General features: G+C 55.4%; 46 protein-coding genes (1 of these 46 running past the window's edge). 27 read left to right on the top strand and 19 right to left on the bottom strand.

Going from position 1 to position 57,671, the window contains the following annotated elements:
• The 3 genes from JT718_RS11230 to JT718_RS11220 form a co-directional block, all read left to right on the top strand.
• Nucleotides 1-587 carry the 3' portion of a TetR/AcrR family transcriptional regulator gene (locus JT718_RS11230; RefSeq protein WP_205502725.1) on the top strand. 28 nt of this gene lie to the left of the window's left edge, so only the last 587 of its 615 coding nucleotides appear in the window; its start codon lies off the left edge, out of view; it ends in the stop codon at nt 585-587.
• 111 nt (nt 588-698) lie between these two features.
• Nucleotides 699-2,192 carry a sensor histidine kinase gene (locus tag JT718_RS11225; RefSeq protein WP_205502723.1) on the top strand — a complete coding sequence of 498 codons (1,494 nt, stop codon included), beginning with the start codon at nt 699-701 and terminating at the stop codon, nt 2,190-2,192.
• A 43-nt stretch (nt 2,193-2,235) separates the two neighbouring features.
• Nucleotides 2,236-2,676 carry a response regulator gene (locus tag JT718_RS11220; RefSeq protein ID WP_205502721.1) on the top strand — a complete coding sequence of 147 codons (441 nt, stop codon included), beginning with the start codon at nt 2,236-2,238 and terminating at the stop codon, nt 2,674-2,676.
• A 106-nt stretch (nt 2,677-2,782) separates the two neighbouring features.
• Here JT718_RS11220 and rnhB read toward each other — a convergent pair whose 3' ends face one another.
• Nucleotides 2,783-3,394, bottom strand: a complete 612-nt coding sequence (gene rnhB, locus JT718_RS11215; RefSeq protein ID WP_205502719.1) for a ribonuclease HII — start codon at nt 3,392-3,394, stop codon at nt 2,783-2,785.
• Between the two features lie 195 nt (nt 3,395-3,589).
• Between rnhB and JT718_RS11210 the strand changes: the two genes are divergently transcribed.
• Both JT718_RS11210 and JT718_RS11205 read left to right on the top strand, forming a co-directional pair.
• Nucleotides 3,590-3,898: a DUF485 domain-containing protein gene (locus JT718_RS11210; RefSeq protein WP_205502717.1), complete on the top strand. Its 309-nt coding sequence runs from the start codon at nt 3,590-3,592 to the stop codon at nt 3,896-3,898.
• Nucleotides 3,899-3,931: 33 nt separating this feature from the next.
• Nucleotides 3,932-5,503, top strand: a complete 1,572-nt coding sequence (locus JT718_RS11205) for a sodium:solute symporter family transporter (protein WP_205502715.1) — start codon at nt 3,932-3,934, stop codon at nt 5,501-5,503.
• Nucleotides 5,504-5,622: 119 nt separating this feature from the next.
• On the opposite strand, the gene JT718_RS11200 is transcribed toward JT718_RS11205, so the two are convergent.
• Complete coding sequence (locus JT718_RS11200) at nt 5,623-6,897, bottom strand: erythromycin esterase family protein (RefSeq protein ID WP_205502713.1); 1,275 nt, start codon at nt 6,895-6,897, stop codon at nt 5,623-5,625.
• Nucleotides 6,898-7,085: 188 nt separating this feature from the next.
• Here JT718_RS11200 and acs point away from each other — a divergent pair, with 188 nt between their 5' ends.
• Together acs and JT718_RS11190 are read left to right on the top strand one after the other, a co-directional pair.
• The gene (acs, locus tag JT718_RS11195; protein WP_205502711.1) at nt 7,086-8,984 is read left to right on the top strand and encodes an acetate--CoA ligase; all 1,899 of its coding nucleotides are present in this window, start codon (nt 7,086-7,088) and stop codon (nt 8,982-8,984) included.
• Nucleotides 8,985-9,092: 108 nt separating this feature from the next.
• Nucleotides 9,093-9,356 (top strand): GNAT family N-acetyltransferase, encoded by a 264-nt coding sequence (locus tag JT718_RS11190; RefSeq protein WP_205502709.1) that lies wholly within the window; start codon nt 9,093-9,095, stop codon nt 9,354-9,356.
• 168 nt (nt 9,357-9,524) lie between these two features.
• On the opposite strand, the gene JT718_RS11185 is transcribed toward JT718_RS11190, so the two are convergent.
• Complete coding sequence (locus JT718_RS11185; protein ID WP_205502706.1) at nt 9,525-9,818, bottom strand: LysM peptidoglycan-binding domain-containing protein; 294 nt, start codon at nt 9,816-9,818, stop codon at nt 9,525-9,527.
• A gap of 185 nt (nt 9,819-10,003) precedes the next feature.
• Here JT718_RS11185 and JT718_RS11180 point away from each other — a divergent pair, with 185 nt between their 5' ends.
• From JT718_RS11180 to JT718_RS11165, 4 genes are all read left to right on the top strand, one after another.
• Nucleotides 10,004-10,426 carry a lipocalin-like domain-containing protein gene (locus JT718_RS11180; RefSeq protein ID WP_205502704.1) on the top strand — a complete coding sequence of 141 codons (423 nt, stop codon included), beginning with the start codon at nt 10,004-10,006 and terminating at the stop codon, nt 10,424-10,426.
• Nucleotides 10,427-10,532: 106 nt separating this feature from the next.
• Nucleotides 10,533-11,369, top strand: coding sequence for a class I SAM-dependent methyltransferase (locus JT718_RS11175; RefSeq protein WP_205502702.1), 837 nt, complete (start codon nt 10,533-10,535; stop codon nt 11,367-11,369).
• Between the two features lie 9 nt (nt 11,370-11,378).
• Nucleotides 11,379-12,272: a UbiA family prenyltransferase gene (locus JT718_RS11170; RefSeq protein ID WP_205502700.1), complete on the top strand. Its 894-nt coding sequence runs from the start codon at nt 11,379-11,381 to the stop codon at nt 12,270-12,272.
• A 46-nt stretch (nt 12,273-12,318) separates the two neighbouring features.
• The gene (locus JT718_RS11165) at nt 12,319-12,921 is read left to right on the top strand and encodes a hypothetical protein (protein WP_205502698.1); all 603 of its coding nucleotides are present in this window, start codon (nt 12,319-12,321) and stop codon (nt 12,919-12,921) included.
• 518 nt (nt 12,922-13,439) lie between these two features.
• On the opposite strand, the gene rho is transcribed toward JT718_RS11165, so the two are convergent.
• Nucleotides 13,440-15,356 (bottom strand): transcription termination factor Rho, encoded by a 1,917-nt coding sequence (rho, locus tag JT718_RS11160; RefSeq protein WP_205502696.1) that lies wholly within the window; start codon nt 15,354-15,356, stop codon nt 13,440-13,442.
• Between the two features lie 274 nt (nt 15,357-15,630).
• Here rho and serS point away from each other — a divergent pair, with 274 nt between their 5' ends.
• A complete protein-coding gene (gene serS / locus JT718_RS11155) occupies nt 15,631-16,908 on the top strand; it encodes a serine--tRNA ligase (RefSeq protein ID WP_205502694.1) in 1,278 nt (425 codons plus the stop codon).
• Nucleotides 16,909-17,698: 790 nt separating this feature from the next.
• Here serS and JT718_RS11150 read toward each other — a convergent pair.
• The 5 genes from JT718_RS11150 to JT718_RS11130 form a co-directional block, all read right to left on the bottom strand.
• The gene (locus tag JT718_RS11150) at nt 17,699-17,947 is read right to left on the bottom strand and encodes a glutaredoxin family protein (protein ID WP_205502693.1); all 249 of its coding nucleotides are present in this window, start codon (nt 17,945-17,947) and stop codon (nt 17,699-17,701) included.
• Between the two features lie 73 nt (nt 17,948-18,020).
• Nucleotides 18,021-19,043: a glycosyltransferase family 9 protein gene (locus JT718_RS11145; RefSeq protein WP_205502691.1), complete on the bottom strand. Its 1,023-nt coding sequence runs from the start codon at nt 19,041-19,043 to the stop codon at nt 18,021-18,023.
• Nucleotides 19,044-19,127: 84 nt separating this feature from the next.
• Nucleotides 19,128-19,748 (bottom strand): hypothetical protein, encoded by a 621-nt coding sequence (locus JT718_RS11140; protein WP_205502690.1) that lies wholly within the window; start codon nt 19,746-19,748, stop codon nt 19,128-19,130.
• Nucleotides 19,749-20,223: 475 nt separating this feature from the next.
• Nucleotides 20,224-21,609: a M28 family peptidase gene (locus JT718_RS11135; RefSeq protein WP_205502688.1), complete on the bottom strand. Its 1,386-nt coding sequence runs from the start codon at nt 21,607-21,609 to the stop codon at nt 20,224-20,226.
• 399 nt (nt 21,610-22,008) lie between these two features.
• Nucleotides 22,009-23,004 carry a DUF1028 domain-containing protein gene (locus JT718_RS11130; RefSeq protein ID WP_205502686.1) on the bottom strand — a complete coding sequence of 332 codons (996 nt, stop codon included), beginning with the start codon at nt 23,002-23,004 and terminating at the stop codon, nt 22,009-22,011.
• Between the two features lie 372 nt (nt 23,005-23,376).
• Between JT718_RS11130 and JT718_RS11125 the strand changes: the two genes are divergently transcribed.
• Nucleotides 23,377-26,658, top strand: a complete 3,282-nt coding sequence (locus JT718_RS11125; RefSeq protein ID WP_205502684.1) for a VPS10 domain-containing protein — start codon at nt 23,377-23,379, stop codon at nt 26,656-26,658.
• Nucleotides 26,659-26,952: 294 nt separating this feature from the next.
• Here JT718_RS11125 and JT718_RS11120 read toward each other — a convergent pair whose 3' ends face one another.
• Both JT718_RS11120 and JT718_RS11115 read right to left on the bottom strand, forming a co-directional pair.
• On the bottom strand, nt 26,953-27,507 hold the full coding sequence (locus tag JT718_RS11120; protein ID WP_205502682.1) for a transposase: 555 nt from the start codon (nt 27,505-27,507) through the stop codon (nt 26,953-26,955).
• 306 nt (nt 27,508-27,813) lie between these two features.
• Nucleotides 27,814-29,460: an ABC-F family ATP-binding cassette domain-containing protein gene (locus tag JT718_RS11115; RefSeq protein ID WP_205502680.1), complete on the bottom strand. Its 1,647-nt coding sequence runs from the start codon at nt 29,458-29,460 to the stop codon at nt 27,814-27,816.
• 377 nt (nt 29,461-29,837) lie between these two features.
• Here JT718_RS11115 and JT718_RS11110 point away from each other — a divergent pair, with 377 nt between their 5' ends.
• The 3 genes from JT718_RS11110 (at nt 29,838) to JT718_RS11100 (ending at nt 35,620) form a co-directional block, all read left to right on the top strand.
• Nucleotides 29,838-31,505, top strand: coding sequence for a S8 family peptidase (locus tag JT718_RS11110; protein ID WP_205502679.1), 1,668 nt, complete (start codon nt 29,838-29,840; stop codon nt 31,503-31,505).
• Nucleotides 31,506-31,992: 487 nt separating this feature from the next.
• Nucleotides 31,993-32,289, top strand: a complete 297-nt coding sequence (locus JT718_RS11105) for a hypothetical protein (protein WP_205502677.1) — start codon at nt 31,993-31,995, stop codon at nt 32,287-32,289.
• A 595-nt stretch (nt 32,290-32,884) separates the two neighbouring features.
• Entirely contained in the window at nt 32,885-35,620 is a 2,736-nt protein-coding gene (locus JT718_RS11100) for a pectinesterase family protein (protein WP_205502675.1), read from the top strand.
• A gap of 176 nt (nt 35,621-35,796) precedes the next feature.
• Here the strand turns inward: JT718_RS11100 and surE are convergent, their stop codons facing one another.
• On the bottom strand, nt 35,797-36,627 hold the full coding sequence (gene surE, locus JT718_RS11095; RefSeq protein ID WP_205502674.1) for a 5'/3'-nucleotidase SurE: 831 nt from the start codon (nt 36,625-36,627) through the stop codon (nt 35,797-35,799).
• Between the two features lie 135 nt (nt 36,628-36,762).
• Between surE and JT718_RS11090 the strand changes: the two genes are divergently transcribed.
• From JT718_RS11090 to JT718_RS11075, 4 genes are all read left to right on the top strand, one after another.
• Nucleotides 36,763-37,485, top strand: a complete 723-nt coding sequence (locus JT718_RS11090; RefSeq protein ID WP_205502671.1) for a hypothetical protein — start codon at nt 36,763-36,765, stop codon at nt 37,483-37,485.
• 225 nt (nt 37,486-37,710) lie between these two features.
• Nucleotides 37,711-39,468: a M14 family metallopeptidase gene (locus tag JT718_RS11085; protein ID WP_205502669.1), complete on the top strand. Its 1,758-nt coding sequence runs from the start codon at nt 37,711-37,713 to the stop codon at nt 39,466-39,468.
• A 365-nt stretch (nt 39,469-39,833) separates the two neighbouring features.
• A complete protein-coding gene (locus tag JT718_RS11080; protein ID WP_205502667.1) occupies nt 39,834-40,199 on the top strand; it encodes a BlaI/MecI/CopY family transcriptional regulator in 366 nt (121 codons plus the stop codon).
• A gap of 1 nt (nt 40,200) precedes the next feature.
• Nucleotides 40,201-41,589: a M56 family metallopeptidase gene (locus JT718_RS11075; RefSeq protein WP_205502665.1), complete on the top strand. Its 1,389-nt coding sequence runs from the start codon at nt 40,201-40,203 to the stop codon at nt 41,587-41,589.
• 167 nt (nt 41,590-41,756) lie between these two features.
• Here the strand turns inward: JT718_RS11075 and JT718_RS11070 are convergent, their stop codons facing one another.
• From JT718_RS11070 to dnaG, 4 genes are all read right to left on the bottom strand, one after another.
• Nucleotides 41,757-42,458 (bottom strand): hypothetical protein, encoded by a 702-nt coding sequence (locus JT718_RS11070; protein ID WP_205502663.1) that lies wholly within the window; start codon nt 42,456-42,458, stop codon nt 41,757-41,759.
• Nucleotides 42,459-42,726: 268 nt separating this feature from the next.
• On the bottom strand, nt 42,727-43,929 hold the full coding sequence (locus tag JT718_RS11065; protein WP_205502661.1) for a bifunctional 3,4-dihydroxy-2-butanone-4-phosphate synthase/GTP cyclohydrolase II: 1,203 nt from the start codon (nt 43,927-43,929) through the stop codon (nt 42,727-42,729).
• A 445-nt stretch (nt 43,930-44,374) separates the two neighbouring features.
• Nucleotides 44,375-45,403: a potassium channel family protein gene (locus JT718_RS11060; RefSeq protein WP_205502659.1), complete on the bottom strand. Its 1,029-nt coding sequence runs from the start codon at nt 45,401-45,403 to the stop codon at nt 44,375-44,377.
• Entirely contained in the window at nt 45,400-47,376 is a 1,977-nt protein-coding gene (gene dnaG, locus JT718_RS11055; protein WP_205502658.1) for a DNA primase, read from the bottom strand. Before dnaG ends, JT718_RS11060 begins: the two co-directional genes overlap by 4 nt.
• A gap of 196 nt (nt 47,377-47,572) precedes the next feature.
• Here dnaG and JT718_RS11050 point away from each other — a divergent pair, with 196 nt between their 5' ends.
• From JT718_RS11050 to JT718_RS11030, 5 genes are all read left to right on the top strand, one after another.
• On the top strand, nt 47,573-48,676 hold the full coding sequence (locus JT718_RS11050) for an Mrp/NBP35 family ATP-binding protein (protein WP_205502656.1): 1,104 nt from the start codon (nt 47,573-47,575) through the stop codon (nt 48,674-48,676).
• A 4-nt stretch (nt 48,677-48,680) separates the two neighbouring features.
• A complete protein-coding gene (locus tag JT718_RS11045) occupies nt 48,681-48,950 on the top strand; it encodes a NifU family protein (protein WP_205502654.1) in 270 nt (89 codons plus the stop codon).
• A 579-nt stretch (nt 48,951-49,529) separates the two neighbouring features.
• Entirely contained in the window at nt 49,530-50,807 is a 1,278-nt protein-coding gene (gene fahA / locus JT718_RS11040) for a fumarylacetoacetase (RefSeq protein WP_205502653.1), read from the top strand.
• A 262-nt stretch (nt 50,808-51,069) separates the two neighbouring features.
• Nucleotides 51,070-51,240, top strand: coding sequence for a hypothetical protein (locus JT718_RS11035; protein ID WP_205502651.1), 171 nt, complete (start codon nt 51,070-51,072; stop codon nt 51,238-51,240).
• 99 nt (nt 51,241-51,339) lie between these two features.
• On the top strand, nt 51,340-52,242 hold the full coding sequence (locus JT718_RS11030; RefSeq protein WP_317195503.1) for a flavin reductase family protein: 903 nt from the start codon (nt 51,340-51,342) through the stop codon (nt 52,240-52,242).
• Between the two features lie 210 nt (nt 52,243-52,452).
• Here JT718_RS11030 and JT718_RS11025 read toward each other — a convergent pair whose 3' ends face one another.
• Genes JT718_RS11025 through porX form a run of 3 tightly spaced genes read right to left on the bottom strand, consistent with a single transcriptional unit; the run spans nt 52,453 to nt 55,691 of the window.
• The gene (locus JT718_RS11025; RefSeq protein WP_374729167.1) at nt 52,453-53,625 is read right to left on the bottom strand and encodes an alanine dehydrogenase; all 1,173 of its coding nucleotides are present in this window, start codon (nt 53,623-53,625) and stop codon (nt 52,453-52,455) included.
• A 31-nt stretch (nt 53,626-53,656) separates the two neighbouring features.
• Nucleotides 53,657-54,136, bottom strand: a complete 480-nt coding sequence (gene tsaE / locus JT718_RS11020) for a tRNA (adenosine(37)-N6)-threonylcarbamoyltransferase complex ATPase subunit type 1 TsaE (protein WP_205502649.1) — start codon at nt 54,134-54,136, stop codon at nt 53,657-53,659.
• Nucleotides 54,129-55,691, bottom strand: a complete 1,563-nt coding sequence (gene porX, locus JT718_RS11015) for a T9SS response regulator signal transducer PorX (protein WP_205502647.1) — start codon at nt 55,689-55,691, stop codon at nt 54,129-54,131. Before porX ends, tsaE begins: the two co-directional genes overlap by 8 nt.
• Before the next feature lie 133 nt (nt 55,692-55,824).
• On the opposite strand from porX, the gene JT718_RS11010 reads away from it, so the two are divergent.
• On the top strand, nt 55,825-57,063 hold the full coding sequence (locus JT718_RS11010) for an HD domain-containing protein (RefSeq protein WP_205502646.1): 1,239 nt from the start codon (nt 55,825-55,827) through the stop codon (nt 57,061-57,063).
• 102 nt (nt 57,064-57,165) lie between these two features.
• Nucleotides 57,166-57,579, top strand: a complete 414-nt coding sequence (locus tag JT718_RS11005; protein WP_205502644.1) for a hypothetical protein — start codon at nt 57,166-57,168, stop codon at nt 57,577-57,579.
• Nucleotides 57,580-57,671 lie beyond the last annotated feature (92 nt).

Here is a 57,671-nt window from a genome sequence, read left to right as displayed (position 1 = left end):
AGGCCCTGCTCATTTTTGAGCGGAAGGGCATAGCAGCCATCACCACCCAGGCTTTGCTGGAGGCGCTGGATATTTCCCGGGGCACCCTGCACGAGATTGCCGGTTCCCGCAAAGACCTGGTGCAGCGCTGCATTGCCCATTCCCTGCGGGCGCGCCGGGCCGCGGCCGACCAGATAGTGGCGGAGGCCGAGGGACCGCTGGAGGGCGTGCTGCAGCTCCTGCACCTGTGCGGGGAGGAAATGTACTCCCTGAGCCCCGCGTTTGTACGGGACCTGCAGGCCGAGCACCCGTTTTCCTGGGCCAGGCTGCAGGCTTTCCTGCGGCTGCTTGAACGGGAGTACCTGGTGCCTTTGCTGGCCCAGTGCGCGGAAGAAGGTTACCTGCGGCCGGGCTTTCCGCCCCGGGTCACCGGCCGGTTGCTCCTGCACCAGCTGCAAGCCCTGCTCCCGCCCAAACTGTTTCACCCTTTAAAGTACACGTACCCAGAACTGTTTACCCTTATGATTGTCTGTTACCTGCGGGGCGCTGCCACACCCCGGGGCCTGGCCCACCTGGAAGCATTCTCTTGTAAACCTTTGCCGGTCTAATCAACAAAGGCCTTATTTTTACGCCGTCCGCCTCTCTGCCCGGGGAAGAGCGGCCGAGTCTGTATTACCACCACCCGAGCGGCGGCCTACCCCGCTCCTAGCGCGCATTACATGAATCTATCAACCAAGCTGTTCGCAGGCTTCGTTCTTATTTCCTTCCTCTTCACCTTTGTGGCCATTGTCAATTACCGCCTTTCTGAAGACGTGATTGCCAACTCCAACTTCGTGACCGACTCGCAGAACATCACCCGCACCTCTGCCACGCTGCAGCGCAGCCTCATTGACATGGAAACCGGCATGCGGGGCTATCTTTTAACCGGCAACCGGACTTTCCTGGACCCCTACTACTCGGCCGCCGAGCTGCTCCCCAGCCAGTTTGCCCTGCTCAAGGCCTACATGCAGCAAAAACCAGAGCAGCTCAGGCGCATCAAGGAAATTGAGGAACTGCACCAGAAATGGCGGTATGAGTTTGCTGAGCTGGTAATTGGGGAGAAAACCCAGGAACTGGCCCGCGGCGACACCACCCAGGGCGTCACTTCCCTGGCCCACGGCGCCCTGGTGCTGAACGAGGCAGGCAAACGCATCACCGACCAGATGCGCATTTACTTCAAAGACTTCAACAGCATTGAGTACAAGGTGCGCGAGGAGCGCAAGAGCCGCCTGGAGCAGAGTATCGCCAAGACCCGGCGCATCTCCACCACCTTAACGGTGCTCTCGGTGCTGCTGGGCCTGGGCTGGGCCTACTACATCACGCGCCTTATCTCCCGCCGCATCCTCAAGATGGTGAACCTGGCCGACCGGATCTCGCACGGCGAGTACAAGACCCAGATTGAAGACTCCGCCCATGATGAACTGAGCCGCCTCACCGCCTCGCTCAACCGCATGGCCTCCACCATTGACAAGACCATCACCGCGCTGGAGAGCAAGAACAAGGAGCTGGACCAGTTTGCCTACGTGGTGTCGCATGACCTCAAGGCGCCCCTGCGGGGCATTGAGAACGCCTCGCGCTGGGTGGAGGAAGACATGGGCAAAGAGCTGCCGGGCCACATCCAGGAATACCTCATGATGATGCGCATCAGGGTGCACCGCATGGAAAACCTCATTAACGGTATTCTGGCCCTGGCCCGGGTGGGCCGCGCCAACCTGCCCGAGGAAATGATAGACGTGCAAAGCCTCCTGTTTGAGGTGCTGGACATGCTCAACGTGCCGGCCGGTTTCCAGGTACATCTTCCGGAGCGGCTGCCGGTGGTGCAGGCCGCCCGGGTAGAGTTGCAGCAGGTGTTCTCCAACCTTATCGGCAACGCCCTCAAGTACCACCATGACACTACCGGCAACGTGACCATCAGCTACCGCGAGCTGCCCGACTTCCACGAGTTCACCGTGCTGGACGACGGTCCCGGCATTGAGGAAGAGTACCATGACCGTATTTTTGTGCTGTTCCAAACCCTGCAGGAGCGCGATGCCGTAGAAAGCACCGGCGTGGGCCTGGCCATCGTTAAAAAGATCATTGACAGCCGCGGCGGCAGCGTGAAAGTAGCCTCGGCCCCAGGCCAGGGCGCCGCCTTTACCTTCACCTGGCCAAAAGTTAAGTTGGCCGAAGCCTGATTTTCCCCTATTTTTAAATTTCCAGCCTTAAAACAGATACCTTATGAGTGATGCACAACCCAGCATTTTGCTGGTAGAAGACGATTACCTTGACGCCATGAGTGTGGAGCGCGAGTTGAGAAAGCTCAAGGTAATGGTACCGCTGCACAAAGCCAAAAACGGCCGCGAGGCCCTGGCCATGCTGCGCGGCGAGCCCGGCACCCCTAGGTTAAACCCCTTGCCCAGCCTTATCCTGCTAGACATAAACATGCCCAAGATGAACGGAATTGAGTTCCTGACCGAGCTCCGGAACGATCCGCTCCTTTCACACCTGAACGTGTTTATCATGACCACCTCCAACGAGGACTCTGACCGCCTGGCCGCCCAGAGCCTGCGGGTGAACGGCTACATTGTAAAACCGCTCACCTTTGACACCTTCAATGACGGCGCTTCCAGCCTGGACAGTTTCAGCCTTTTCCTGGACCTGCTCAAGCTGAAGCCCTAAGCCCACGCAGCATCTTTCCCAAAAAAATCCGGGAGGCGTTTTAGGCCTGTTTCTCAGAAAGAAACCCTAAAACGCCTCCCGGATTTTTTTGCTTTCAGGCAGGGCCTTAGCCCAGCTCCGGCACTACCTCCAAGGGCGCCTCGGCCAGGAGCTTGAACGTGACCCGGTGGTGCGGCGAAACCCCGTGGGTAGAGATAGCGCTGCGGTGCGCCTTAGTGGGGTAGCCCGCGTTCTTGGCCCACCCGTACTCCGGAAACTCCCGGCCCAGGGCGCTCATGAGGTCATCGCGGTGGGTCTTGGCCAGGATGGAAGCCGCCGCAATGCTGTAGAACCGGCCATCGCCCTTGACCATGCAGGCATGGGGCACCGCTTTGTAGGGGGTGAACCGGTTGCCGTCTACCAACAGGTACTCCGGCTCTAGGGTGAGTTGGTCCAAGGCCCGGTGCATGGCCAGAAAAGAGGCGTTGAGGATGTTGATCTGGTCAATCTCTTGGGGACTTACCTCGGCCACGGCCCAGTGCAGGGCCTCTTTGCACACTTCCTCTCGCAGCTGCTCGCGCTGTCTGGCGCTGAGTTGCTTGGAGTCGGTGAGCAGGGGGTGGAAATAGTCTTGGGGCAGCACCACGGCCGCGGCCACCACGGGTCCGGCCAGGCAGCCTCTGCCGGCCTCGTCAAGGCCCGCTTCCAACAGGTGGCCGCTATAGTTTGCGATGAGCATGGTAAAAGGGTAGGTCTGGTTTTCTGTCTAAACAGGCAAAGAAGGCAAATAATTCTCGCAAACGTATAGGGCATTTCAGATATATCTCCTTAAATTAAGCGGTCTTATGCCCACAATTTCAAGGCCCGGGCATTGGGCAAGGCTTCTTTCTTCTTTCCCTTTTCAGCTTATTTCTTAAAATGTAACCTTAAAACGATGAACCAACCGCACCGTACCCCGCATGATGTATTAGAGAGCTCCGATTTCAAAAAACTGGTTAAGCAACGATGGTCGGTCTCGCTGGTCCTCACCTTTACCATGCTGGCGGTGTACTTTGGGTTTCTGCTGCTGGTGGCGTTCAACAAAGAGGTGCTGGCCACCAGAATTGGGGAGTACACCACCCTGGCCATCCCGGTGGGACTGGGCATTATCCTGTTTGCCTGGCTGCTCACGGGCATCTATGTCTTCTGGGCCAACAACAAGTATGATTCCTCGGTGGAAAACCTGAAAAATAAGATCCAATAAACTCCTCTCAGTAATAGACTAGCCTCTACGTTCATGTTTTTAGCTCTCCTTCTGCAAGCATCGCCCGGCGCGTCTACGCTGGGCACGGCCAATCCTGTCTCTATTGGCATGTTCTTTCTCTTTGTGGCCGTTACGCTCTACATCACCTACTGGGCCGCCAAGAAAACCAAAACCGGCTCAGAGTTCTACGCGGCAGGCCGCAGCATCTCGGGGTTCCAGAACGGCCTGGCCCTGGCCGGCGACTACATGAGTGCCGCCTCCTTTCTGGGCATTGCCGGCATGGTGGCCACCAAAGGCTATGACGGCCTGATTTACTCCATCGGGTTCCTGGTGGGCTGGCCCCTCATCATGTTCCTGATTGCCGAACCGCTCCGCAACCTGGGCAAGTACACCTTTGCCGATGTGGTGGCGTTCCGGCTTCGGCAGCGCCCCATCCGGATTGTCTCCTCGGTGGGTTCGCTCATGACCATTGCCTTCTACCTGATTGCCCAGATGGTGGGCGCGGGCGGCCTGATCAAGACACTGTTTGGCCTGGAGTATGAGCTGGCTGTGCTGGTGGTGGGCTGCGTGATGACCCTGTACGTGCTCTTTGGCGGCATGATTGCCACCACCTGGGTGCAGATCATTAAGGCCGTGCTGCTGCTGAGCGGGGCCACCGTGCTGGTGTTGCTGTCACTGGCCAAGTTTGGGTTTAGCCCCGGCAACCTGCTGGAGTCTGTGAGCACCAATTACGGGCAGGAGATGCTGGCCCCCGGCGGCTACATCAGCAATCCGTTTGATGCGCTTTCCTTAGGTTTGGCCCTGATGCTGGGCACCGCCGGCCTGCCCCACATTCTCATGCGCTTCTACACCGTGCCCGATGCCAAGGCCGCCCGCAAGTCTGTGTTTGTGGCCACGGGCTTTATCGGGTACTTCTACCTGCTTACGTTTCTGATCGGGTTCTCGGCCATGGCCCTGGTGGGCAAACCCGCCATTGAAAGCCTGGACAAAGGCGGCAACATGGCAGCCCTGCTCCTGGCCGAGCAAACCGGCGGAACGGCGTTCCTAGGCTTCATTGCCGCCGTGGCGTTTGCCACCATCCTGGCGGTGGTAGCCGGACTTACCCTTTCCGGGGCCTCCAGCATTTCGCATGATTTGTACGTGCACGTGTTCAAGAACGGCGTGTCTGATGAGAAAGGCGAGATCAAGGTAGCCAAGCGCGCCACCATCGCCCTGGGCATTCTCTCCATCTTGCTGGGGCTGGTGTTCAAGGGGCAGAACGTGGCGTTTATGGTGGGCCTGGCCTTCTCCATCGCGGCCAGCGCCAACTTCCCGGCGCTGCTCATGTCCATCATCTGGAAGCGGTTCACCACCAAAGGCGCGGTCTGGAGCATTGCCACCGGTGCCCTTCTGTCATTGGTGTTGATTGTGCTGAGCCCCACCATCATGGTGGACATCATGGGCTACGAAGAAGCCATTTTCCCGCTCAAGAACCCGGCGCTGGTGTCTATGTCCGGCGCGTTTTTGATGGGCATTCTGGTTTCCCTGCTGCAACCAGAGCACGAGGCAGCCGCCAAATTTGAAAGCGAAAAGCTGCGGACGTACCTGGGCGTGGGCGCGGAGTAGGCAAAGTACTCTTGTAAACGGAAGAAGCGTTTGGGGGCTGGTTTTGAAAAAACAGCCCCCAAACGCTTCTTCTTATTTTCAGCTGGCAACCGAAAGCGGCTCCGGCCATGCCACCGGGTTTAGTTGTAGCGGACGGTGCCGCAGGGCTCCATGTCCCGGATGTAGAAGACCCCGTCAAACACGTTGGTCCAGTTCGCCAGTTTGTTGTTGGGGCCGTGCCCTTTCATGGAGAACACCTCCCTAAAACCAGGGTTTTCGCCCCGGAAACGCCGGAAATCCACGAAGCCGTAGGCCAGGCTTGGGTCTATCCAGGTCTCAAACGCCCCTTTCCTGGGCCGCTGCACGGAATATCCCTTGGCGGACGTGGCAAATTTCCAGGCTCCCTGCAGGGAGGTGAAACCCAGAACGTACGTCTGCCGCTCCAGGGCGCTGTTCCTGGCAAACCAAGTGCCCATGCAGGTAATGGCGGCGTCTGATTTGTCTTTCATGGCCGTGTCGGTGTTTTTTATGATGTGCCCGCTGGCCGCCCACACAATGATCTTTCTGTTCGGGTATTTATGCGTTGCCAGCCACTTCAGGTTTTTGGCCATTTGGGCATCCCGAAGGTTGGAGCTCACGACCTTGTTCCCGTGCGCCAGGGATTGCTGGGCAAAGGACCTTGCGCTCTCTAGCGTGAGATAGCCAAAGTCATGGAACGCTCCTGGTCCCAGCTGCGCCAGCACCGTGTCTGCCGCCGCTACAAACCTTTGGAGCCCCGCCACGTTCTCGTCGCCCTCCCAGAACCTGCCTTTGAATTTGGAGAGGGTGGGCAGGAATTTCCGGGTGTATCCTTCGGAGTTGGTGTAAGCAATTTGCCGCCGGCGGAGGTATTGGTCAATGGAATCTTTCAGAAGCGCATTGCTGTACGCGTAGCCCACCTGGTTGTCAAAGCCACAGACCTCCAGCGGATTCTGGGTTAGGTAAGTGCCGGGAAGGTAAACGTTGAGCAGATCGGCAAACTGCGCGCAGGCGGGCCACACATTGTGCAGGTTCCGCCACAAAAATGACTTCACCCCGGCCGGACTCTTCTGCACCTGCCCCCACCCTGCGGTCAGGCCAAAGAAGTCACCCTCAAAAGCCAGCACGTCAAACCCTTTCCGCTCGTGCAGGTACTTCACCAACCGGGTTTTGGCTTGCATGGTGGAGCCGTCCCCGTGGGTCTGTTCCCCCAGCATCACAATCCGGGCGTCGCCCACCGCGGCCCCGATGGCTTCCAGATCGGAAAAATCCACCTCGTCCGGGGAGATGGACCGAAGGAGTGCCAGGTTCTTCTGCACGTAGTCTTTCACCTTCTGCTGAGCGTATCCGGAGGGGGAAACTACCAAGAGCAGCAGGAAACAGAGGTACTTGTTCATGTTTGCGTTGTGTGTGAAACTGCCTGAAACCTCCCCCGCTGCCTGTTTAACAATCAAACCACCAACTAAGCCAATTATTGCTTAATTTTCAAAAAACGCCCTAAAAACCCACCACATTGCATTCTGTTTCTTGCCTCCTGCGGGAGAAATTCTATATTTAGGCCCTTAAACCGACCTAACCAACAAAAATGGATTACCGCATAAAATCTTTTGAGGAGTACCAGGACACGTACCAGAGAAGCGTGGAGCAGCCCGAGGAGTTCTGGGCTGGCATTGCTGAGAACTTCACCTGGCGCAAGAAATGGGACAAAGTGCTGGACTGGAATTTTGAGGAGCCCAACGTAAAATGGTTTGTCAACGGGAAACTGAACATCACTGAGAACTGCCTGGACCGCCACCTGGCCACCCGCGGCAACAAACTGGCCCTCATCTGGGAGCCCAATGACCCCAAAGAGCGCTTCATCCGGTTCACGTACCGCGAGCTGCACGAGAAAGTGTGCCAGATGGCCAATATTCTCAAGCGCAACGGCGTGCAGAAAGGCGACCGCGTGTGCATTTACATGCCCATGATTCCGGAACTGGCGTTCTCTGTACTGGCCTGCGCCCGCATCGGGGCCGTGCACTCGGTGATCTTCGCCGGGTTCTCCCACACCGCCATGGCCGACCGCATCAACGATGCCCAGGCCAAAGTGGTGCTCACCTCAGACGGCCTCAACCGCGGGCCTAAGCAGATTCCGGTGAAACGCGTGGTAGACGAAGCCATTGCCGACTGCCCCAGTGTGGAAAAAGTGATTGTGGTAGACCGCGTGGGCTGGGCCGTGAACATGGTGGAAGGCCGTGACGTGTGGTACCACGAGGAACTGCAGCACGTAGATAAAAACTGCCCCGCCGAAGAAATGGACTCCGAAGACCTGCTCTTCATCCTGTACACCTCGGGCTCTACCGGCAAGCCCAAGGGCGTGGTGCACACCTGCGGCGGCTACATGGTCTACACCGACTATACCTTCCGGAACGTGTTTCAGTACAACGAGAGTGACATTTACTGGTGCACCGCCGATATTGGCTGGATTACCGGTCACTCCTATTTGCTGTATGGCCCGCTTCTTTCGGGGGCCACTACGCTCATGTTTGAGGGCGTGCCCACGTTCCCAGACCCGGGCCGTTTCTGGCAGGTGATAGACAAATTTGGCGTCAACATTTTCTATACCGCCCCCACCGCCATTCGGTCGCTCATGGCCGCCGGTCTGGACCACGTACTCTCCTACAGCCTTGATTCGCTGAAAGTGCTGGGCTCCGTGGGCGAGCCCATCAACGAGGAAGCCTGGCATTGGTACCACATCCACGTGGGGAAAGAGCGTTGTCCGGTGGTAGACACCTGGTGGCAGACCGAGACCGGAGGCATCATGCTCACTTCCCTGGCCGGCGTTACGCCCATGAAGCCTAGCCACGCCGGATTCCCTGTTCCGGGCGTGCAGCCCATTCTGGTGGACCAGAACGGCGACGAGATCACCGAGAACGAGGTGGAAGGCTATCTGTGCATGAAGTTCCCGTGGCCGGGCATTATTCGGACCACTTACGGCGACCACGAGCGCTGCCGCCAAAGCTATTTCAGCACGTACCAAAACATGTATTTCACCGGCGACGGAGCTAAACGGGATGCAGATGGCCTGTGGCGCATCATTGGGCGGGTAGACGACGTGATCAACGTGTCGGGGCACCGCTTCGGCACCGCCGAGATTGAGAACGCCATCAACCAGAACCGCCACATTGTGGAAAGCGCCGTGGTGGGGTATCCGCACGACGTGAAGGGCCAGGGCATTTATGCGTTTGTGGTGTGCGGCGAGGAAGCACCCGAAAACCCGGAGAACCTGCGCGCCGAGGTGATTGAAACGGTGGTAGACCAGATCGGGAAAATCGCCAAGCCAGACAAGATCCAGATTGTGAGCGGTCTGCCCAAGACGCGGTCGGGCAAGATCATGCGCCGCATCCTGCGCAAGGTGGCCGAGGGCGACACGTCTAACCTGGGCGACACCAGCACGCTCTTAGACCCGCCAGTGGTAGATGAGATTATCCAAGGGGCCCTTTAAGGCCCCTTTTTTTTGTGTCCGGCGCTGTTTAGGCTCAACCTTTTAGGCCAGGAGCGGGTACTATACTGGTTGATTGCCAAAGAACTACACCATTTAGCCCCTTCAAACATGAGCTTAGACATTCGCCACGACAAGGAAGCCCAGCAGTTCACGGCCTTGCTGGAGCAGGAAGATATTGGGGAGCTGGCCTACGGGCTTCCGGAGCCGGAGACCATAGACTTTCAGCATACCTTCATTGAGGAGCAGCACCGGGGCAAAGGTTACGCCGAGCAGCTGATCAAGCGCGGGCTGGAATACGCCTCCTCCCACGGGCTGCAGGTGCGGGCCTCCTGCCCGGCGGTGGCCCGGTACCTGGAGCAGAACCCGCAGTAAGAGCTGCGATGCTGCCCGGCATCCTAAGCCCCTGAAACAGGAGCGGTACTCTAAAAGAGTACCGCTCCTGTTTCAGGGGCTTTTTCCTGAAAACCGGTCCAAAAGAAAAAGAGCCTGGGTATAGCCCCAGACTCTTTTCTCTCTACAAACAAACCTAATAAGTGTCTTTTACGCCTTAGGAATCTTGAGCTGCCAACCCACATCTATGAGGTTGGGGTCCTTGATCTTGTCCAGGTTGGCCTGGTGAATCTTGTGCCACTGCTGGGCATCGCCGTAAAAGTTCTTGGCGATCTTAGACAGGGAATCGCCGCTTTTCACGGTGTAGGTATCATAGGCAGGCTGCTGGGGAGCGGCGGCGGGCTGGGCCGCCACGGGCTGCGCGGCCGGCTTGGCAGCGGGTTGGGCGGCTGGTTTCTGCACCGGCTTTTCCTCGCCTTTCTTTAAGAAATCAAATAGTCCCATAGTTGTATTTTTTGCATCTGAGTCAAACTCACTAGTGAGTATGCACCTGGCATACAGGATATTTCTTACGAGGCCCCACCAGATAAGTTTGTTGTTTTCCGTAGAACTGTGCCAGAAAAGCAACGTATGAAAAACGAGTTTGCGTACGGCAACTACTGATAGACCTGAACCAAAAAAACAAAACTATGAAAACGAAGATTGCACTTCCGGCTTACCGCCTGCTCCCCATTTTCTGCCTGGTCTGGCTTACTCTTTTTTCGTTCGCCTGCAACAAGAAATCTGAAGGCGGCAACAGCCAGATGATCTCAGGGGCCAACAGCAAAATCTGGAAAGCCAGCAAAGAGACCACCGCCTCGGGCGACAAAGACAAGCTCACCTCAGACGAAAAGCAGGAGCAGATTCAGTTCTTCGCCAACGGCAACTTCACCCAGACCTCGCAGAGCGAATCGGCCAACGGCACCTGGATGTACGATGCCGCCAACAAGAACCTGAGCCTTACCTACCAAGGCAACAACGTGAGCGAGAACTTTCAGGTGGCTGAACTGAGCGACGACAAAATGAAGCTGCAGGCGCCAGACGGCTCTACCCTCACGCTGGAGGCCCAGTAATTCCGGCCAGCAGTTTCCTCTTTAAAGCCCGCGCAATGCCTGTTGTGCGGGCTCTTTTCTGCCTGCCACCCAATAATTGACCAGCGGGCAAGCCCACCATTTGCGCATGCCGCCCCAAACCCGTAACATTACCCCACGCACCACTACCCTTACTGCTTTGAAATTCCGTTGGCACTTATTTGAACTGGAAGACCAGCCCTGGTTTCCGCATGTGGTGCGGCAAGGCATGATGGATGTGCTGCGCGTCATGATCACGGCCCTGGGCATGTACAAACCCATTGTGCCGCTCCTGCGGCAAGCCCTGGCCCACACCGGCCAGACCCAGGTGGTGGACCTCTGTTCCGGCGCGGGCGGCGGCATAAGGCAGGTGTGGCAGGAGCTGGAGAAACAGGCCGGCCACCCATTCACCGTCACCCTCACCGACAAATACCCCAATCTGGAGGCGTACCAACTGCTGGCGAAGCAAAGCCGGGGTGCCCTGCGGTTTGAACCCAGCCCGGTAGACGCCACGGCGGTCCCGTACCACCTTACCGGGTTCCGGACCGTTTTTTCGGCGTTTCACCATTTCAGGCCCCAAACCGCACAAGCCATCCTGGCCGATGCCGTGCAACAGCGCCAGGGCATTGCGGTGTTTGAGGGGGCCGGCAAGCGCTGGCATGAGCTGCTGCTGGTTTGGCTGGTATTTCCGTGGGTGATCCTGCTCATTACGCCCTTTATCAGGCCTTTCAAATGGAGCCGGCTTTTTTTCACGTACCTGGTGCCGCTTATTCCGCTGGGTACGGTGTGGGACGGTACCGTGTCGTTGCTGCGCCTGTACACGCCTGATCATCTGCGTACCATGGTGACCAACCTGCAGGCGCCGCATTACACGTGGCACATCGGGCGGGCCCGGCACTGGAGCGGCACCGGCGTCTTGTATCTTATTGGTTACCCCACCTCGTAAACCTGAACCATGAACGCCTCCTGGTCCGATGCCTGGCGCCTGCTGCGCATTCCGTTTTCGTTGTTTTTGATGCCCATTTACTGGTTTGCGCTCAGCGCCGCGCCGGAGGTAACGGGGTGGAAGGCCGCCGCCGTGTTCCTGATTCTGCACCTGTTGGTATACCCCGCCAGCAACGGCTACAACTCGTACTATGACCGGGACGAGGGCAGCATTGGCGGTCTGAAGCACCCGCCCAAGGTCACCCAACAGCTCTACTGGCTGGTGCTGCTGTTTGACACGCTGGCGGTGCTGCTTTCCTTGCTGCTCTCCTGGCCGTTCGCCGCCATGGTGCTGCTGTATCTGCTGGTGTCTAAGGCGTATAGTTACAAAGGCATCAGGCTGAAGAAATACCCCATCCTGAGCACTGTGGTGGTGGTCATTTTTCAGGGCGCGTTCACCTTTGTCATGGTGCAGGTGGGCATGGGCGTTGCCCCTCCTATAATCCTGAGCCAGAACAACCTGTTGCTGGCCCTGGTGAGCTCGTTGTTCCTGTGCGGCTCCTATCCGCTCACGCAGGTGTACCAGCACGAGGAAGACGCCCGCCGCGGCGACCAGACCTTGAGTCTCTTGCTGGGCCTGTGGGGTACGTTTGTATTTGCCGCCGTAAGCTTGCTGCTGGCCACGGCCCTGCTGTGCTACACCTATTGGCGCCGGGGCGAGCCCTGGAACGGCCTCCTCTTTCTGCTGGGCACCGGCCCGGTGGTGCTGATCTTTACCAGATGGCTCCTGGAGGTGAAGCGCGACCCCAGGGCGGCAAACTTTGAGAACACCATGCGCATGAACAAGGTCTCCTCGCTGTGCATGAGTTTTGCGTTCGGGCTTATTATTTTCTGGCACTTCTGGCAGGCCGCGCCCGGGAACTAAGGCCCACGCTGCACGTACACCTTTTTTGGGCTATTTTCCTGAAACCATGGCAAAAACAATTTGGTGGGTAGCGTTGGCGTTTCTGTGCAGCTGCCACTCTTCTACGCAAGAGAACACCCCTTCTTCCTCAGAAAACGGCACCTCCACCTCCCAAAGCGGCCAAAAAGACGTTGATACCTCCAGGGAAATCCAGCACATTGTCCAGCGCACGCACCTGTTCTCGTCAGACACCCAGCCCGATTATTTCCGGTTAGCCCTGCACGGGGACTCCATCACCGGCGGACAGGTCTTGTTTACCATTACCACCTTTGATGGCCGCCTAATCTACGAGGAGCGTTTCAGCGCCGCCGACCTGGAGGCCAGCATGGTCTACGAGATGCTGAGTTCGCCCGCCACCCTATCTGACCGCGAGGCCTACATTGTCAAGCGCATGGATGAGTTTGTGCAACCTTCTGACTTTGTGTCGCCCGCCATTGCGCCCAACGCCCCCGCCCAGACTTCCTTCGTGAACGAAACCACTTGGCGCCGCATCCAGTCCAACCCCAAGGCCATTGGGTTCAAGTACCTGCTTGGCAAAGAAGACGGCCGCCTGCTGGTCTATGACCCAGAACAGAAGAAAGCCGTACGCTACGGCAGGTTTGGCGGGTAACCTGCGGGTTGGTTGATGGTTAATGGTTTCAATAAAAAAATTTCCACCTTCCTTCGCGGACCTTCGCTGGCGCGAGTCTCTGACTCGTGCCTACAGATGCCGGGTAGCCTCCCGACTACCCTCGCTGCACCGCAGCGAACCCACCCATTGCTGAGGAACCATAGTTAAACTATAGCGCGGGAATTATTCCCATCATTTGCTATGGAACTATCTGAGAAAGGCACGGAAGTAACTTCCGCGCCATAGGGCAACAGAAAAGATAATTCCCGGCGAGTCTAGAGCGTTCACATCATCCTAAGTCACGAGACTGGAGTCTCGCGCCAGATACAGGGAAGAGGTTGCTCTAGTCCGTTTTGAGCCTAATTTTGATGAAACAATCCAAAAAACAGATCGCCAATGAAATAAAAAAAGGCTCCGCAGTTTCCTGCGGAGCCCTCTAGTTCCCAAGACCTCAGAGAATCCTGTGTCTTGCGTCTTATATCTTGTGTCTCTACAAATATCTTGTGTCTATCCAAAAACTAGCCGTTCATGGAGATCAGGAACTCTTCGTTGTCTTTGGTGCCCTTCATGCGGTCTTTCAGGAACTCCATGGCTTCTACCGAGTTCATGTCTGACATAAACTTGCGCAGAATCCACACGCGGCTGAGCTCGTCGCGGTCCATGAGCAGGTCCTCGCGGCGGGTACCGGAAGCCGGCACGTCGATAGCGGGGTACACGCGCTTGTTGGCCAGTTTTCTGTCCAGCTGAAGCTCCATGTTACCGGTACCTTTGAATTCTTCAAAGATTACCTCGTCCATTTTAGAGCCGGTGTCAATCAGGGCCGTGGCGATGATGGTCAGGGAGCCGCCGTTCTCCACGTTACGGGCTGCCCCAAAGAAGCGCTTCGGCTTGTGCAAGGCGTTGGCATCTACCCCACCCGATAGGATTTTACCGGAAGACGGCACCACGGTGTTGTACGCGCGGGCCAGACGAGTGATAGAATCCAGCAGAATAACCACATCGTGCCCGCACTCTACCATGCGCTTGGCTTTGTCCAACACAATGCTGGAGATCTTCACGTGGCGCTCGGCCTGCTCGTCAAACGTGGAGGCAATTACCTCGGCTTTCACGCTGCGGGCCATGTCAGTAACCTCTTCCGGGCGCTCGTCAATCAACAGGATCATCAGGTAAACTTCCGGATGGTTCTCAGTGATGGCGTTCGCGATTTCCTTCAGCAATACCGTTTTACCGGTTTTAGGCTGGGCCACAATCAAACCACGCTGGCCTTTGCCTATGGGGGCAAACAGGTCCATGATGCGGGTAGAATACTGGCTTGACTTGGTGGTCAGTTTCAGGCGTTCTTCCGGGAAAAGAGGCGTTAAATGCTGGAACGGAATGCGGTCGCGGATCTCCTCGGTGGTGCGGCCGTTCACAGAATCCACCTTCAATAGGGCAAAATATTTCTCGCCTTCTTTTGGTGCACGAACGGTACCTTTTACGGTATCACCGGTTTTCAGACCAAACAACTTGATCTGCGACGGCGATACATAGATATCATCTGGGCTGGCCAGGTAGTGGTAGTGGGCCGAGCGCAGGAATCCATAGCCATCTTGCATCAACTCCAGCACGCCTTCGTTGGCAATGACACCGTCAAACTCCCTAAAGTTGGGGTTGTTGACGTTGAGCTGTTGCTGCGGGCGGTTCTGGCCTTGATTGGGGCTCTGCTCACGGCGATTCTGCCAGTTTGGATTATTCTCACGTGGCTCGCGGTTTGCGTTCTCCCTTGGCTCACGCTGTTCGCGGGGCTGGAACTCGCGGGCTTGCGGCTCACGGGTTGCGGTTTCACGGGGCTCCCGAACCTGGAATTCTCTTGGCTCACGCTGCTCCCTTGGCTCGCGGTTTTCGCGCGGAGCGGCGTTTTCACGGGGCTCGCGGGGTTGGAACTCGCGGGGAGCCTGCACTCTTTCGCGGGGTTCACGAGTCTCGCGGGGCTCCCGCGCTTCTGGGCGCGCCTGGGGCTCTTTGGTCTCACGGGCGTCTTCACGGGGAGCACGGGGCAGGCGGGGTCTTTCTTCCCGCACGGCAGGGGCAGTTCGCTCGGCCCGGGCCGGGCGCTCAGGGGCCGTTCTGGCGGGGCGGGCAGGGGCGGCGGGAGCTTCCTGTACAGGCTCCGGGGCTACGGGGGCCGCCTCAACGGCTGGGGCCGGGGCAGGAACGTCTGCCACTTCCACTTCGGGTGCTTCAGCTACCAACGTAGCGGTATCCTCGTCTGACTTCCGAGACGCTTTTTTATATTTCTTGGGGAGTTTCTCAAGGGGGGTTACGGCTTGCTGATCCAAGATTTTATAGATCAGATCTTGCTTGCTGAGCTTCTTAAAATTGGTAACGCCCAGGTTTTCAGCAATTTCTTTGAGCTCTGAAAGAAGAGAATCTTTCAACTCGTCAATGTTGTACATAAGAATTAATTAGCAATTCAGTTTCAATGCTTAGCGGTTGCAGAGCGCAACGGGCAGACGGATAAAACAGGAAAAATTTGGTGTGTAAGAAAAATGAAGAACCAGGATGGCGGTCGTTCAGAAAATGTATTGCAATGTTAGACAGCCACGTCCTATTTTACAAGCAATACGAGAAATTTTATATATAAAGTTACACAAATTCCCACAAAAAAGTGCCCGTTGCCTTAGCCTATTCAAAATATTCTATTTTTGCGTACAGATAACCAGACGCACCATGTTACAGATACCCGTTTTACGCGAGCAGACTGATCTTGTTCTTGCCGGCTTACAGAAAAGAAACTTCCCCAACGCCGCCCAGGAAGTGCAATCTCTCCTGGACCTGGACCAGCAACGGCGCTCGCTGCAAACCGAGCGTGACGAACTCCTGGGCCGGGCCAACGCGCTGGCCAAGGAGATTGGCGGCCTCATGAAGAGCGGCCAGAAAGAACAGGCCGAGGCCCTGAAAGCCGAAACCGCTGAGCTGAAACAGCGAACCAAAGCCCTGGACGAGGAGGTGCAGCACCTGGAACTGGCCGTGCAGCAGGCCCTCTACAAACTGCCTAACATTCCGCACAGCAGCGTGCCCGCCGGTCGCTCCGCCGAGGACAACGAAGTGGTGCTGGAGCACGGTACCATCCCGCAACTGCCCGAGGGTGCCCAGCCGCACTGGGACCTTATCAAGCAATATGACATCATTGACTTTGATCTGGGCAACAAGATCACCGGCGCCGGTTTCCCGGTGTACAAAGGCCAGGGTGCCCGCCTGCAGCGTGCCCTTATCAACTTCTTTCTGGAGGAAGCCCTCAAAGCCGGTTACACCGAGGTACAGCCCCCCATTGTGGTGAACGAAGCCTCTGGCTACGGCACCGGCCAATTGCCCGACAAGGAAGGCCAGATGTACCACGCCACCGCCGACAACCTGTACCTGATCCCTACCGCCGAGGTACCCATCACCAACCTCTACCGCGACGAGATCATCGCCGAAGGCAAACTGCCCATTAAAAACGTAGGCTACACGCCCTGCTTCCGCCGCGAAGCCGGTTCCTGGGGTGCCGACGTGCGCGGCCTCAACCGCCTGCACCAGTTTGACAAAGTAGAGATTGTGCAAATTCAGTCGCCCGAGAAGTCTTATGCCGCTCTGGAGGAAATGAGCCAGTACATCCAGCACCTGCTCCAGAAGCTGGAACTGCCCTACCGCGTGCTGCGCCTCTGCGGCGGTGACATGGGCTTCACCTCGGCCCTCACCTATGACATGGAAGTGTATTCTGCCGCCCAGGGCCGCTGGCTGGAGGTTAGCTCTGTCTCTAACTTTGAAACCTACCAGGCCAACCGCCTGAAACTGCGCCAACGCACCGAGGGTGGAAAACCGCAGTTGCTGCATACGCTCAACGGCAGCGCCCTGGCTTTGCCCCGCATAGTAGCCGCTATCCTGGAGAACAATCAGACGTCAGAAGGTATTCGGTTGCCCAAAGCGCTGCATGCCTATACCGGGTTTGAGATGATCACTAAATAGCCTTTTCAGCATAGAACTCCGCTAGATTGTATTGAAAGCGTTTTGGGCCCGAATTTTTTAAATCAGGCCCAAAACGCTTTCTACTTTTTAGGGGTGGTTTACTGTGGTGGCAAAGTGTCGTTAGTCAATGAGTGTTGCTGAGTTGGCTGTGGTTGACGTGGTGCTAGCAGATCAATCGCTTGGCATTTTGTGATTTGGTTGTAGCTGGCGTGGCGGCGGCTTGTCTATGGACTTATAGGCTGGGTTGTTGCATAGTTTGCTTGGTGCGCTCACGGCCGCGAGGCCCCGTCTTTGCCCCTCGCACTGCCCTTGCGGCCCAACTCTGCAGTCTTCTCTTAGTAGAAGCTATCCGAGGGCCACAAGCGAGGCGCTCGAGCCAAAGACTGGAATTGGTCTGCTTAGCAAACGCCACTGCATCCTCTTCCGCCCTTAGTTAGAAAGAGTATACATGTTTATAAGGAATACACATGGTTTAAGTCTGTGACTTTGACCTACCATGCAGGCAGTTTGCAATTGCCGTGAACCATATACCATGAACAAGTTCCAACCACTTCTTCCACATTCCCTCGCTCGCCTCTCGGTCGCGTGTGAGAAATGGGCCGGCGTCTCGCCGCTGAGTGCATTTTAATCAAAGCATCCCTCAACGCGGTCAGAGGCCGCAGGATCCCTCGCTCGCCTCTGGCGAGTCTGAAAGATAAAGCTTGAGAATAAATCCCTTTCTGGATGAAACGCGAGGATAAAAGACTGCTGAACATTTAAAGGCCAAATGAAGCGTCACAAGTGGGTAGCGTTACTGGTCCAGCCCCAAGGCCGCGTCTAACTGTTCCGGGGAGGGGTTCTTTAGGGGAGTTTGGTCGCCTACTACCACCATGGGGAACCGCACTCTGCCCCGGTTCATGTCTTTGATGGCTTGCATGGCCTCGTCGCTCTGTTCAACGTTGATGTAGTCGTACGCCACGTCGTTGGTTTTGAAGTAATCCTGGATCGCGATGGTTTTCTTGCACCAATCTGCGCCGTAAAGAATAGGTTTGGCCGCCATAGCTCCTAAAGGTTGTTCTTCCAATTCTTACGTCTTTTCCGGAAAGGCGGCCGAAAAGAAGGGATGTCTGCTGCTACGCCTGGGGTTCTACCACCGGCAACTGGAAATCGAACCGGATTTCGCGCATGCAGCGGAAATGGCGCTCGGGGCACTTGGAATAGCCTATCTTGGAGCAGGGCCGGCAGTAAAGGTTCTTCACCTCCATTACCTCAAAATCCTGGGTGTAGGGGTACATTCCGAAGGCGGGCACCGTGTTCCCCCAGATGCTGTAGATCTTCTTCTGGAAGGCGGCGGCAATGTGCATGAGGCCGGTATCGTGGCTGAACACGGCTTGGGCTTGCCGCACCAGGGAGGCGGAACCGTTGAGGTTGTACTTCCCGCAGGCGTTGTAGATGATGGTTCTTGCGGTGGCTGGGTTGGAGGAAATCTGCCCTTTGTAGGGTTCTGAGGTGAAATACATCTCTATCATCTTTCCTACCTCGGCATCCTCTTTTCCGCCCAACAGAATGATGGGTCCGTTGATCTTCTCGCAAAGCTCAATAAGACGGTCTACCGGCAGCCGTTTGGTATAGTGCTGCGCCCCAATGGCTATGGCATAATAACCGCTCTGGTGCGTTTCAGGCAGCGTTTTCAGGTCAACTTCGTCTTTCTCTGGGATGAAATAATCCAGTCCTTTGCCGTCGTTTTTCACGCCCAGCGGAGAAGCGGTTTCCAGGTAGCGGTCCACGATGTGCACATCGGGCATGCGGTTGATCTTGAACTTCACCAACAGCCACTTGCGGTAATTGAGCTTATTGAAGCTTCGGCTGGGTTTGCCTAAACGCGTTTTCAGGATGCGGGTGCGCAGGTTATTGTGCAGGTCCAGCACCAGATCATAGTTCTCGGCTTTGAGTTGCTGCAACAAGTCTTTCAGCGACTTTTCCAGGCAAAACACCTTGTCCACGTACGGGTTGCTGGCCACGATATTCCGGAAAGCGGCTTTGGTACAGAAATGCACCTCGGCCCCGGGCACCTGCTCTTTCACGCACCGGATGACCGGCGTAGTCAACACAATATCGCCAATGGACGAGAACCTGATGATGAGGATTTTTTTCAAGCGAACTCCGTTTTGCACTCGCAAAGGTACGGGTCTTACGGGAGATTTCCCGCGGGTGAATGCGGTAGTACCTTCTATTCTGTTTTACCGCTGTTTCTTAAAAAAGGCCATCAAAATGGCAACCAAGGAAAGTGCTACAGCTAGATAGCTAAGGTAGTCTGAATTAGTGGTTTGAGGTTCTTCCTCTTTTTGGTGGTTGTTGCGGTAAGCGTTAAGGAGAGCGTATTCGTTCATCCAGTTCTTGAGAAGGAGCGGCTGACGTGCTGCCTTCACCTCATCCAGATCAACCGGTTTTCCAATAGTACTTTCTACTACTATGCGCGGATCATTTTTGGACAAGAAGTTTAAGTTTCTTGAAATACTGCACTCGCTTATATCTAACGTTCCGTCTTTGTTTAACTGGGCATAGAATATACCTAGCCCAACGCTTGGCTTCATGGAACAACCGCCAGAGGTGCTAATAGACATGATTGCATCAACCTTGGCTTCGCCTTTAAACGAATCTACAACCCTTACAGAATACTTACCTTCATAGCTACCGGAAAATAATACCTCCCCAATAAAAACTATAGGATAGAAACTTAATTCCCTTTGAACAACTGGCAACCAGTTCTCTTCATTAGTAGACAAACAGCTACATGCATGGGTAGGTACTTCTGCAAATACAAGTACGGCGACTAAAAATAGTTTTAGCAAATACTTCATAGGTGACTAATTAATGATTCTACAGCCTTTCAACTCTTGATGATGATCCTGTTGCTTTTCCATAAAACAGCCCTTCATCGCTTGTGCCAGATTTAGCATTGTAGGGTATATTTCTGGAAAACACATCAAAAAGCGCCTGCAGCTTTCGCCTTAGGCTTCCAATCAAGTATCAAAGCAAGCAAACCATTCCTTCTGTCCTCCTGAAAGGATCTTGTGGGCGAACTAAAAGAGCGTTTATCAAGCGCTAATGCCGTCCGCAACCAAGATCTTTCCAAGATGACAGAAGCGGAGACCCACTATGGAGTGGATTTATTTCCGTGACTTACTAAACCGGGAAGTCACAGAAGTAAATCCGCGTCATAATTAAATGATGTAGACTGGTTTATTTCCTTTCTGTTTTAGTCTGCTTTCTGAAAAACTCATCAAAAAAGCCTGCAACTCTCGCTGCAGGCTTTCCTTCTGAAGGCAGAATATCTTACAACCCGTACTTATCAATCAGGTACACCAGAGCGGCCATGGAGGCACCGCCCAGTTCCAGTTCACGGCGGTTCACTTTGTCAAAGGTGTCGTTGGCGGTGTGGTGGATGTCAAAGTACCGCTGTGAGTCTGGCCGGAAGCCGATGAGTGCCACCCGGTCATCTTTTAGCGGCCCGATGTCGGCACCGCCGCCATTGCGGTCAATGTCGTGGAGGCCGTATGGGGCCAGCAATTGTCTCCAGGCGAAGGCTTTCTGGAAGGCTGCTTCGGTGGTAGTGCTTATGCCGAAACCGCGGGGCGTGAATCCGCCGGCATCTGACTCAATGGCGGCGATGTGTTTCTCGCCTTGTTTTTTGGCCACCTCAGCGTACTTGGTGCCACCGCGCAGACCATTCTCCTCGTTCATGTACATGACCGCCCTAATGGTACGCTTGGGCTTGTAGCCCATCGCCTTCATCAGGCGCAGCACTTCCATAGACTGCACGCAACCAGTACCGTCGTCATGGGCGCCCTCGCCGATGTCCCAGCTGTCCAGGTGACCGCCTACCACAATGATCTCGTCGGGTTTCTCACTGCCTTTGATTTCGCCAATCACGTTGTAACTGAGCACGTCTGGTAGCCATTGCGGGTTCATGCGCAGGTGGAATTGCAGCTTTTCGTCTTCTTTCAGCAATTTACTTAATACATCAGCGCCTTTGGTACTGATGGCCACAGCCGGAATCTTAGGGGCATCCTCGGCGTAGCGCAAGCCGCCGGTATGTGGGAAATCATCGTTGTTGGAGGCCATGGAACGTACCACCACGCCCACAGCCCCCAAGCGTCCCGCCTCTGAGGGTCCGCTGGAGCGTTGGTCAACGGCCCCGCGGTAGGCGTGCCCGGTGATGATGTGCGTCTGGTCAAAGCCCCTGTTGAAAAACACAATCTTGCCCTGTACTCTTCTCTTGCCCAGTTTTTTGAGTTCCTCAATGCCATTTACCTCCACCACCTCGGCGGTAAGGCCGTTGCCCGGCGTGGCTACTGAGCCGCCCAGCGCCAACACCTGCACCTCGCGGGTGGGGGTGATTTTAGAGTTCACAATGGCGGCATATTCTTTGTCGCCGCGTACCCAGTGCGGCACCATCACCTCTTGCAGGTACACGCGGTCCAGGCCCATCTTTTCCATTTCCTGCCGGGCCCATTCAACGGCGGCAGCGGCCTGCGGCGACCCGCTTAACCGCGCCCCGATGCGGCTGGTGAGGTACCGGAGTTTCTCATAGCTCTGGCCTTTGGTAAGCGCCAGGTCATAGATTTTTCTGATGTGGAGGGAATCCTGATTCTGCGCGCTGGTTGCCAAAGGAAGGCAAAGGGCGGCAGCCAGGGTAATTTTCTTAAGGGTACGAAGCATGTTGGTTAGGTTGGAATATTTTTCTGAGCCGCGATTTACGACCTAGAAATCAGAAATTGAAATGAGAAGAGCGGGAGTAACAGATGATAAGACCTCTGGTGTCATTCTACTCAGGAACTAGTTGCATTGGTTTGATGCCTGATACTCCCTTCCTGTCATCCTGAAAGGATCTTGTGGGCGAACCAGAAAAGCAGAGAACAAACGTTTTTACCGTTCGCTACCAAGATCCTTTCAAGATCCTTTAAGGATGACAAAAGAGAAAAACTCTTTGATGGTGAAAAAAGAACAGAAAAGCCCGCAAGCTGAAGGCAAAAACCTATAATCAATCAGCAGAAATCATGAAGTAAGAAGTAGTGCACGGCTGATGGAAATGATTTGCTCCCTTAGCTTTAGGCGATCCTACTCCACCGCCAGAATCCGTTTCAGGTCTGCCGCTGATACCGTCAGCAGGCCTACCGGCGGCAGGCGCTCGGTTAGAACGCGCCAGTTCTTGTCGGCTTTGAAAACGGGCTGCAGGATTTTCAGGGCCTCGTCTACTTTGCCGGTGTTGGCCAGCGTGATGCCGTGCCAGTACTGCATCTCCAGGTTATTGGGCTGCAGCTTTTCGGCGGCGCTGTACTCCTGCATGGCCAGGGCCATATTGTTTTTCTCCACGGCCATGTCGCCGTTGTTCATGTGTTCATAGGCGCGGTGCACGGTAAGCAGCCGGCGAAGTTCCTGCAAGGGCTCCTCATGGTCGTCTACCCGCAGGTCCACCGTACGCTCGTTCCAGGGTTCTTTGTTGCTTTTGCCGGGCACCACCAGCAAGGCAGCCGACTGCCTTCCCCGGATGTCGCCGCCCTGGGCTTCGGCCGCATCCAGGGCCGCCAGCACGCGCTCGGCCAGGGGCAGGTTGGCGTTTTGGGCGAAGGCCTTCGCCATGGCGGGCCATACCCGGTCGTTCAGCATCATGTTGGCCTGCACCGAGAAGTCTTTGCCCGTGATGTGCCCGGCATAGGCAATACACTTTGCGCCCGTGTGCGTGGCAACGCCGCCTTTGGCGTCCAGAATGGCCACCTGGCGTACCTCGCGGCCGGGGTCATTTGCCAGCAAGAGCTTCAGGGTTTCCGCCGCCGATTTGCCCTGCTTCATTAAGGCAAGCCCCCGCGGCCCGAACGATTTGTTGGTGAACGACTGGGTGGCCACCACGCCTACCCCGGCTTCGCCCCAGCTCACCGCCGTGCCCACCGAGAACCAGTGGCTCTGCACCGCCACCGCCATTTCGCCGGTCTTGGGGTCACGGGCCACAATGGAATAGGTATGGGCCAGCGGCTCCTGTGGTTTGTACACCTGCGCCGCTACCGGGCTTGCTCCTGCCGCGCCCAAAATTCCCAACAGTATAAGAAGCTTTTTCATAAAGGTTGATTGCCTAGTTTAGTTGGGTAAGTTACGCAAAAAAGCGCACAGGCCGGCAGGGGAGTTTGCGGCGGCGCTGCCTAGGCAACCTCATTCAAAGAACAAGCAATGGGTCTTTTGTTTTGGGGCAATTTTCAGGAAATCAGCCTTTAAACCCAAGGCGTGGGCGGGCGCATCGGCTAGACGACTGTCCGGGCCTTCACCGCCAGAAACGTGCCTCCGGGTTAGCTGACCGCGCTGGAATGTTACCCGCCGTTTTGGGGCTGATTTTCAGGAAACGGCTAAAAAACACTTCTTCGGCTCCTGTTTCTTAACGTGCGGTTTGTTGCTTACATTTAGTCAACCAACCTACACAAACAACCCACACCCTTTATGAAGAAAACTTTACCCAAACTTTTATTTCTGTCGTTGCTGGCCTTTGGGCAGGCGCAGGCGCAAACGGTGCCCATGGCGCAGTTCGGGCAGATGAAGGCCCGCAGCATTGGCCCCGGCGTCATGAGCGGGCGCATCACCGCCATTGATGCCATGGTCAGCAACCCCGAGATTATTTACGTAGGCTCGGCCTCGGGCGGCGTCTGGAAAAGCGAGAACGGCGGCACTACCTTCACCCCCATCTTTGACGAGCAGCCCAACATCAACATTGGGGCGGTGGCTATTCAGCAGAGCAACCCCAATGTGGTGTGGGTGGGCACCGGCGAGGGCAATCCGCGCAACTCGGTGAACATGGGCAACGGCATCTACAAAAGCCTGGACGGCGGCCGCACCTGGAAGCACATGGGCCTGGACAAGACCTTCAACATCCACCGCATCGCTATTGACCCCAGCAACCCAGACGTGGTCTACGCCGGGGTAATCGGTTTGCCTTTCGGAGATCATCCGGAACGCGGACTGTACAAAACAGTCAACGGTGGTCAGACCTGGGAGCGGGTACTGTTCACCAATGAGCGGTCTGGCGTGGCCGAGATGTTCATGGATGCCAGCAATCCCAACAAACTGGTGGTAGCCATGTGGGAACATCGCCGTACCGGTTGGGATTTCAAATCGGGTGGGCCGGGTTCTGGCTTGTACATCACCTATGACGGTGGCAAAACCTGGCGCAAGAAAGGTGCTGCCGATGGACTCCCTGCCGGTGACTTCGGGCGATTAGGCCTGGCGCAGAGCCGCAGCATGCCCAGCCGCATGTACGCCCTGGTAGAAGCTAACAAAAACGGACTGTACCGCTCAGACGATGGCGGCGAGAAATGGACCAAGGTCACCGAAGACCCTTCCATTGTGACCAACCGCGCTTTCTACTTCAATGAGATTTACGTAGACCCCAAAAACGAGAACCGCATTTACATGCTCTACCAACCGGTGGCGGTGAGCGAAGACGGCGGCAAAAGCTTCAGGGTAACGGCCTCCATGGACGCAGTGCACGCCGATCACCACGCCTTCTGGATTCACCCCGATAATCCCAACCTGCTGATTGACGGCAACGACGGCGGGGTAGCCATCAGCCGGGACCGGGGCAAAACCTGGAGTTTCCCTGAAATGCTGACGCTGGGGCAATTCTATCACATCAACGTAGACAACGAGGTGCCTTACAACGTGTACGGTGGCCTGCAGGACAACGGCTCCTGGACCGGTCCGGCCTACACCTTCACCCGCGGTGGTTTGCGCAATTACTACTGGCAAACGGTACTGGGCGGCGACGGCTTTGACGTGGTACCAGACCCCGAGGATGCCCGCTACGGCTATGCCATGTCACAGGGCGGTAACCTGGCCCGCTATGACAAGCAAACGGGGCAAACCACGTTCTCCAAGCCCATCGCTCCGGACCTCAAAACCAAGCTTCGGTTCAACTGGAACGCCGCCATCGCCCTGGATCCGTTCAATAAAGACGCCGTGTACTACGCCAGCCAGTACCTGCACTATTCAACTGATGAAGGCCTAACCTGGCAGACCATTTCCCCGGATCTTACCCGTAACAACCCCGAGCAGCAAAAACAACACGATAGCGGCGGCTTGAGCCTGGATGTTACCTCGGCGGAGAACCACAACACCATCCTTACCGTGGCCCCTAGCGCCTTGGAAAAAGGCGTGATTTGGGTAGGCACCGATGACGGGCACGTGCAGCTCACCCGCGATGGCGGTAAAACCTGGACCAACCTGTGCGACCGCCTGCCCGGCTTACCCTCCGAGGCCTGGATTCCGCAGATCACCGCTTCCCGTCACCGTGCCGGTGAGGCCTTCGTAGTAGCCAACCATTACCGTTTCGGGAAGGATTTCAGCCCCTACATCTACCGCACCATTGACTACGGCAAAACCTGGACCCGCCTGGTAGATGACAAGAAAGTACGCGGCTATGCCCTCTCGTTCATACAGGACCCGAAAGAACCAAAACTCATGTTTGCCGGCACTGAACACGGCTTGTGGGTGAGTCTCAACGAAGGCAAAGACTGGACCCAGTGGACCCAGGGATTACCGGCAGTACCCGTAATGGATATGGTGATGCAGGAGCGTGAGGCGGATCTGGTCCTTGGTACCTTCGGCCGGGCCGTGTACGTGCTGGACAACATCCGTCCGTTACGTAAACTGGCTGCCACGGGCGGTAAAGCCCTGGACAAACCTTTGGCGGTATTTGAACCGTCAGAAGCGTATCTGGCCTCTTACGCCTCAGCTCCCGGGTATGCCTCCGATGCCGATAACCTGTACCAGGCCACTAACCGCCCTACCGGGGCCACGCTGAGCTATTACATCAAACCGAAGGCTTCTACCCCAACTCCAGCACCATCCAGGAAAGCAGCCTCTAAGAAGAAAATGCCGGCTACGGTGGTGAACAAAGAAACCGGTGAGAGCATGCCTACTGCTTTGCCCGCTAAAGAAAACGCGGCTACTACAGCAACTGTCCGCACCTCTGCTCAACCAGATTCGGTGATCATTCGCATCTATGACGCTGAGAACAGACTCATCCGAACGCTGCGGCAGAAACCCGATTCTACCTTAGGTTTCCAAACCACCAACTGGAACCTGACCGAGCGCGGCATTCGGCAACCTGGCGGTACCCGTAGTCAGCGGGGCGGCGAACCAGCGGGAAGTCAGGTGATGCCGGGCCAATACAAGGTAGTGATACACTTCGGCAGCGCCAAAGATTCTACCCTGCTTACAGTGCAAGCAGACCCGCGCATCCCATTCCAGAAAGACCACATGGTGGCCCGCCGGCAATTCCAGGAACGCCTGAACAAAAGCACACAGCAACTCACCGAAGCCCTGGACCGTCTGCAGGAAGCTACTGAGGCCGCCGAAGCCGTGACCGCCCAACTGCGTGTGACCAGCGGCAAAGAGTCCGCGGATTTACAAAAGGCCACCCGCGCCATGCAGGACTCCATCAAGAATCACCGTGAGTTCATCCAGGGCAAAACGCTTTCGCGCCAAGGGTACGGTAGGCTGAACCAGTTAACCCCGCTGTCTAAACTGAATGAGGCTCGTTCTTACCTGTCCCGCAACGCACCGGTCACCCAAACCGAGACGCAATTGATAGAACAGGCCGAGACGTTGACCAAAGAAGCCATTGACCAGGTGAACACCTTCTTCTCCACTTCCTGGGCGCAGTACCGCCAGAAAGTACAAAGTACCTCTGTACCCGTGCTGAAGGAGTATAAGGTGGCGCTGTAATCATTGGTTTTTGAGCGTTTTTACGGAATACAACGCGTGCCGCAGACGTTTTGCCTGCGGCACGCGTTGTTTCAGGGCGAAAGCTCTTGCTGATCAGAATCGTAGCGCCGTTCCGCGGAACGGCGTGTCTCCATGAAACAGAAACGCCTCAACCCGGGAAAAACCGTTCTCCCGGGCAGAAGAATTATTTATTGCGAGGCTGGTTCTTCTATGCAGAGACGGTTCTGCTGCGTAGGACCACGTCGTTCCGCGGAACGACGCTACGGTTTGGTTTACCGGCGTGCTATATGGGTGTTAGGTTTTAAAGAACCGGTCATCCTGCCATTTGGCAGGGTTATCCCGAATGTAATTTTCAATAAGCACCAGTTCCCGCTGGTTCCGGATGATGCGGTCATGGAATCGGGGTTGCCAACCAAAGAAGTTTGTGCTCCCGCGCTTGATGGCTTTGGTGCACGTACCCTTGTACCAGTTTATGATTCTGGAGATAGAACCTGCTTTGGGCGACAAGGCTGCCATGAACTCGTTTTTCTCCGGTACTTCAGAAGGCTTACTCTCTTGCCTTACCTGCTGGTTTTCCAGGTGCCCTTCTAACCCGATGATGCCGTGCACGTGGTTGGGCATGACCACAAATTCGCCCAGCAACACGCGGGGCCAGAGTTGCGCTATTTCCAGCCAATACTCATGGGCAATCTGTCCTTCATCAGACAATATCATTTTGCCGGCACGCACCTCCCCAAAGATTGGTTCGCGCCCTTGCGTGCAGATGGTAATGAAATACAGTCCTTCCCACCGGTAATCATAGCCGGAGAGGCGGCGGTTCTTTTTGCTGAAGGAATCATATTTGGCCATAAGGATTCTAGCAAATCCCGATCTTTTCAAACGGCTACCTTCGCCTCTGGATTCTATTCTTTGTCAATACAAGGGCTCGTAGCGTCGTTCCGCGGAACGACGTGGTCCTACGCAGCAGAACCGCCTCTGCATAGAAGAACCAGCCTTGCAACAAATGATTCTTCTGCCCAGGAGAAAGGCCTGTTTTGGTGGAGGTGATTCTGTTTCATGGCGGCACGGCGTTACAGGGTAACGCCGCTACAACAAAAACTCCCCACCCGCCACAAGGCAGATGGGGAGTTTTCATATTGAGATAAGTTGAAAGCGTTAATTCGCCACCACCTTGCGCTCAATCTCACGCAGGTTCTCCATTTTCTTGTTGCGCAGGAAGCCGTTGATATCTTCAAAGTGCTCTCTGATGCGCTTGTTGCCAAATTCAAACACTTTCTCGGCCAGACCGTCCAGGAAGTCACGGTCGTGGGACACCAGGATCAAGGTTCCGTCAAAAGCTTTAAGAGCGTCTTTCAGGATATCCTTGGTTTTAATGTCGAGGTGGTTCGTAGGCTCATCGAGAATCAACAGGTTCACGGGTTGCAGGAGCAGTTTGATCATGGCCAGACGGGTTTTCTCTCCACCTGAAAGCATTTTCACTTTCTTCTCCACGGCATCGCCGCTGAACATGAAGGCCCCCAGAATGTCTTTGATCTTGGTACGCACCTCGCCTACGGCAATCTGGTCAATGGTCTGGAAGATGGTCAGGTCCTCGTCCAGCAAAGAAGCCTGGTTCTGCGCGAAGTAGCCCACCATGCAGTTGTGACCCAGTTGCAGTTTGCCTTCGTAGTCAATCTCGCCCATGATGGCTTTGATGAGCGTAGATTTACCTTCGCCGTTCTTACCCACAAACGCCACTTTTTCGCCGCGCTCAATGGTCAGAGACGCATCTTTGAACACGGTGTGGTCGCCGTATTTTTTGGTGAGTTCTTCTACAATCACCGGGTAATTGCCGGAACGTGGCGCCGGCGGGAATTTCAGGCTCAGCGCCGAGGTATCTACTTCGTCTACCTCAATCAGTTCCATTTTCTCCAGCATTTTCACGCGTGACTGCACCTGCAGCGTTTTGGAGTAGGTTCCTTTAAAACGCTCAATAAACGCGGTGATATCGGCGATTTCCTTCTGCTGGTCATCGTACTGACGCTGTTGCTGTTCGCGGCGTTCTTTGCGCAGTTGGAGGTATTGGGTGTACGGCACCTTGTAGTCGTAGATGCGGCCCATGGTCACCTCAATGGTGCGGTTGGTGATGTTGTCCACGAAGGTTTTATCGTGGGAGATCACGATCACGGCTTTGGCGTTGTTGATGAGGAAATCTTCCAGCCACTGCACCGATTCAATGTCCAGGTGGTTGGTGGGCTCATCCAGCAGAATCAGGTCTGGTTTCTGCAACAGGATTTTGGCCAGCTCAATGCGCATGCGCCATCCGCCGGAGAACTCGCTGGTGTTGCGGGTGAAGTCAGCACGCAGGAAGCCCAGGCCTAGCAAGGTTTTCTCTACCTCGGCATCGAAGTTGATTTCCTCAATAGAGTAGTACTTTTCGCTCAGCTCAGACACGTCCTCAATCAGCTTCATGTACTCGTCAGACTCGTAGTCGGTGCGGGTTTCTAACTGATGGTTGAGCTCGTCCATGCGGGTTTTCATCTCCAGGATGTTCCCGAAGGCCTTGGAGGCTTCCTCAAACACGGTGCTCTCGTCTTTGGTGAGCAGGTGCTGGGGCAGGTAGGCGATCACCGCATCCTTGGGCGCCGATACCTTGCCTTTGGTAGGTTTGTTTACCCCCGCAATGATTTTGAGCAGGGTAGATTTACCGGCCCCGTTCTTCCCCATGAGGGCAATCCGGTCGGTTTCATTGATGTTAAAGGTTACGTTACTGAACAGAGCCGCGCCGTTGAACTCAACGGAGACCGAATCAACTGAAATCATGGTGTGGTATAAAATGGGTGCACAAAGATACTAGAATATTCTCCTGTTTTTGAAGGGCTGGCCAGGATGTGGAGAGGCCGTAGAAACGCCAGGCGCTCGGGCTGCTTCCTCTGCCCCTTCCGCAACACAAAAACCGCCGCAGAAAATCCATGGACACCCACAAAAAATAGGGCGCCTTCTGTAACTCAGGCTACCGGGCAAGGGCAACCTTCGCCCGTTTTGGGGCTGTTTACCCAAATATAGCCCCAAAACCCAGACGTGGGCGGCCAGAAACCGGGTTTACAGAATGCTGGAATCTTTCCCTAGGCCCAGCACGCACTTCCACCAACAAAGCATCGGCTGGCAAAAGGGCCTGGTATTTGCTACCTTTACTTTCTATGAAGATACCTCAGAAGCATTTCGTAAGAACAACCCTGGGCCTGCTGCTGGCCGGTAGCACCGTTTTCCCGGCGCTGGCGCAGGATGATCCGGTTCCGTCGGTTTCGGCCTTTGAGAAAGGTCTGGTGAACTGGCACAACCTTGACCCCGTCAAAGACAAGGTGCAGGGAACCGGCGTAAACCGGGCCTATACCGAATTACTCCCCAATAAAACGCCTAAGAAAACGGTGGTGGTAGCCGTAATTGATAGCGGCATAGACATCTACCACGAAGACCTGAAAGGCAAAATCTGGGTCAACGAGAAAGAAGTAGCCGGCAACGGCCAGGACGATGACCGCAACGGCTACGTGGACGACGTGCACGGCTGGGGCTTCCTGGGCAACGCCAAAGGCGAGAACATCCGCTATGAGACGTACGAGTTTGTGCGGCTGCTCAGGAAACTGGCCCCCACGTACCAAAGTGTAAATTCGGTGGAGCAGGTGCCCGCCGCTCAGCAGCCTGAGTACAAAACCTACCTGGCCGCCAAGCAGCGGTACGAGCAGGAAAAGGCCAAATACCAGAAAACCCGCGAAACCCTGGCGCAGTTTGAGCAGTCGCTGGTAGCGTGCCAGGCCGTGCTGGCCGACCACCTGAAGACCAAGTCGTACACCCTGGAAGACGTGAAGCGCATTTCCTCGCCCGACCAGAACGTGATGCGTGCCCGCGAGTGGATGCTGGGCACCGCCAGCCGGGGCTTAACGCCCGAATCGTTCTACAAGTACAAGGAGCACGTAGACACCTTCCTGGACAAGCACCTGAACCTGGACTTCAACCCCAGAACCCTGGTGGCCGACAACCCTGAACTCATCACCGACAACAAGTACGGCAACAACGACGTGGTTGGCCCCCGTCCTACCCACGGTACGCCCGTGGCCGGTCTGATTGCCGGGCTGCGCGGCAACGGCGTGGGCATTGACGGCATTGCCGAAAACATCAAGATCATGGCCCTCCGCGCCGTGCCCGAGGGCGATGAGCGCGACAAAGACATTGCCCTGGCCATCCGCTACGCGGTAGACAACGGTGCCAACATCATTAACATGAGCTTCGGGAAAGGGTTTTCACCGCAGAAGAAGTTTGTGGACGAAGCCGTGAAGTACGCCGAGTCTAAGAACGTGCTGCTGGTGCACGCCGCCGGCAACGAGGCCACCAACAATGACGTGGTCACCCACTACCCCAGCCGGGTGCTGGAAGACGGCACCCAGATCAAAACCTGGATTGAGGTAGGCGCTACTTCCCGCGCGCTAGGCAAAGACCTGGTGGGCGTGTTCTCCAACTATGGCAAGCAGACCGTTGACCTGTTCGCGCCGGGCGTGGACATTGTCTCCCTGGCCCCCGAGAACAAGTACAACAAAATGGACGGCACCAGCTTCTCCAGCCCGGTGGTGAGCGGGGTGGCAGCCCTGGTGTGGTCGTACTACCCCGAGCTGACCGCGGCAGAACTGAAAGACGTTCTCCTGAAATCGGCGACGGTGTACCCCAAAGAGACGGCGTACCTGCCCAGTGACGATCCGGCTAACCGCAAGAAAACCAAGTTCACAGACCTGTCGGTGACCGGTGGTATTGTGAATGCCTACGGTGCCCTGCAACTGGCCGAGAAAGTGGTGGCCCAGAAGAAAACGAAGAGCTAAGCGAGTAACCCTCGCTTCGCTTTTGAAAAGCCGTTGGTTCCCCCAACGGCTTTTCTGTTTTAGGGCAGTTCCGGGCAAAACTCCCTTAAAACAGATTGCCCCGCTTGGTGATGTGCCCCTGTTCTTTTCAATTTTCCATCCGGAACAACGCACCCGAATACACCCCTCACAGGGAAGCACAGCTCCTGTTCTCCGCTCCTGGGGAAAGCCAGAATGCTGGTCAGGGTAAACAGAGGAAACTCATAAACCCGGGACCGCCGGCAAGCCGCACGGAGAGTGCTTACGCATTTTTTACTATTTCAATTGGTACTAAAAACCAAGAGCCAACCAATTAACCAGTTAATTTCCAGTTGTTTATACATTCAATTCATAAAAATTTCAGCATAGATTGATTAAAATAAACCAAAAACAGGGCTATGGTGTTTGGCTAATTTAAGTTTATATTTGTCTACACCACCCTAGAACAGTACTATACCCAAAATTCTACATGAAACGTTTACTCAAAAAGGCTATTAAGCCCTTTCTGCCTTCTTATGAGGTAACCTGCACCACGTATCAGATTATCCCGGGCCTGCCGGTCACCAAGAAACTCTCTACCCATTCCTTTGAAAAAGGCGCTTCCAAAGAGGCGAAGGAGTTCTACGGCAAAGTGGTTTCTTCTGATTTTACCAAAAAGCTGGCCCCGGTTGAGGTGCAACTGAAAGTAGCGGGCATCACCATCAAGAAAGCCCAGTACGGCCCCATTGATAACCTGAACAAAGCAAAAATTCCGGCGCAGAACTAACCCTTCTGGCACCTGAGAAGCCTCTCTACGTCCGTAGAGGGGCTTTTTTTATGTTCTGCCACCAAGCAAGCAACAAGCGCTTCCCTGCCTAATTGCAGTAACCTACTGGCTGGCGTCTCCTTATTCTTCGCCGCGGCCCGGCAAGCGGGATAGCGTTGGCTGCTACCAGGCAGTGGGCAGTTGGTCCTGCCCTGGTCCTATGCCTGCCCCGGCGCGGGAGGTATGGCTATTTTGCAAAATCCTGCTCAGTACCATCAGCCTGATTATACAATATTTTATAAATAAATTTCAGTGTGCAACTCGCTTGCAACTCTTAGTTATCAGGCAATTATCGTCTTGTTCACTTGCCCGCTTCCATCCTTAAAAGCCAACAAACAACACACTAATTACCAGTAATTTACCAAAATAAAACCACAACAAAGCCACTACTTTGTTGTGCAATGGCGCATGCAATCGATTGTGCAATTTATTGCCTCAATTTAGCTAATGGCACCATTAATTAGTTTGAAAAATATTAGGTTTTACAATAGGGTATTGCTAAACTAAACAGAAAATAGCCTCTGTTATTTAACAACTTTACATTAAATCCACCTCTATGATGAAACCTTTACCCCTCTACAAACTTCTTTTCACGCTTTTGCTGCTGCTCTCGGGTTGGGCTGCGCAGGCGTTCACGCCGCCTAACGCAGACATAGTGGTAGCGCTGGACGGATCCGGGAATTTTACAAAAATACAGGATGCCATCAACGCGGTTCCGTCTAACAGCGACCGGCGTACCGTCATTTACATCAAGCGCGGCCTATACAACACCGAAAAGCTCCTGGTGCCCGCTGACAAGAAGAATATCTCCTTTATTGGGGAAAGCCGCGAGGAAACCATCATCAGCTACCACATCTATGACTGCTCCAGCGGCAAGTGCCCCACCGCCGATGCCGCCAAGTGGAGCGGTGACAACCTCCGCACCTCGGCCACCCTTACCCTGCAGAGCGAGGGTTTCAGGGCCGAGAACCTCACCATCCAGAACACCGCCGGTCCCGTGGGGCAAGCGCTGGCCGTGACGGTGATAGGTGACAAAAACGTGTTCATCAACTGCAACCTGCTGGGCTACCAGGACACCATTTACCTGTGGCAACCCGGCAAACGCAGCTATTTTGAGAACTGCCTGGTGCTGGGCCGCACCGACTACATCTACGGAGCCGGCATTGGCTATTTCCAGGGGTGTGAGATCAGAAGCTTCGGCGGCGGCTGGATCACCGCTCCCTCCACGCCCAAAGACCAACCGTACGGGTACGTCTTCAATGAGTGTCGCTTAACGTATGCCACCAATAGCCCCCGCGCGGGCGATGACGGTGCCCTGATCAGGCTGGGCCGCCCGTGGCACGAGTACCCCAAGGTAACCTGGATGAACTCGCACATGACCGAAATGATTCATCCGGAGGGCTGGGGCGACAAGTGGAGCATGGAGTACTCTGACACCAGCCCCGACCTGAAACTGTACGAGTACAACAACACCGGCCCCGGGGCCGACATGAGCAAACGCGCCAAATGGGCCGGCCTGCGGGCCTTGACGGCTACCGAAGCCGCTGACTACACCGTGCAAAAGGTAATGGCCGGCACCGACAACTGGGACCCTACCGCAGAGCCCTCCACCCTCAAGTCTTACACCTGGAAAGGCACCGCCGCTACCAAGGGCTGGCTCCTGGCCGATAACTGGGACCCCGCGGGCGTACCTGCCACCGGCGATGCGGCCGAAGTGAATGGCCAGCATGAGCTTCTGGCAGACGGCGGTACCTTTGGCGCCGATCTGCACCTGATGAATGGCGCCAAACTGAATGTGACCGCCAATAGCACCCTCACCTATCTTACCATCGGGAACGCCGAGATCACCACGGCGGCCGAGGCCAGCCTGGCCGGTAAAATCGCTACCAAAGAGGTGAGCACCTTGAACCCTACCGGCACCCTTACCCTGGCGGCTACCCTCTCGGGCGTGCACGAACTCAGCAAAGAAGGCGCCGGCAAACTGGTGCTCACCGGTGACAACCTGAACTTCTCGGGCAACTGGGTCCTGAAAGCGGGCACGGTAGAGGCCAACTCGGCCAATGCCCTGGGCAAAGGCAACACCACCGTTAAAGCCGGCGCTACGCTTACCGTGGGCCATGCCAGCGCGTTCCAACCCAAATCACAGCTGCGGGTAGAGACCGGGGCCAGCCTGGTCCTGAACCATGACGTGACGTTGAGCGAGTTCTTCCTTGACAACACCCTCCAGGGCCTGGGCGAGTACACCGCCGCCACGCACCCAAGCCTTATCTCGGGCACTGGCAAGATTCTGGTGGGACGCCCAAGCAGCTTCACCTTTGTGGGCAGCGTGGACGGCACCTGGGACAAAGCCGCCAACTACTCCCCGCAACTGATGCCGGAGGCAGGCGAGACTGTGCTGGTGTCGCGGGAGATTGAAACCACCGGCACCGTGTACGCGGCCAAGTTGGTGCTTACCTCTACCGGCCGACTTAGAATGCGGGGCAATCACGCTTCTACCGGCGTGGTGGAAATGCAGGAAGGCTCCAGAATCTCCTACGCCACGGGCGGCGAAGGCTTCGCCCTGACGGCTCCGGTTTCTGTGCTGGGTGCCGTTACCATGGAAATGAGCAGCAACCATGCCTCCAAGCAGAACTCCCTGAAACTGCTGGGCCCGGTATCCGGCACCGGCAAGGTATCACCCATGAACACCCGGGCCAACTTCCAGAATACGGCCATCCTGGTGCTGGGCGGCGATAACAGCGGGTTTACCGGCGTGTGGGACGTGACCAAGGCAAGCTCTACGGCTGCGTCCTCCATTGTGCTGGAAGGCACCAGCGCCAACGCGTTCGGCCTGGGCCAGATTGAGGTAGGCGACAACAACAAAGTAGCGTTCAGCCATGAGAACAGCGCCGGCCAAGACCTGAAACTGGTCCTGAGCGGCACAGGCAAGGCGGTCCTGAACACCACGGTACGGGTGAGGAACTTCACGCTGAACGGCACTGAAATGGCCGAGGGCACCTACTCTGCCACGTCGCACCCCACGCAACTGGAGGGAACCGGCTCTATTGTAGTCTCTAAAACCGTTACTTCCTCTAAAGGAGAACTGGAGCGCAAACCGGTCTATTTCGCAGACAACCTCCTGCACGTAGACGGCAGCCGCTCCCTGGTTTCCATCTCCTCCATCACCGGTGCTCTCATCATGAAAGAGAGCAGCCATAAGACTATTTCCCTCCATGGACAGCGCCCCGGCGTGTACGTTGCCAGATACACCGTAGACGGCAAGACCGGGGTCCTGAAGATTCTGGTGCGCTAAGCATTAGGTTAGTTTGTTATAAAGCAGAAAGAGCCGGCCACATGGTCCGGCTCTTTTGCTTTGTATGGCCTGCCACCCTAGCGTGGGGCGGGCGTTTTGGCTCCTTTTCTAATAAAACAGCCCAAAAACGCCTCTGGGTTTACGGCCTGTTTTATGAAAAAAGGGCCGGAAACGGGTTAGCCTTCGGCGCGGCCGCTCTCTACCGTCTTGGAGCTGGGGGCAGGCTGCGCCGCTGGGTTCAGGTTCCACTCATTGTTGAGCAGCGTAATGGCGTGGCTGGCGGTCATATCAAACTGGCAGGGCACCACCGACACGTAGTTCTGGGCCAGGGCCGCCTCATCGGTGTCGTCGCCTTTGTCATGGTTCACGAAGCTGCCAGTGAGCCAGAAGTAGCTGCGGCCCCGCGGGTCCAGGCGCTCGTCAAACTCTTCCTCCCACTTGGCACGGGCCTGGCGGCACACCTTCACGCCAGCAATGGGCTGGTCAGACTTCTTGGGGAAGTTCACGTTGAGGGCCACGCCCGCCGGAATGCCATGCTCCAGGGCCTGCCGCGTGATCAGCTCCACGTACTCCTCGGTGTGCGAGAAATCAATGTCATGCCCGTAGTCGCAGAGCGAGAAGCCAATGGCCGGCAAGCCTTCAATGGCCGCCTCAATGGCCGCCGACATAGTGCCCGAGTACAGCACGCTGATGCTGGAGTTGGAGCCGTGGTTGATGCCGCTCACCACCAGGTCGGGCTTGCGGTTCTTGAGCACGTGGTGCTTGGCCAGCTTCACGCAGTCGGCGGGGGTGCCGGAGCACTCATAGGACTCCACTTCGCTCAAGGCCAGCGACTTATCTAAACGCAGGGTATTGCCTATGGTAATGGCGTGCCCCATGCCCGACTGGGGCCCGTCTGGCGCTACCACCACCACCTCGCCTATTCTCTGCATCACCTTTACCAGCACATGAATGCCGGGGGCGGTGATGCCATCGTCGTTAGACACTAAAATCAGGGGCTTTTTCATTTTGGTTATGCTAAGTTTAGGGCCAAATTAGTGGGTATACGCACCATCGCCAAATTGGAACCAGGCAACTTCACCCAAAGGCTTGCGTTATGCCCCAAGAAACAGTACCTATGCCCCCCTAATCCTTTTACGGCAATGAAAAAGACTACCCTTTTGTTAGGCGCGCTGTTAGCCATGGCCGCCTGTAAGCAAGATGCCTCCACCGCCCAGGACGCTAACGAGGCCCAGATGGAGGCCGCCGCGGGCGATATTTCCGCTGGCGCCGCCGAGGCCGATCCTGCCAGCCCCGACGGCTCCGCGCCGGCTTCCGCTCCTTCTGAGCCCATGTCTGAGGAGCCCCTGCCCGATGTGCCTTCTACGGCCTCTACCCCGCCCTCGGCCAGCAACCCGCTCTTTAACCTAACGCTGCAACGCGGTCAGGCCGGGGCCGTGAAAATAGGCATGCCCATTGAGGAGCTGAAAAAAGCCTACGGCTACAACAAGCTGCGCGAAGTGGACCACACCCTGGAAGGCACCACCACCAAGGCGTTTGAAGTGCTGGGCGAGCGCCGCCGCCCCGATTTGCTGGTGGAGCAGGACTGCGCCGGCGGGGCCTGCAAGGTCTACCGCATCACGGTCCTGAACCCGGCGTTCAAGAGCGCGTCGGGCGTGGGCATTGGCAGCACCCTGGGCCAGGTAAAGCAGAACTTCTCCATTTCCCGCGTGAGCCCCGGCGAAGGCAAATTAGTAGCCATTGCGGAGGCCGATAAAATGAGCTTCGTGCTGGATATGAAAGGCATTCCGGCCGAGCGCTGGGGCAAGCTGAAAGTGGAGGATGTGCCCAACACCACCCAGGTGACTGGCGTGATGCTGTACTAACCGGCCACCTGGCTTTCCCTTATTCAAGAGCAGCGCTGCCCAACCGGCGCTGCTCTTTTGTTTTGCCACATAGTAGGTTTTAGGCGCCTTTTCAGGAAAACTGCCCCAAAACAAAGAGCCTTAGGTCCTAATGCCAGAGGCGATCCTTTCCCCACCCTGGCCGCTGGGGCTTTTCAATTCCCGCCAGATTGCCTAACATTACCCTGTCATTCATACCCAACTACCATGTTTCTTCCCTTGCTCACCCTGGTTGGGGCGCTGCTTTCTTCCGGCAGCCCTGCCGCCCCCGACTGGAAAACCCCTTACGAGAAAAGTAACCACACCCAGACCGCCACCTATTACGAGTGCATTGACTATTACCAGCGCCTGGACGAGGCCTATCCCGAGATCAAGATGACCGCCATGGGCATGACCGATGCCGGCAAGCCCCTGCATACCGTAGTGGTGTCTACCGATGGTGATTTCGATCCGCAATCCATCCACCGGAAAGGCAAAACGGTGCTCCTGGTGCAGAACGGCATCCATCCGGGCGAGCCCGAGGGCATTGACGCCACCATGATGCTCACCCGCGACCTGGTGCAGAACAAGAAGCTGCGGAAGCAGTTGGACCAGGTGGTGCTGGTGATCATTCCTATTTACAACGTAGGCGGCGCGCTCAACCGAAACAGCCACACCCGCACCAACCAGAACGGGCCCGAGAGCTATGGTTTCCGGGGCAATTCCCGCAACCTGGACCTGAACCGCGATTTCATCAAGGAAGACTCCAAAAACGCCAGAACCTTCGCCACCATCTTCCGGACCTGGGACCCCGAGGTGTTCGTGGATAACCACACCAGCAACGGCGCCGATTACCAGTACACCATGACGCTCATCCCCACGCAGCACAACAAACTGGGCGGCGCATTGGGCCAGCTCCTGAAACAACAAATGATTCCGGCCCTGTACAAAGGCATGGAAAAGCGCAAGTGGCCGCTGGTGCCCTACGTGAACTCGCGCGGCGAAACCCCGGAGACCGGCATCTTCGGCTTCGCCGATCTGCCGCGCTACGCCAGCGGCTACACCACGCTTTTCCAGACCCTGGGCTTCATCCCCGAGACCCACATGCTCAAACCCTTTGACAAGCGCGTGGCGTCTACATACGATCTTATGCTGGAGTTCCTGGACTACGTGGCCCAGAACGGTAAAGCCATTCAGGCCGCCCGCCAGAAAGACCGCGCCGCGTTGCTTACCCAACAGGAATTTGTGCTGCACTGGGCTCCTGATACCACGCAGGCAGAAACCATTCAATTCAAGGGCTACGAGGCCAAATACAAACCCAGCGAGGTCAGCGGCCTGGAGCGCCTGTACTATGACCGCAAAGCGCCGTTCACCCGGCCCGTGAAGTTCTTTGACACCTTCCGGCCCACGCTTACCGTTTCCAAACCGGTGGCCTATATCATTCCGCAGGCCTGGACCGAGGTAATTGAGCGCCTGCAGCAGAACCAGGTAGACCTGAAGCGCCTGAGCAAAGACACCGTGCTCACCCCCGAAACCTACTACATCACCGACTACAAAACCGGTCAGCGTCCGTACGAGGGTCATTATTTGCACAGTGATGTTCAGGTGCGGAAAACGCAGCAGCCCATCCAGTACTTCGCCGGGGATTACGTGGTGTACCTGAACCAGGTGAGCAACCGCTTTCTGGTAGAGACACTGGAGCCGCAAGCCCCGGACTCTTACTTCGCCTGGAACTTCTTTGATTCCATTCTGGGCCAGAAAGAGTATTTCTCGGCATACGTGTTTGAAGACCTGGCCGCCGAGTACCTGAGGAAGGACCCCAAACTGAAAGCCGCCCTGGAAGAAGCGAAAGCGAAAGACCCGGCCCTGGCCAAAAGCGCCCAGGCTCAGCTCACCTTCGTGTACCGCAACACGCCGCACTATGAGACTACACACCTGCGCTACCCGGTGGCCCGCTGGTTGGGCGGCGCCCTGCCGGTGCAATAGCCCTTGTTTTTGAGCCCATTTCACAGAAACAGCCCTAAAAGGCACTCTTGTTTCTGCTATCCTGAAACTTTCACCTTTCTGTCGTCTTGAATTTTACTCCTTTCTGTCATCCTGGAAGGATCTTGTGGGCAAGCTAGAACAGCCTTGGCTCCTGCGCCACTACCGTTCGCTCACAAGATCCTTCCAGGATGACAGATAATAACAGGTAAGTATGGAGCGAATCTATTACTGCACCTCTCAGCAAAAAGCCTCTTCTCAGTTCAGGAAGAGGCTTTTTCATTTTCTATCAAAAATATTCTGCCTCAACCCTCTACTTTATTACGAAATTTTCGTAAATATACGAAAACATCGTAACAACCTACACAATGGAGAAACTGACGCAACAGGAGGAAGAGGCCATGCAGGTGATCTGGGACACGGACGGCGGCTTTATCAAAGATTTCCTGGAAAAACTTCCGGAGCCCAAACCGCCTTACACCACCCTGGCCTCCACGGTGAAAAACCTGGAGAAGAAAGGCTTTGTGCAGGCCGAAAAACTGGGCAACACCTACCGCTACGCGCCGCTGATCAAGGCGGAGGAGTACAAGAAGAAGTTCATGAAAGGGTTTGTGGGCCATTATTTCCAAAACTCCTACAAAGAGCTGGTGGCCTTCTTCGTGAAGGAAAAGCAGCTCAGCCCACAGGAACTGAAGGAGATCATCCAGATGATTGAAGACCAAAACCCGGAATAAGATGCCTGCCTTGTTTCTTTATCTGCTGCAGGTGAGCCTGGGGATAGCGTTGCTCTACCTGGTATACCGGGGATTGCTGCGCCAGACCACCTTTCACCAACTCAACCGTTGGTTTCTACTGGTGGGTCTGGTTTTGTGCGGGGCCTTTCCGCTGCTAGACGTTCAGCTTCCATTTGAGCAAAGCCCGCACCTATACCAGGTGCTCTACCAGTACTCGCCCACCGCCTGGCACACAGCTCCCGCGTCGGCACCCACTGCACCTGGGTTTGAGGTCTGGCCGTTGCTGATGGTGCTGTATTGGGCAGGAGCCGGCTTACTGGGGCTGCGGTTTCTGGTACAGCTGGTCTCTTTGCTGAACATTCACCGCGGCTCTACCTCCGCCACCTTCCAGGGCATTGCTTACCGCAAAGTAGAGGCACCCGTTCCCCCTTTCTCCTTCGGCAGGGCCATTTACTTTTACCCGCCGCAGCATCCGCCGCAGGACTGGCTCCCTATTTTGCACCATGAGCGCACGCATGCGCAGCAAGGGCATACCCTGGACATCCTGCTAATAGAGCTGACCACCTTGTTTCTGTGGTTTAACCCATTTGTCTGGCTGCTGCGGAATGCGCTTAAAGAAAACTTAGAGTTCCTCACAGACCAGCAAACCCTAAGAGCCGGCCTGGACCGCAAGCAGTACCAGTTCTCGCTCTTACAAACGGCTGGGGCCTCGCCTTTCTCCCTGTCTTCTTCCTTCAGTTATCATTCCCTTAAACACCGTATCATGATGATGAACAAAGCACCTTCGGCCAGCGTACAGCACCTGCGCTTTCTGGCAGCGCTTCCGCTCTTGTTTCTGGGGCTGTTTGCCTGCCAGGGCATTCCCAGTTCCAGTCAGGAGATAGACGACGTACTGGCCCAGGAGGGTTCAGCCAGGCTGTTCCCTGCGCAGGACCCCTACCATGCCTTCCTGCAGCGGAACCCCCACGTGCAACGCATCTACTGGAGCAGCGGCAGCATCTTTGTCCAGCTTAAATCGGGGCAGAAAGAGCAGTATCCCAGCACTCCGGAAGGGGTAGCCTCCGCCGAGAAGAAATATGGGAGCCTCCCCCCGGGGCCTCCTCCCCCACCGCCTCCGGCCCCAGCGGCTCCGCTAGCCGTTTTGGCTCCGCCGCCCCCACCCCCACCTTTTAACACGGTGCTGCCCGCCGAATTCAAGAAACGGAACCCCTCTGTTCAGGGCCTTAGCAGCGATGAAGGCAGTTTGCACGTGATTTACCAGTCTGGTGAGGTGGAGAGCTTTGACCAGACCGCCCAAGGCAGGGCCGCTTTTGAGAAGAAATTTGGTCCGCTTCCGTTGCAGCCCGTGCGCAGTGAGAAATTGCCAAAGGCCCCTAAAGGGAAAAACTAAGCCGGCGTTTCTGTTTAGGGGCTGTTTTGGGCTAAACGGCCCCGAAACGAGAACTATCCATTGCTGCCCAGCGTGGTTTGCTGCGAGGCCAATTGGGTTAAACAGCAAGCCCCGCCGGGGTTAGTCAGGCGGGGCTTGCTGTTTAGAGAAGGTTTTGTTGTACGCTGCTACATCTCCACGGAGGTGGTTTTCACCTCGGGCTGCGAAATAGCCCCGAAATAGCTCACAATCTTGGCCAAGTCGGGCAGGCTGGTGTACTTGAGTTTGTTCTGCCGGATGTAGTCTTTCATCACGTTGTTTTTCTTCCCGAAGATCACCTCCAGGTCTTTCTTCACGTTGCGCAGCTCTTTCACCTTGCCGTTGGGCATTAAGATAAAGAAGTTTTCCAGGCGCTGGTCTACGTACATGGGTCCGCCCACCGGATACCCGCCGTACGGGTAGTAGTAGTTGCTGCGGTACAGGTGGTCGCGGCTAACGTCGCGGCGGGTCATGGTCTCGCGCTTGAGCAAACCGTACTTGCCAATCACAATCTGCTCAAAGAAGGCCGGGGCCAGGAAATCGCTGTAATCATTGCCCATGTTCCAGCGTTGCGTGACAAACACCCGGCGGTAACGGCCGTCATTGTCTACTGCCTCAAACCCGCGCACCGCCATGGGCGAGTACGCCACCACAGAACCGTCTGGCCGGTTCACCTTGATCATGTCCTCGGTACGGTGATAGGTGATCTTGCCGCTCACCGAGTCTCCCGAAGCTAAATACACGCGCCCTTGGGGCCATTGGTCTACCAGCCCGGTAGACTGGGCGAAGGTGTTGGCTGCCATCAGGAACAGTACTACCAAAAGCCCTAACGCTTTTCTTACCATCATCATAATATTAGGTCTATTCCTATGAATATAGTGCTATGTACTTCTACAAAAAATATACTTTGAATCAGCGAGAAGGTTGTCTCTTCCTCAGTACTTTACAACGAAAACAACGCCATTTTCGTGCTTGTTTCAGATAAATATAAGAATTCTGGCCAGATAAAAGTATTTTTGTTATTACTTGTACTTTATAAATATAGAAGTAAATCTATAAACCGCAAGCTCTAAGGGCTGCTAAAGCAAAAAGCGGAAGATTTCTCCTCCGCTTTTTGCTTTACTTCTTCAGAATCAGGTGACCTAATTTATCTCTTTTGGTGGTTAGGTACCGTTGGTTGTGCAGATTGGGCGCTATCTCAATGGGCACCTGCTCCACAATCTGCAGGCCATACCCAATGAGGCCCGTTCGCTTGCGCGGATTGTTGGAGAGCAACCGCATTTTGGTCACGCCTAAATCTCGCAGGATCTGGGCGCCTACGCCGTAATCGCGCTCATCGGTCCCGAAGCCCAGTTGCAGGTTGGCTTCTACGGTGTCCAGGCCTTGTTCCTGCAGTTTGTAAGCTTTGAGTTTGTTCAGGAGGCCAATGCCGCGGCCTTCCTGGTTCATGTACACAATCACGCCCTTGCCGGCTTTCTCCACCATTTCCATGGCTTTGTGCAGCTGTGGTCCGCAGTCGCAGCGGCAAGACCCGAAAATGTCACCGGTAACGCAGGAAGAGTGCACGCGCACCAAGATGGGCTCGTCCTCTTCCCAGGTGCCTTTCACCAGGGCCAGGTGCTTGGCGTTGTTGCTGCGCTGGGTGTAGGCGTACAGGTCAAAGTTGCCCCAGTCGGTGGGCAGCTCCACGGCAATCTCGCGGTCAATGAGACTTTCCTTTTGCAGGCGGTATTTGATGAGGTCTTTGATGGAGATGAGCTTGAGGTTGAACCGCTCGGCTACTTTCTCCAGATCGGGCATCCGGGCCATCGTACCGTCTTCGTTCATGATCTCCACCAACACCCCGGCCGGCGACAACCCGGCTAGTTTGGCCAAGTCAACGGCAGCTTCGGTGTGGCCGGCTCTCCTGATCACGCCTTCTTTGCGGGCGCGCAGCGGGAAGATGTGGCCGGGTTTGCCCAACGAGGCCGGATCGGTCTTAGGATCGGCCAGGGCCAGAATGGTTTTGGCGCGGTCGGAAGCCGAGATCCCGGTGGTGCAGCCGTGCCCCAGCAAGTCTACCGACACGGTGAACGGTGTGGCGTGCAGGGCGGTGTTGCGACCCACCATCAGTTCCAGTTCCAGTTCATCGCAGCGCTCCTCAGTAAGCGGGGCGCAGATGAGGCCCCGACCGTGGGTAGCCATAAAGTTGACGATCTCGGGCGTGATTTTCTCCGCCGCGCAGATAAAATCGCCTTCGTTTTCGCGGTCATCGTCGTCTACCACAATCACTACTTTCCCGGCTCTGATATCTTCTATTGCGTCTTCTATTTTATCTAACATGGTGTTTTCTCCTACTGTGCGGCAAGCCAGCCAGTTTGGCAAACGTTCGCCTTTGAGCGCGCAAAGATAGAGGTTTTTGACAGGTTTGCTCTCTCCCGCTTCTACAAGGCGCTAACGCTTGGGATACTTGCTTTCTTGTAAACAAATTCTACGTGCTTTTGGTGACATAATCTGAGAAAATCAGGGCACAGCCTCACCTTTTTGTAGGCGAGCCCCGTGCACCAACGAAAGAGAAGGTTCTGGTTGAGCTGCCGTTACTTACGGCTACAAAAGCCAGGGCTTTTTAAACCCGATTTCAGGAAATCAGCTCAAAAACAACCCGAAAGGAAGTACAAACCTTCTTGCTCTTAGATTCTTGAAAAGATGGGCTGTTTTTGCTTTGTTTTTTGGGAAAACAAGCCTAAAACGCAGAGAGGTGCCAAGAGGTCAGGCAGCGGGTACCGCCTCAGGATTCCCGGCTGGAAAACAACCTGGTGAAGGTCATGATCTGGGCCGGGGAGCCCAACAGGATCAGCACGTCACCGGCCTGCAGGCAGGTATCGGCGTCTGGGCTTACCAGGAACTCGCTCCCGTTCCGGTTGATGCCAATCAATGTGGCGCCGGTGCGGTTGCGCAAATCCAGTTCCCGCACAGACAGGCCGCGCACGTCCTGGTTCAGCCGGTCCAGGTGTACTTCCTCCAGGTGCATTCTGTTGGGTCCGGTGCCGTTCAGGAGTTCCAGGAAGTGGATGACCTCGGGCTGGGTGATGAGACTGGCCATGTGGCTGCCGCCAATCTCGTCTGGCATGACCACGTAATTGGCTCCGGCCCTTAGCAGTTTCTGCCGGGTGGTTTTCTCTGAGGCGCGGGCAATGATCTGCAGGTGGGGGTTGAGCCCCCGGGCGGTGAGGGCCACAAACACGTTATCTGCGTCTTTGGGCAAGGTGGTGATGAGCGCTTTGGCCTGGCGCACGCCGGCACGCTCCAGCAATTCATCCTCGGTGGCGTCGCCGTGCAGGTAATTCAGGCGCCCCTGCCCCAACGATGAATCCGTGATCAGTTCTGGGTTACTTTCCACCACCACTAGGCGCTCGCCCTGGGCCAGGAGGTCGCGGGTAGCTTTGGAGCCGTTCCGCCCGAATCCGCAGACAATGACGTGGTCTGAAAAGCGCTTGATTTCCCGTTCGTTCATATAGTTTTTCCAGATGGACCTGAGTTCGCCCTCAAACAGGTAGGTGGTCACCACAGAAACCGTGTACGCGATGATCCCGATGTTCACCAGAATGTAGATGGAGGTGAACAGGCGCCCCTCGGGGGAAAGCGGCTGCACCTCCATGAATCCGGTGGTGGAGATGGTGATCACCGTCATGTAGAACGCATCTGCCAGAGAGTAGCCTTCCAAAACGTGGTACGCCCCTACTCCGGTGATCAGGCTGGCAATGATGAGCCCAAATGCCCAGAGGAAGCGGTGCAGTTTTAGATGGCGCCACCTCATCTGCTCACCACAATGCCTAATAGGTCGGCAATCTGCTTCTCAAAATCCTTGAGGGCTTTGATGGTGCGCAGGGTTTTGTCCAGCTCGGCGGCATCAGTGAGGTGTTGCAGGCTCTCCATGTGGTCTTTGATCATGAGCTGCACGTTGCGCCATTTCAGCCGAAGCACCTCGCGCTCGGAGCCGTAGGTGACCAGATCGCTTTCGTGGGGCACAATGATCTCGTGCGTGGCCCAGCCTTTGCTCAACTCGTACTTTTCGCTGAGCAGGTCTACCACCTCCGTGCGGATTTCCTTGTCCTCGTGCTGCATGAACTCCGAGGCGGTGGGCAGAAAACCCTGCTCCAGTTTCAGGCGGCACAAATCAAAGAGGCGCTTGTAGATGGGCGTTTTAAACTCTATGTCTTCCAGCTCGCCCAGCATGAACTGGCTGGTGGTGAGGCCCTCCTCCACTTCTTTGTCGGCGTAGTTGAGGATGAAGCGGATCACTTCACGCTCACGGCGGCGCAGCATGTCACTGTCGCCGGTGCTTTGCGTCTCCTCCTCTTCGTACATGGCCGCCTCGGCCGCTGCCGCGGCTTCAGCTTCTGCCGCCATTTCCTCAAAAGAGCCGGGCGCGTAGGACGCCGGAGCTGGACTGGGCGCTGGCCGGGAAGCTCTCTGCTCCGTGAGGGCAATCTTGTTGTATTCTGAGATGAGCACCTGCTCGTCAATCCCGAACTGGATGCTGCACTGCTTCAGGAACACCGAACGCTTGATGGCATCGGGAATCTTGGCGATGGACACCACCATCTCTCTAATGGCCTCGGCTTTCTTAACCGGATTGTCCTTGGCTTCCTGCGCGAACAGCTCAGATTTGAAAGAGATAAAGTCGCGGCTGTGGTCTTTGAGGTAGGCTTTGAACGCGGTGTCGCCTACTTTGCGGATGTAGCTGTCAGGGTCATCGCCATCGGGGAACAGGACCACGTTCACGTTCAGGCCGCCCTCCAGAATCAGGTCGATGCCGCGCAACGAGGCTTTGATACCCGCGGGGTCGCCGTCATACAACACTGTGATGTTCTTGGTGTACCGGCCGATGAGCTTGATCTGGTTCTCAGTTAAAGACGTTCCTGAGGAAGCCACCACGTTCTCAATGCCGCCCTGGTGCAGGGAAAGTACATCCAGATACCCTTCCACCAGGTAACACTCGTCTTCCTGCCTTATGGCCTGCTTGGCCTGGTACATGCCGTAGAGCACATCGCTTTTGTGGTAGATGCGCGACTCCGGCGAGTTAACGTATTTAGGTGATTTTTTGTCGTTGGACTTGAGCGTGCGCGCCCCGAAACCGATGGTACGCCCACTTACGTTCTGGATAGGGAACATCACCCGGCCCCGGAAGCGGTCATACTGCTTGCCTTCCTCCTGCTTCACAATGGTGAGGCCGGTCTCTTCCAGGTACTTCAGTTGGTAGCCTTTCTCCAGCGCCGCCTTGGTAAAATCATCCCAGGAATCAAGGCTGTAGCCCAGCTCAAACTTCTGGATGGTGGCTGCTGAGAGTCCGCGCTGCTTGAAGTACGGCATACCAATGCTCTGCCCTTCATCGTTCTTGTGCAGCGCGTTGACAAAGTACTGCTTCGCGAAATCTGAGAGGATGTAGAGGCTGTCGCGCTCGTTCTGGGCCTGCATGGCCGCCGGGCTCTGGTCCTCTTCCAGGTCAATGCTGTACTTCCTGGCCAGGTACTTGAGCGCCTCCACGTAGCTGCTGCCCTCAATGTCCATGATGAACTGCACCGAGTTGCCCGCCTTGCCGCACCCGAAGCACTTGTAAATGCCTTTGTTGGGCGCCACGCTGAACGACGGCGATTTCTCATGGTGGAAAGGACAGCACGCCCACAGGTTCTGGCCTTTGCGCTTCAAACTCACAAAATCGCCCACCACTTCCGTTATGTCGGCTTGCTGGATGATCTTATCAACAACTTCTTTCTTTATCAGGGCCATGGTACTCTGGGGTAAGCGGTAGACAAAGATACTTATTTTACGCCGTGATTCTCACCCACCAGCCGGGCAATAGGTTGCCGCGAAGCAGCCCCGTTTTGGCCTTACTTTTTGTAAACCAGCCTTAAAACGGCTTCTGGTAGCTTGTTAAACAGATAGTTTGTACCTTTGTATCAGCGAATTTAGCGCTGCAGAACATATGGCTATTACCCAAGAAGATGTTTTAAAAGCCCTCAGTTACGTAGAGGAACCAGACCTGGGCCAGGACCTAGTGACCCTCAACATGATTGAGGATGTACAGATAAACGGGTTGGATATCTCCTTTACGGTGATCTTGACCACCCCCGCCTGCCCCCTGAAAGACCTGATCCGGAACGCCTGTATCCGCGCCATCCATACCATGGTAGACAAAGCGGCCAACGTAACGGTGAACATGACCTCCCGCGTGACCTCGGCCCGCCAGGACAATGCCAACATCCTGAAAGGCGTGAAGAACATCATTGCCGTGGCCTCCGGCAAAGGCGGCGTGGGTAAGTCTACGGTCACCTCTAACCTTGCCGTGGCGCTGGCCCAGTCCGGTGCCAAAGTTGGTTTGGTGGATGCCGATATCTCGGGCCCGTCGGTGCCTACCATGTTTGGCGTGGAGACGGCCCGCCCGGCCGTGTACCGCACCCCAGACGGCCGCAACCTCATTGAGCCTATTGAGAAATACGGCATCAAACTCATGTCCATCGGCTTTCTGGCCCCGGCCGAGAGCGCCGTGGTGTGGCGCGGCCCCATGGCCAGCTCGGCCCTGAAGCAGTTCATCACCGAGGTAGACTGGGGCGAACTGGATTATTTGCTCATTGACCTGCCCCCGGGAACCAGCGACATTCACCTGACGTTAGTACAGACGGTACCGGTAACCGGCGCCATCATTGTGACTACGCCCCAGAAAGTGGCCGTGGCCGATGCGGTGAAAGGCTTGCAGATGTTCCGGCAGCCGCAGATCAACGTACCGGTGTTGGGCCTGGTAGAAAACATGGCTTACTTCACTCCCGCTGAGCTGCCAGAGAATAAGTACTATATCTTTGGACAGGGCGGCGGCCGGGAACTGGCAGAGCGCTATGGCATCCCATTCATTGGGGAAGTGCCGCTGGTGCAGAGCATCCGCGAGAACGGCGACCAGGGTACGCCGCAGATCTTGCAGGAAGGCAGCCCGGCCACCCAGGCGTTTGAGCAGTTGGCCCAGGAGGTAGCCCGTCAGGTTTCTGTGCGGAATGCCAGCATGGCGAAAACCAAAGTAGTAGAAATTAAAGCGTAACAATATGGCAGAGAACGCACTGAACGAGATCCTACTCCAGCAAGTGGAGCAAGCCTTAGACTCTATTCGCCCCTACCTGAAAACAGACGGCGGCGACGTACGGGTCCTGGACATCACCGAAGACAAAATTGTACAGTTGGAGTTGATGGGTGCCTGCGGCTCCTGCCCCATGTCTGCCATGACGTTCAAGGGTGGCATTGAACAGGCCATCATGCGCGCCGTGCCCGAGATTAAAGGCATTGAAGCCGTGAACCTCACCCCCATGGACGTGTAACCTGATCTGATAGAATTCTTTGTTGCACCCGCCGTTTGCAGAGGCTTTTCTGTAAACGGCGGGTGTTTTGTTTTGGGCCTGTTTTCTGGAAAACACCATGAAAACACGCTGCAAAGCAGTGCCCTATTCAGAGCCTTTCACGTCACTGGCGCGAGCCTCTGGTCTGATGATGTAAGGTGAAGTGGACGCTCCATACTCGCCTGGGATCAGGAGCATTATTGAAATTCCCCTAAAATGGATGCGCTTTCTTGCATCAAAGAGGCCCCTTGTATCACACAAGCAGCTGTAGCAGGCCAAGCAGAAGTGCTCAGCAAAACGTGCCCTCGCTGCGGGGCAGCGAAGGTAGTCCGGAGACTACCTTTCATCTTAAGGCACGGGTCTCAGACTCGCGCCAGTTGAGGGGGAGCAAGCTACTGGGGCGGCGAACACCTGTTTTCGGGCTATTTTCCTGGAAGCGGCGCAAAAATGCTTGCTGCCTTTGATTGCCTAAGTAAGCGGTGCTGCTGTCTTCCTAACAAGGGCATTTCCGAATCTCGTATAGGTTTCTATCTTTGTTTACCAACCTACCCGTGTTCTCCTATGATCAAGGCCAACGACCCTTCGCTGCACTCCTGGATACAGATTGCCCCCGACTCCGATTTTCAGATCCAGAACCTTCCGTTTGGGGTGTTTCAGGCCGCAGACCGGGACCCGCGGGTGGGCGTGGCCATTGGCGACTACGTGCTGGATGTGTATGTGCTCACGCAGCACCAATTGTTTGACATGCTGGACCTGGAAGACCCCACCGTTTTCCACCGTCCGTACCTTAATGATTTCATGGCCCTGGGCAGAACCATCTGGCGCCAGGTGCGCGACCGCATCTCTGAGCTGCTGCGCAACGACAACCCCGAGATACGGGATAACCGGGCCCTCATGAACGAGTGCCTCCTGAAGCAGAAAGACGTGCAGATGCTTATGCCCGTGCAGGTGCCCAATTACACCGATTTCTACTCCAGCATGGAGCACGCCACCAACGTGGGCAGCATGTTCCGCGACCCGGCCAATGCCCTGTTGCCCAACTGGAAACACCTGCCGGTTGGTTACCACGGCCGGGCCTCTTCTATTGTGCCCTCGGGGGTGCCCATCCGGCGCCCCAAAGGCCAGACCAAACCCGCCGATGCTCCTGCCCCGCTCTTCGGTCCTACCAATCAGCTGGATTTTGAGCTGGAAGTAGCCTTTATCACCGGCCAGCCGACTGAGCTTGGCACGTCCCTCACTCCGGAGGAAGCCGAGGAATACATCTTCGGTCTGGTCCTGTTCAATGACTGGTCGGCCAGGGACATTCAGGCGTGGGAGTACGTTCCGCTGGGGCCGTTCCTGGCCAAGAACTTTGGCTCTTCCATCTCGCCGTGGGTGGTCACCTTAGATGCCCTGGAGCCGTTCAGGGTAGCCGGGCCCATCCAAGACCCCAAAGTGCTGCCTTACCTGGAGTTCAGCGGTGACAAGAACCTGGACATCCACCTGGAAGTGACACTGCAAGCCCCCGACCAGCCCCAGGAGGCGGTGATCTGCCGTTCTAACTTCAAGTACATGTACTGGAACATGAACCAGCAACTGGCGCACCACACCGTAAACGGCTGCAACATTGAGGTGGGCGACCTGTACGCCTCGGGCACCATCAGCGGCCCTACGCCTGAGTCATACGGTTCCATGCTGGAGCTCACCTGGCGCGGCACCAAGCCCTTGGTTTTACCAAACGGCGCAGAACGCAAGTTCCTGCAAGACGGAGACATCATTACCATGCGGGGCTACACCAAGAAGAACGGCATCAGGATAGGCTTCGGCGAAGTCCGCACCGAAATTCTGCCAGCGATTTAACCTTGATTTGGAAAAGAGTGATTTGAAGATGAGGAGATTTGGAAATTTGTAAATGGGGAGATTTGAAGATGTAGGGTTTAGAATTCTAAAAAGACTGGCGCAGGTGCCCGCGGTAGCCGTGCACGCACGGTAAGGTTAGAAAACATGTAAGTAGGAACTGCAAAGACAGCCATATTTACGAATACTCCTGCTTTAAGCCTGCTTTTGCTAAAGCAGCCTGAAAACGGACGCACCAAGAACATGAGCAGATACCAACGGATGCTTGCACCAGCGCTTCTTTGTTTTCCAACGCTACAAATCTTCACCATCGTTAGTAATCACCATTGTTGGTGATATCACCAACAATCCAACCTCAGGCTCCTTCCTGCTTGCTGGTGAAACCACGCTGCAAGGGCTAGTTCCCTTTTTGCTTTCTTCCAAAAACTTAGAATAAGATCTTTAATTTTCTAAACTTCCACCTTTTCAAATTCCTACATTCTCATATCCCAAAATTTCCACATCTTCAAACCTCCTCATCTCCAAATCTGAAAAAGTGAAGACCTTCAACCCTGCTGAGTTGCCTACCGCTGAGTTTCATAGTTTAATGCTGGGCGCCATTGCGCCTCGGCCCATTGCGTTTGCCAGCACCATTGATGAAGCGGGGAACGTGAACCTGAGTCCGTTCAGCTTTTTCAACTGCTTTGGCTCCAACCCACCGGTCTTGATTTTCTCTCCGGCGCGGCGGGTACGGGACAATACCGGCAAACACACCCTGGACAACGTGCTGGAGACGGGAGAAGTGGTCATCAACATCGGCAATTATGCCCTGGTAGAGCAGATGTCCCTGGCCAGCACTGAGTATGACAAAGGCGTGAATGAATTTGTGAAGGCAGGTCTCACCCCCGTTGCCTCCAGTTTGGTGAAGCCTCCCCGGGTGGCGGAGGCGCCGGCCGCTTTTGAGTGCCGGGTGCTGGAAGTGAAACCCATTGGAGACAAAGGAGGTGCCGCCAACCTGGTCATTTGTGAGGCTTTGCTGCTCCATGTCAGGGAAGAAGTGTTAGGCGCAAACGGCAAGACCATAGACCCGTTCAAATTAGATGCGGTGGCCCGTCTGGGCGGCGATTGGTACCTGCGCGGCATCCCCGACAGCTTGTTTGAGCTGCCTAAGCCTTCCCGCAAGGGCATCGGCATAGACCAGCTGCCCGTAGCCATCAGGACCAGCACCGTGCTTACCGGTAACAACCTGGCCCGCCTGGGAAACACAGAGGTACTGCCCTCGCCAGAAGAAATCCAGCGATTCTCTCAGGCACCCATTTACCAGTACCTGGCCCACAAATACCAGGACAATCCCGGTGAGAAGGAGCGACAAATCCATCTATTGGCACAACGGTTCCTGGAGGAGGGCCGGGTACAGGAAGCATGGCAAGCCCTGCTAGTGGCTGAACTCAGCAAGTAACCGTTCGCTGCTTCATAGCTACTTTCAGGAAAATCGCTCCAAAATAGCAGTCTCGTTAGTTAAAAACGCAGAGCCTCATCTGCTCTTCAAATAGCAGTACATCTAAAAAGCCGTTTGGGGCCTGTTTTTCTAAAAACAGGCCCCAAACGGCTTTTTACAAAAAGGACTACCCCAATCCTGAAAATTCTATTGATCCTGCAAATCCTGCTCCTAGTTGCGCACGGCGATCATGAGGCTTAGCTCCTTGTAGCGCATGTTGAATTTCTTGGCGATGGCCGCGTTGGTGAGGCTGCCTTTGTAGATGTAGACGCCGCTGCGGTAATGCTCGTGGGTAAACAGGGCCTCGTTCACGCCGCCGTACTTAGAGATCTCTAGGAACATGGGCGTAAAGATGTTGCTCAGCGCCTTGGTGGCCGTACGAGGCACCCGCGACGGAATGTTGGGCACGCAGTAATGGATTACGTCATACTTGCGGTACACGGGTCGTTTGTGCGTGGTCATCTCAGAAGTCTCAAAACAGCCGCCCTCGTCAATGCTCACGTCAATGATCACAGAACCCGGGTTCATCTTGGCCACCACGTCTTCTGAGATCATGCAGGGCACCTGGCCTTCATCGGCAATGGCGGCGCCAATCACCACATCGGCATCCTGAATTTCTTTGTGCAGAATGGTGTGGTCCAGAGTGGAGGTGAACAGCTGCGTGCCCACGTTCTGCTTGAGCCGGCGCAGCTTGTACAAGTGGTCGTCAAAGACTTTTACCTCGGCTCCCAACCCCAGGGCGGCGCGGGTGGCGTACTCGGCCACGGTGCCGGCCCCAATGATCACCACTTTGGAAGGCGGCACGCCGGTAATGCCGCCTAAGATAACGCCTTTGCCCTCATTACTGCTGCTCAGGTACTCGGCCGCAATGAGCATGACGGTACTGCCGGCAATCTCACTCATGGCGCGCACCACGGGTTTTGAGTCTGATTTATCCTTTAGGAGCTCAAAAGAGATGGCGTTGATCTTCTTGCGGCAAAGGGCGCTTACATACTCAGAGGTGAGGCTGCCCAACTGCAGCGCCGAGATGAGCGTCTGCCCCGGCTTGAAGTACTCCATCTCATCATAGGTGGGCGGCGCAATCTTGAGGAGGATGTCGGCTTCGTACACTTCCTTGGTGGAGTAGACAATGACCCCGCCGGCCTCAGAAAACTCATGGTCTGAGTACTTGGAGGGAGCGCCCGCCCCCGACTCTATCCAGACTTCGTGCCCGTTGTCGGTGAGCTGTTTTACCGCCTCGGGGGTGAGCCCAATGCGGTTTTCCTGCAAAGAAGATTCTTTTGGAATGCCTATGAACAGGCTCCGTTTACGGGTCTCCACCGCCAGCATTGACTCCTTGGGCATCAGCCCGCGGGCCGTTGCTTTGGACAGGGCCTCAAACCCGGCGTTCTTCTCCGTCAATTCCTCCATCATATACTCTCAAACTTATAATACGCGCTTCCTCGGTTTCACCGGTTTCAATCCGCACCTCCACCCCTTCCTGGGGCAAGAGATCAGCCACTTTAGAGGGCCACTCAATCAGGCACAGATTACCGGACTCAAAGTACTCCAGCGCTCCTATGTCCAGGGCCTCGGCCTGATTTTCGACCCTATAAAAATCAAAATGGTAAATGAGTTCCCCACCAGTGGCCTCGTACTCGTTTACCAACGAAAAAGTGGGACTGCTCACCGGCTCCCGCACCCCTTTCTGGGCGCATATCTCCTTGATAAAAGTAGTTTTACCGGCGGCCATCTCTCCCTCAAACAAAATTATCTTTTTTTGGCCGATAAACGCTAAAAATTCAGCGGCGGCCCGGGGCAGATCTGCTTTGGAGGTAATCTGGATGGTGTGCTGAAGCGCTCGCTGGTCAGGCATTTTTAGAAGAAAGGGTTACAAATGGAATGATGCATTCTTCCAGAGACACCCCGCCATGCTGGAACGTGTCTTTGTAGTGGTTCACGTAGTAGTTGTAGTTGTTGGGGTACGCAAAGAAATCATCGTTCATGGCGAACACGTAAGCCGTGGACACGTTGCTCTTGGGCAAATGGAAACGCTCGGGCTTGCGGCACACCAGCACGTCTTTCTCGGTAAAGCCCAGGTTCTTGCCGTGCTTGTAGCGCAGATTGGTGTTGGTGTTACGGTCTCCCACAATCTTGAACGGCTTTTTCACGCGCACGGTGCCGTGGTCTGTGGTGATGATGAGGCGGCCTCCCTTGTCGGCAATGGCCTTGAGGGTGTCAAACAAGGGCGAGTGCATGAACCAGGACCGGGTGAGCGACCGGTACGCGGCCTCGTCGGCGGCCAGTTCCCTGATCATCTGCATGTCGGTACGGGCGTGCGAGAGCATGTCTACGAAGTTGTAGACAATGACGTTGAGCTTGTTGTTGTCTAGGTTGCTGAACTTAGCCAGCAGCTCTTTGCCTGCCGTGTTGTTGGTGATCTTGTGGTAGCTGAACTTGTCTTTGATGTTGCTCTGCTGGAACTGGATCTGCAGAAAATCTTCTTCGTGCAGGTTCTTGCCTTCTTCCTCGTCATCGGACACCCACAGGTTAGGGTAGCGCTTGGCAATGTCGGCGGGCAGCATGCCCGAGAAGATGGCGTTACGGGCGTAGGCGGTGGTGGTAGGCAAGATGGAGTAGTACATCTCCTCCTGCTCCACGTTGAAATAATCGGTGATGATGGGTTCCAGCACTTTCCACTGGTCGTAGCGCAGGTTGTCAATCAGGACAAAGTACACCGGCTGGGCACTTTCCTTCATGATGGGGAACACCCGGTCTTTGAACAACCGGTGCGACATCAGCGGAATCTCGTCTGCTTCGTCGTTCACCCACTCCTCGTAGTTGTCCTCAATGAAGCGGGCGAAGTTGGTGTTGGCCTCATCTTTCTGCATGTTGATGACATCGGCCATGCTCTTGCCTTCGGTGTCGGCTATCTCCAGTTCCCAGAAGACCAGCTTCTTGTACACATCGGCCCACTCCTGGTAACTCAGGCGCTCCCCAAAGGCCATGCCCAGGGTGCGGAAATCGCGCTGGTAAGAGCTGTTGGTTTTTTCCTCTACCAGGCGGCGGTTGTCCAGGATGCGCTTGATGGAAAGCAAGATCTGGTTGGGGTTAATGGGTTTGATGAGGTAATCGGCAATCTTAGAACCAATGGCCTCTTCCATGATGTGCTCCTCCTCACTTTTGGTAATCATGACCACCGGCAGGGTAGGCCGGGCGGCCTTTATCTCGCTCAGGGCTTCCAATCCGCTGAGGCCCGGCATGTTCTCGTCCAGGAAAACAATGTCATAGGTTTGTTCCTGCACCTTCTCTACGGCATCGGCCCCGCTGTTCACGGGAGTAATGTCATAGCCTCTCTCCTGTAAGAAGAGAATATGGGGCTTGAGAAGGTCAATCTCGTCGTCCGCCCACAAAATAGTATATCTTTGCATGGCTCTAAATTATTTCGTAGTTAGGGTTTTAAGGCTGTAAAACGGGAAAACAAATCTCTAAAAATATAGTTAATACTATATAATACACGCCTTGTCATTAACCGACAACGGACACAAGAAGCACTAAGTTATCTTGAATAAGAAAAAAATCTTCAACGACCCGGTTTACGGCTTCATCACGGTTCCGTCTGACCTGCTGTTTGACATTATCCAGCACCCTTACTTTCAGCGGCTGCGCCGGATAAAACAGCTGGGCCTGACAGAGTTTGTGTACCCAGGAGCCTTGCACACCCGCTTCCACCACGCCTTAGGGGCCATGCACCTCATGAACATAGCCCTGCAGAGCCTGAGTGGCAAAGATAACATCATTACCGACAGAGAGTGTGAGGCCTCCATGGCGGCCATCTTGCTGCATGACGTGGGGCACGGCCCTTTCTCGCATGCCCTGGAGACCGCTATCTTTGATCAGGTGCCGCATGAGCAGATCTCGCTGCACATCATGGAGCTACTCAACGAGGAATTCAATGGTAGGCTGCAGCTGGCCATAGATATCTTCACCGACAATTACCACCGCCACTTCTTCCACCAGCTGGTGTCCAGCCAACTGGATGTAGACCGACTTGACTATTTGAACAGGGATAGCTTTTACACCGGCGTTTCTGAGGGAAGGATAGGCGCAGACCGTTTGCTCAAAATGCTGAACGTGGCCGAGGACCAGTTGGTGGTGGAGGAAAAGGGCATTTACTCCATTGAGAATTTCCTGGTCAGCCGCCGCCTGATGTACTGGCAGGTGTACATGCACAAAACCGTGACCAGTGCCGAGCAGATGGTGATGAAGATCATGCAACGCGCACGTGAACTGACCCAGAACGGTATTGACGTGCCCGGCAGCCCAAACCTGCAATTCTTCTTACGCGAGAGCTTGTCTATCCTGGACTTTGAGCGGGACCCAACCATCCTGAAGCGGTTCGTGTCTCTGGATGATTATGATGTCTGGAGCGGCATTAAAGCTTGGGCAGAGCACACCGACAAGATTCTGAGTTATCTTTCCACGTGTATGCTGGAGCGGAAGCTGTTCAAGATCATGCTCTCGCCCACTCCTTTTGAGGAGGACTTCTTAATAGGAATCAGGGAACTGGCGCAAGATTACTTTGATATCTCGGCAGAAGAAGCCCATTACCTGGTAGTGGAAGGTAAGATCAGCAACAATGCCTATGAATCGGGCGGGGAAAACATAAATGTGCTCACTAAACAAAGCCTGGTAGTAGATGTAGCGGTGGCTTCTGATCTGCCAAATATTCAAGCACTAAGCAAAAAAGTAGAGAAATATTACGTCTGCTACCCCAAGGAGATCACCAGAATGAGCCTTTAGTCCACAACAGATTAGAAGCAATTCCATTTTTGCCCTGTTTCAGCCAAAACACGCCCAAAACGCACCAACAAACACAACCAATAACGAAGCTCACCATACCGTATGATTATCTATAAGAGTGGCCTACTAACCTTAGACTACGATCCTGGTTATGATATTCTTTATATAAACTGGCCAGATGTACAGGAATACTTAATTCCTGAGTTACGGCAGAGCCTGAGCATAGTAGTTGACCACGTAAGAAGCTATGACATAAAGAACCTGATGGTTGACACCACCAAGTCTACCCTTGAAATATCCGCAGATGAGTACAAGGAAGTCTTAAAAGAGTTTGGCAGGAACCTGACCTCTACCCGGCTCCAAAAATTAGCCCGGGTGCTCACACTAAATGAGACACGGGAGACCAAAATAGAGGAAGCAAAGAACGAGATCCATTTTGCCATAGCCCTACGCACCTTTTCCAATAAAGAAGAGGCACTCCACTGGCTTAAAGGACCAACAGCAAGTAGTAACTAAAGAATGGTCCTTTTACCCGGAGGCTTACTATTCGCCTACTTTTCTACTCTTTAAAGGAAACGAAAAAACCCGCCCGAAAACGGAGGGGGGCA

This window comes from Rufibacter psychrotolerans, assembly GCF_016924645.1.
GTDB lineage: Bacteria > Bacteroidota > Bacteroidia > Cytophagales > Hymenobacteraceae > Nibribacter > Nibribacter psychrotolerans.
The sequence above is the reverse complement of the archived record's forward strand: the minus strand, read 5'-3'. Positions and strand labels throughout refer to the sequence as shown.

Coding starts and splice junctions, on each gene's coding strand:
- JT718_RS11225 (WP_205502723.1), top strand. CDS start 699: ATGAATCTATCAACCAAGCTGTTCGCAGGCTTCGTTCTTATTTCCTTC.
- JT718_RS11220 (WP_205502721.1), top strand. CDS start 2,236: ATGAGTGATGCACAACCCAGCATTTTGCTGGTAGAAGACGATTACCTT.
- rnhB (WP_205502719.1), bottom strand. CDS start 3,394: ATGCTCATCGCAAACTATAGCGGCCACCTGTTGGAAGCGGGCCTTGAC.
- JT718_RS11210 (WP_205502717.1), top strand. CDS start 3,590: ATGAACCAACCGCACCGTACCCCGCATGATGTATTAGAGAGCTCCGAT.
- JT718_RS11205 (WP_205502715.1), top strand. CDS start 3,932: ATGTTTTTAGCTCTCCTTCTGCAAGCATCGCCCGGCGCGTCTACGCTG.
- JT718_RS11200 (WP_205502713.1), bottom strand. CDS start 6,897: ATGAACAAGTACCTCTGTTTCCTGCTGCTCTTGGTAGTTTCCCCCTCC.
- acs (WP_205502711.1), top strand. CDS start 7,086: ATGGATTACCGCATAAAATCTTTTGAGGAGTACCAGGACACGTACCAG.
- JT718_RS11190 (WP_205502709.1), top strand. CDS start 9,093: ATGAGCTTAGACATTCGCCACGACAAGGAAGCCCAGCAGTTCACGGCC.
- JT718_RS11185 (WP_205502706.1), bottom strand. CDS start 9,818: ATGGGACTATTTGATTTCTTAAAGAAAGGCGAGGAAAAGCCGGTGCAG.
- JT718_RS11180 (WP_205502704.1), top strand. CDS start 10,004: ATGAAAACGAAGATTGCACTTCCGGCTTACCGCCTGCTCCCCATTTTC.
- JT718_RS11175 (WP_205502702.1), top strand. CDS start 10,533: ATGCCGCCCCAAACCCGTAACATTACCCCACGCACCACTACCCTTACT.
- JT718_RS11170 (WP_205502700.1), top strand. CDS start 11,379: ATGAACGCCTCCTGGTCCGATGCCTGGCGCCTGCTGCGCATTCCGTTT.
- JT718_RS11165 (WP_205502698.1), top strand. CDS start 12,319: ATGGCAAAAACAATTTGGTGGGTAGCGTTGGCGTTTCTGTGCAGCTGC.
- rho (WP_205502696.1), bottom strand. CDS start 15,356: ATGTACAACATTGACGAGTTGAAAGATTCTCTTCTTTCAGAGCTCAAA.
- serS (WP_205502694.1), top strand. CDS start 15,631: ATGTTACAGATACCCGTTTTACGCGAGCAGACTGATCTTGTTCTTGCC.
- JT718_RS11150 (WP_205502693.1), bottom strand. CDS start 17,947: ATGGCGGCCAAACCTATTCTTTACGGCGCAGATTGGTGCAAGAAAACC.
- JT718_RS11140 (WP_205502690.1), bottom strand. CDS start 19,748: ATGAAGTATTTGCTAAAACTATTTTTAGTCGCCGTACTTGTATTTGCA.
- JT718_RS11135 (WP_205502688.1), bottom strand. CDS start 21,609: ATGCTTCGTACCCTTAAGAAAATTACCCTGGCTGCCGCCCTTTGCCTT.
- JT718_RS11130 (WP_205502686.1), bottom strand. CDS start 23,004: ATGAAAAAGCTTCTTATACTGTTGGGAATTTTGGGCGCGGCAGGAGCA.
- JT718_RS11125 (WP_205502684.1), top strand. CDS start 23,377: ATGAAGAAAACTTTACCCAAACTTTTATTTCTGTCGTTGCTGGCCTTT.
- JT718_RS11120 (WP_205502682.1), bottom strand. CDS start 27,507: ATGGCCAAATATGATTCCTTCAGCAAAAAGAACCGCCGCCTCTCCGGC.
- JT718_RS11115 (WP_205502680.1), bottom strand. CDS start 29,460: ATGATTTCAGTTGATTCGGTCTCCGTTGAGTTCAACGGCGCGGCTCTG.
- JT718_RS11110 (WP_205502679.1), top strand. CDS start 29,838: ATGAAGATACCTCAGAAGCATTTCGTAAGAACAACCCTGGGCCTGCTG.
- JT718_RS11105 (WP_205502677.1), top strand. CDS start 31,993: ATGAAACGTTTACTCAAAAAGGCTATTAAGCCCTTTCTGCCTTCTTAT.
- JT718_RS11100 (WP_205502675.1), top strand. CDS start 32,885: ATGATGAAACCTTTACCCCTCTACAAACTTCTTTTCACGCTTTTGCTG.
- surE (WP_205502674.1), bottom strand. CDS start 36,627: ATGAAAAAGCCCCTGATTTTAGTGTCTAACGACGATGGCATCACCGCC.
- JT718_RS11090 (WP_205502671.1), top strand. CDS start 36,763: ATGAAAAAGACTACCCTTTTGTTAGGCGCGCTGTTAGCCATGGCCGCC.
- JT718_RS11085 (WP_205502669.1), top strand. CDS start 37,711: ATGTTTCTTCCCTTGCTCACCCTGGTTGGGGCGCTGCTTTCTTCCGGC.
- JT718_RS11080 (WP_205502667.1), top strand. CDS start 39,834: ATGGAGAAACTGACGCAACAGGAGGAAGAGGCCATGCAGGTGATCTGG.
- JT718_RS11075 (WP_205502665.1), top strand. CDS start 40,201: ATGCCTGCCTTGTTTCTTTATCTGCTGCAGGTGAGCCTGGGGATAGCG.
- JT718_RS11070 (WP_205502663.1), bottom strand. CDS start 42,458: ATGATGATGGTAAGAAAAGCGTTAGGGCTTTTGGTAGTACTGTTCCTG.
- JT718_RS11065 (WP_205502661.1), bottom strand. CDS start 43,929: ATGTTAGATAAAATAGAAGACGCAATAGAAGATATCAGAGCCGGGAAA.
- JT718_RS11060 (WP_205502659.1), bottom strand. CDS start 45,403: ATGAGGTGGCGCCATCTAAAACTGCACCGCTTCCTCTGGGCATTTGGG.
- dnaG (WP_205502658.1), bottom strand. CDS start 47,376: ATGGCCCTGATAAAGAAAGAAGTTGTTGATAAGATCATCCAGCAAGCC.
- JT718_RS11050 (WP_205502656.1), top strand. CDS start 47,573: ATGGCTATTACCCAAGAAGATGTTTTAAAAGCCCTCAGTTACGTAGAG.
- JT718_RS11045 (WP_205502654.1), top strand. CDS start 48,681: ATGGCAGAGAACGCACTGAACGAGATCCTACTCCAGCAAGTGGAGCAA.
- fahA (WP_205502653.1), top strand. CDS start 49,530: ATGATCAAGGCCAACGACCCTTCGCTGCACTCCTGGATACAGATTGCC.
- JT718_RS11025 (WP_374729167.1), bottom strand. CDS start 53,625: ATGCCCAAGGAGTCAATGCTGGCGGTGGAGACCCGTAAACGGAGCCTG.
- tsaE (WP_205502649.1), bottom strand. CDS start 54,136: ATGCCTGACCAGCGAGCGCTTCAGCACACCATCCAGATTACCTCCAAA.
- porX (WP_205502647.1), bottom strand. CDS start 55,691: ATGCAAAGATATACTATTTTGTGGGCGGACGACGAGATTGACCTTCTC.
- JT718_RS11005 (WP_205502644.1), top strand. CDS start 57,166: ATGATTATCTATAAGAGTGGCCTACTAACCTTAGACTACGATCCTGGT.